Genomic DNA, 57,671 nt, shown 5'->3' with positions numbered 1-57,671 from the left:
TCTTTAATCCCGGATGCAGAGTTGTCTTTTGAACCATCATCAATAAAGAGCACCTCAAGATTCTTATATGTCTGCGCTCCTATCTGACGGAAAATACCATCTATATATTTTTCTCCGTTATATATCGGAATAATAACTGAAACTTTCTTCACGCCTTACCAGCTCCACTTTATTCATGTCTTCAAATACTGCTCAAAAAAGAGGTACACAGCCTTGACTGTGTACCCTGTCAAAAATCATTCCGGTTTAAACTCGTCCTTGCCAACACCGCAAAGGGGGCAAACCCAATCAGCAGGTAAATCATCCCACTTAGTTCCGGGTGCTACTCCGTTGTCCGGATCGCCTGCTGCCTCATCATAAACATAACCACATGTACCACATACATACTTCATAGAAAATCTCCTTTCTACAAAAAGCACAAGTTATATTAACAATGAAATTATATCATATTTTCCTACTGTTTATTCCACCCAAAAAAGCACCCGATTATACTAAACACCACAACCACCAGTGCCTCCCTGTGGGGAACACAGAGCACCATTCCTACAATCACCGTAATACATAAAAACAAAGCTTTTCTTTTATCCAAGGTATCGCTTGCCTTAAGGAATATCCTGATACCAAGTATAAGTGCTGCTGCAAACAAAAGCTCCTTCATAGCTACAGATACCATTCCGTTATAACCCTTAAAGACATTAAGAGTAAGAGCATGAGTCCTTATGAGAAGAAATAGTTCGATAGCTACTAAGGCCACGCAGCCAAGTCTTACATAAATGCTCTCTACAAACAACACCGACAGAGCCGCAAAAATAATTAAAGCCCCAAGCTCCACGGTTCCATCCTGGAAGTACCCGGTTGTTTTGTCCAGGACGATCTTAACCATATTCAAAATGGTTACGGCAAGCAAGAACACCCACAGCTGCCTGTATGCACTCTCGAAGAACTCTGTGCGTCCGTAGGAGAGACAAAAACCCGTCACTCCCATAAGAAAGCACATAATCCCTATCTGAACATTCTGAATATCCTTTGGTACAAAATAATAATAGCCCACATAAACTGCAGTCCAGACAGGAAATACCCAGTATTTCTTAAGACCCTTTACCAGAGCTTTGAAATTCTCCTTTATATCCGACATGACAAACATAATAAGACAAAAGGTTATAAGCAGAATCGTACTTCTCTCATTTTGCAACAACGATAAGAGCATGCTTATAACAATTCCCATTACAAGGAACCCATCCCATGCCATATCACTTATCTTGTTCTCTTTTGTATTTTCTAATGATTGTTTTTCCATATTTATACCGCCATTATCCTAAATATTTAGTCTGCAGCTGCAGGCACAAGCCTGATACCCTCTGCATCAGATATTACCTTATACACAGTTTCCTCATCAAAGCTTTCGCCCTCTATCATATGAGAAAAAGCCTTATCAAAACTGTCATTGGTTTCCTTCACATAGACGTAATCATTCTCGCTCATGGCTGTCTCTACAGATGCTCTTACTTCCTCATCATTATAATCCAGTTCCAAAAGTTCTGTGGCAGCACGAAAATCCATTATATTTTCATTTGCATAATATCCCACAAAATACTGATAATCCGCATTGCTGTTTGCAACTATGAAAATACCGCTTCCTTTCTCACACTGCTCTGTAATCCTCACGGCATCTTCTCTGTAAGAAGACTTAGGATCATCTTTAAAAACTGATGGCATCAACCTTCCAAAGGTGGAAGTATCAAGTAGTACAGTAATCACAACAGCGCTAACTATATATGCAATCATTCTGGTTTTGCCCGTAGTGCGACCATATACTGTAGCCAGGCAAAAATAGATAAGCGCAATCACCAGGGGAATGACCAGTGAACTCATATATCTAGGATAGCATACTGCAGGTTTCTCATTGGGAAAACAGAATAAATACATTACAAATAATGTAAATGAGTAGCCAACTACTGCACAAATATAGGTAATCCCCTGCCATAGGGCTTCCTTTCTCGCAGCTTTGGATTTAGTAAATATTCCGATCAATAGCTGAATCCCCAGCAACATGGGGAAAAGCATTACCAGAGGAATCTTAAAATATCCCGAGATCAGATTCCTCTTCATTATCCTTTTCAGATAGGTTTTAGCGATCAGCATGCTCTCTTCAGATCCCTCTCCTCTAAGAGTGGCAATAACCTCATCCAGCCTTATTCTCTCAAAATCGAACTGACCTGCCATCGAGAATCTGCCTGAATACATTTTCCAGCTATACCAGAATGCAAAGGGAATCAGTACCAGACCACAAACAGCCATGATGATCACTCGCACATCAGGCTTAATGTCACGACAGAATATGCTCTTTACAAAATAATAGAATATCAGTATCAGAGCCAGTACTAAGCCTATCTGCTTGGTTAAAACAAGTGATGTCATACCAAGTCCCAAAGCCACTACTCCCCATATGCCGTCATAAGCTATGTCAAAAATAATAAGTGAAAAACCATAAACCAGAATCATTGCGACTGTTATATCCGTGTAAATAGTCATGATTACGCGGTCTTTATCCATAGCAAGAACAAATGACAAAATAATAAATGCGAAAACAGCCAGCTCTGCTACTTTAAATAAGACTCTCTTTACACCGGTTAGTTTTTCATTACCAAAGGGCAAAGCCTCAACCACAACTGAAAAAAGCATGGAGAAATTCATGACATGAATGGCAACTCCAGTTACCATCTCGGAAAACCTTCCTGTGATCATACACAAAAAGAGCTCCCACAAAGGCATGAAGGGCGGATATTCCTTGTGAACATACAAATGAGATGCCTCTTCAGTATAAAATCCTCCTGTACGAAACATCTCCTTAACCATCATTCCCCAGTGAGAAAGCTCATCCCAGGCAGCGAAATGAAAACCGTAATCCACAACAGCCACAAAAATAAACAAGAAAATGTAAAACCAAAATCCGGTAGTAATAAGATTTTCCCGGGATTTTACACGATAATCCTTAATAAAGAAAAGCACCGGAAATGCTACTGCAATTAGCACATTTATAACAACTGCCGGAACAAAGGATTTAACAAGCATCTGGGAGATATACATCACAAGAGTTGCAATGATCATGGAGGGCACAAGGCAATAACCAAACTTCCTCTTAGTGATGAGAACCAATGTCCCAGTCGACATCGTTATATATAAAAATATGATCAATAATGAAAGCATTAAGCATTCCTCCAAAAAATCATTCCCACTTTACCTCCATATAAATTCCACTGACTGTGGAATCTCATAGTATTCCTTCATCCAATATTTTATATAATCCTTGGTATAGGGCATATCATTTGCAAAGGTGTCATCCTCAAGTTTATGCAAAACTACCGAATTAACTTCTTCACCTCTTTGAATTGCATCCCTGGTTTCAGCAAGGATCTTTCTGTCTTCAACATTTGCTTCATAATTCAGGTAATATCCGCGAGTAATGTATAACGCATTCCCCAGGGATAATATCAGCAAAAATCCAATAACGCTCACGCTAAGTACATGACTTCCATTCTCAGAATGAGAATACAATTCTGTAAGTAAGCCTCCCAAAACAAAGTTTACTCCAATTATAAAAGGTATGGCAATTCTGGGAGATAAAACTGGAGACATGATCATCATAGCCTGTGAAGCTATCGCTCCTACAAAAATATACATCATAGTTCTCTTCTTCTCTTTATACAGATAATAAAGTATCACCCAAATAAGCCATAATACAAAGCACAATCTCAAACCCAGAACAGCGTTCTTACCCTTAAGTCCCAAGGCAGCAAATAATCCACAACTAACCAGGACACTTACAACCTTAACCAATGTCCGTCTGTAATATATCCAGGAAATCACAAGCAGCACAACAACATATAAACATATCCTGATAATACTTCGATCACCCAGATTCAAAGATAGAAGTTCCGGTAAATTACGTTTCACTTTCGCCATTAATCCCAGCTTATAGAAATCACCATTCTCCCCAACTCTTATCCAGTTCCCCGGAGCTGCTATAAGAACTATTGCTCCAAATATCCCGCAAAGATATGGATAAACCATCTTGGAGCCAATAAGTAATTCCTCTAATACTTTGAATGCACAATAACATCCAACCAGCACAGCTACCTGTTCCTGAGAAAACCCGGCAGCAAAAAGAAGCAGTCCTGCCAAAGGATACCTCTTCTTCTTACTATATTCCAATATATAAACAGCGGAAAAGAAGGCCAGAAACGGCCAAACATAAATTGCGGAAGCAGTATACCAGAAAAGCCCATCCCTTGCTATGTATATGCCAATACTAAACCAGCATATCATCACGCTAACTAACGCAACCGGATCGTACTTAGTTCTCGCAATGCATTTATATATCATCACATTTATAAGGAAGTATACACAGGCCTGAAATAGCTGGGTGAACCACTCTCCGACACTCATAGTCAATATGAAAACTGCAAAATAGAGCACTCTGCCGCCCCAACTTGTATAATGCCACTTAATGAATCCCCACAGATCTGCCAGAGTCCAATGCATACCATTGAGGTTACCCTGATAACCATATTTCAAACTGGCATAGCCATAATCATCATGATAGAAAAATACAGCTTTATGCAAAATGATATTCAAAGCAAAAAACAATATGAAGAGACTTATGCATACAGCTCTCTCAGAACTAATTCGCTTGTTATCTCGCAAGTTGTGATATCTCCTTCTACGGCACTCACCTTTTAATTTCTCCATCGCTAATACATACAGAATCAATCACCTTATTATCAGCAGGATCATACAGGACAATATTTATGCCCTCAGAATCGATCTGATGACTGACACCATCAATTGCAGTCTTACAATATCTGCCCTCAGCCTCTTTACTGAGTACCAGATATTTATCACCATTTTGCATTTTACCCTTCAAAGAAGCATTGTCATACTCAATAAATTCAGACTGCTCGCCACCTATTCTAACATATAAAAGACCCTAAAAAGAAGGAGTTTGAACGAATAACTATAGTATCGTCAGACCGAAATCAATATAAGCGAAAAGCAAGTGAGGAATTAGCTGATATTAGCTGATACATAGTTATGAAAAGACTAATCTGGAATTGGAAACCGGATTAGTCTATTTTGTATTGATGTAATTCATAAATCTAAACGGAGGTGTATTATGAGTAAGAATCAAGAAAAAGTCTATGGTTATGCTAGGGTTTCAACGCGAGAGCAGAATGAGGACAGGCAGATTATAGCCTTGAAGGAAGTGGGAGTGCCAGAAGGTAACATTTATTTGGATAAGTTTTCTGGAAAGAATTTTGAAAGACCACAGTATAAGCGTCTATTGAAAAGACTCAATAGTGAATCAGTGCTCTATGTCAAGTCTATTGATAGGTTAGAACGTAACTATCGAGATTTAAGTGAGCAATGGCGAATTATCACCAAGGAAAAAGGTGCTGATATGGTTGTAATTGATATGCCTATTCTTGATACAAGACGTGATAAGAATCTATTAGGAACATTTATTAGTGACCTTATTCTTGCATTATTATCTTATGTTGCTGAAACAGAGTATCGTACAATTCATCAAAGACAAGCAGAAGGAATTGCTGCTGCGAAGGCAAGAGGTGTTAAACTCGGACGTCCACCAAAACCTTTGCCTGAGAATTTTGATGTGATTTATCATAAATGGAAGGCAGGGGAAATATCTACTACAGAAGCATCAAAGAAGGTAAATATGCCTGCTTCTACATTTAGGTATCGAGCAGGATTATACAAGAAAAATAGTTAATTAAAAGTACATCTTCTAACAAGAAGGTGTACTTTCTTGAAGAAAGATTTTTCAGCTATTAATGAATTGCTTGAAACAGTCAAAATCCGCTTGGGCTATGGATTTATAAAAGTAAAAGATTTATAATAAAACTCGTTGATTTTACAATTAATAAAAACAAGAAAGTACACATTTTTGTAAGGGTGATAGTGTTAATGAAACTTAGAAATAAGGTCTTGTTGGGATTAATAAGTCTTATTTTGATTATTGGAATGATATGCGGTCTCTTTCTGGCATATAGACTCTATAAGCATGAAAGAGCACAGAATCAACAAATAAGCGAACTGCTTGGACAGGTTGAATATTTGGATGAAAGATTGACTCAGAGTGTTGAGTACTATGATTTTCAACCAGAATATAGTACTGAAACATATAACTATTTTGCTATAGGAAATAGTTTGACTCTGATAAAGAGTTGGGGAAGAGGAATTTGCTCAACAGAGCCAGATAATGACTATTTCAATATAGTAAAAAGTAGTAAAAAAATCACTAGAGAATCAACATGGGGAAGTGGTTGCTTATCCATATAATTTTGCTACGTGGGAAAGGCTTGTTGATAGAGATAGAGCATTTGACTTAATTGACCCTTATCTGAGTGAAGACTTGGATTTAGTTACGATACAGCTTGGGGGAGAATGTTACTGATGCTACAACATATGAAGCTGATTTGGAAAGTTTAATTAATTATGTAAAAGAAAAATCACCGAAAGCAACAATTGTTGTTATCGGTGATTGGTGGAGCGTTGATAAAAATGAAATGAGGAAAACGGCCGCTGCTAATACCAATGTTATTTTTGTAAATTTGGAAGATTTGATTGGGGATAAGGCGTACCAGTCTTCTACAGGAATTATATGCAATAAAAGTGATGGTACAACTATTACAGTATCGGAGGCTGCATCTACGCACCCTGGAGATGAAGGAATGAAGGAAATAGCTAATAGGATTATAGAGGCATTAAAAAATCAAGAATAATTCTTTGGAAAGACAGAGTTGATATCATGAAATTTGATGGACAATATGAGCGACAATCAAGAATAGTAGGTTTGGATATTTATAGAATATTAGCGGTGCTATTTATATTTCTTTTTCATTCTAATATTCATATTCAGTGTCAGTATGGCTTTTTAACTCCGTTTATAAATATGGGAGCGATATATATGACAGCATTTTTCATACTGTCAGGCTTCTCTTTATATTTAACATGGAACAAACGGGATTTGCATGATATAGAAGGAATTAAAAAATTCTATTCTAAGAGATTGATTGGGATTTTGCCGTTATACTATGCAATTGCTCTGCTATATATTTTTTTGTTGGGACAAGAATCACCAACCCAAAACTTACTACTTGCGCCAACAGAAATACTGGGAATTCAATCCACTTTTAATAGCTTGTTTGCGGTGACTCATAATGGTGGAACATGGTTTGTGTCTTGTATTTTACTTAGCTATCTTGTATATCCACTGATACAGGAGATTACAAAACAGATAAGAATTAGAAGCAAGGTAATACTAATTTTAATAATAGCAATAGTACTCTTGCATTCGCCATTTATAGTTTATTTCTTCGGTACTAGTGGTATTTATTCAAATCCGTTTTTTAGAATCCTTGAATTTACAATTGGTGTATTGTTATGCTCAATGATGACAAATATTTCAGAATGCAAGTTTTCAAATTATTTATTCAGTTGGTGGGCGGTTATTGTTGAATATATTATTTTAATTGCTGGAGTCACAGTTGCTCTTAAGGTTGGAATTCCAGGCGATTACATGCTATATAGTTGGGTCGCATTACCTATGTTTATGCTTCTGATCGTTACAATGACAGAATTAAGTTTCCCTAGATGGATGCAGAATTCAAAGATTATAGGATATCTTTGCGAAATATCTTATGCGTTCTTCTTTGGTCAGTATTTTACATGGAAAACGACATTATTTATTATCAGTAAGATCGGCATTGACACAAATATATTGAGAATAGTGATATCTTTTATTTCATGTTCAATATATACAATCCTTTTACATGAAATTATAGAAAAACCTATTACCAGATTTTTGAAGAAAAAAATATCGTAAAGGAATATTTTCGATACAGAGCACTTTAGATTTGAAAAAAGTCTAAGGTGCTTTTTATATAAAATTATTAACGGCTGAATCAAAATGATTAACATTTAAGATAGTGTAAGTGGCGTATTGATATAGCTAATAATATTATTTGACCATGATAAGATTTGAATTTGGTTTAACTAGAGGTTTAACCAAGAAATGCAGATGCTACAAATCCCTTTCTTTTAGTATTTTATGGGGCCGAGAAACTGTTTGAGCCTCCTCTGATACATCTTCTATAACCGTTCCATTTTCAACAATTGCATAAAAACTGTATCCGGATTTATTTTTTAAGTCACTCTGTATTCCCAGATTCTTAAGACATTCTCTCTTCTTTTTAGTCAGATTTGTACTTACATCATCAGCCCCTGCCATAAGTATCGTATAATCACAATTTTCAATCCGGTTAAAGTATCCGATAAAATCATCATGCATAGACTGAAGCCACAAATCTCCATTATTAGAAGCAACCAGATACTCTTCGCCTGTCTTGGTTGTAATATAAAAATTCACATGGCCACTTGATAGAGCTTTCCTATCAGCAGTTTCAAGAATTCCCTCGTATCCACCTTGCTTATTTATCTTCAGGTCTATTTCTCCGCTCAGATTCCCCATCTCATACCGGGCAGTGACCTTCTTAAGTCATCATGCTCAGTCCTCTTACTACTGGTAATCCACCCACTCAAAAACCGTTTCTTCGTCAATCCCAAAATAATACTTCATATTAGTTTCCTGGTATGCAAACATATAATCATACATGTAGGGAAGTACATAACTATAGGCATCATCTATATTCTTATACAGAACCAATTTAGGCTGATTATCTTTAGCGGCCATTTTTAGCCTCTGATAATTTATCTCATTTACAGTATAATTCTTACTATATCCCTTATAAATGCCAACTAAATTAACTCCGCAAACAATGCACAATGCAAGAATACATAAATATTGTACAGGTCTTAATTCCTCGTCCTCCAATATAAGACTTATTATCACAGGAATTCCAAACAACACAAATGGAAGCAACGTCCTAATCTGCAGCTCTGAGGATATAAGCATAACTAATGTGCATATCACTCCTGACAGATAGGAAAAGAAAACCCACATTTTACCCTTACAAAGCATAAATACATGCAGAAGCAGTACAGGCAAAGCTGCGTACATCAAACATTCTCGCCACCTGGAAAACTCACTGATATAATCTGCCAATTCTCCATACTTTACATATACTGCAATAATAAACAGATCAAAACATATAAAAGGTAAATATATAAACCTTTTTCTAATCACCTTTTTAACTGAGGAAAAAAACAATGCTACTATCGTCGCCAAGATATAATACTTCATAAACCTGCTAAACAGGAGTCTTAGAATATTCCTTAACCTATTCACCAAAACAATCATCATTGGCACATCGGCATCCAGAGCAGAACTTCTCTTAAAATTACCCGGAGCAAATATCAAGATACAACTTCCAAGCAATAGGAATAATCCAATAACTAAAAGATATTTTTTGTTCCTATCTGACATGGACTTGAATTGTATCACATAGCTTACAAAATAAATAAAACATGCAGTTATGGCATACTGCTCCTGTGAAAAGCCAACAACCAGCGCCAAAACACATAATGCTACCACCCGGTGTATCGATAATTCTTTTAAAGAATCTGCATATAATAAATAAAACAATAATGCAAATGTCAAAAACGGCAATGTATAAGTAATTGCAGCACTATACCAATATAAAGACTGGGTGGCCATATTGAGCTGAATAAGGCCATAGGATAATACTGTTAAAAAAGCCGCCTTGAACAAATATCCCTTATTAAGCTCAGAACTCACCCTGAAATTTGTAAGATATCTATAGATCAGCCAAAAATCCAGAAAGACTATTAAAATCTCAATTATCCTTATTACCCATAATCCACCTGCAGTTCCTAAAATAAGAACACTATAATACAGAACTCTTCCGCCCCAATTCATATAATGTTTAAGAAGATAATCAAAAAAGCCTAATATACCGGTTTTATCTGTACTTACGGCATATGATAATGTTGCATACCCATAATCATCAGAATACAGATAAATAAGTCTATATTGAAAGAATAAAAATATAAAAAAGGCAACAAACAGTATAATTGGCCATCTATCAATGCTTAATGATTTCTTTTCCATAACCTTTATTCCTTCAATCTCATAATAAAAACAAATACTTCCCCCGTAAATCTTCAGATAACTCTACTCCCATAAATCATCAGATAACTTTACAACCGCTATACCATCCATATATTTAACACTTCCATCTGCAGGGAAAACCGGCATCTGTGTTATATCATATTTGGCAATCAGCTCATGATATTCATCTATATTACATTCGACATAATCTGTTCCCAGATAATTATTCATAAAGCTTCTCCAACAGCCCTGGGTTCCATAAAAGTCATTCCAGATAGTACCGTAGGAAGCCGTTGTCCATTTAATGCTATCCTTTATTTCTTCTCTGCAATCAGAATAATTACCATTCCCTGCTCGACCTATGATACAAATTTTATGTGCTTCATCAAAATTCATATTTTTTTCTATAGCAGTTGAAATATCAAATGATAAATACTCCATTTGATTCATATGGAATTTCAGGTAATTAAGAGAATCATTGTTTAGCTGTAAAAGCATACCTAAAACTAATGCAGAAACTATTACTCCCAGACATTTTATAACTCTCCCGTTCTCCATTTTGGAGATTAATGCAAACAAGAAAATATATATCATATTGGTTGCAGGGAGCATTATAGGACCGGTTGTCGCATAAACACTAACTGTGGGTGCTAGTATTACTATTGAAAATAAAAACATTGGTAACATTATAAAAAGAATCACCGCGAATATTTTGAATAAATATTCCCTCTTAACAGAAATCATCCGAACAAGGAATACTACAGCCAGAATAATAAAAAAGGCTATATTAATACTTCTTCTTGAGATCAGCACTCCATATGCATTGTTTATCATCCCATTGCCAAAGAAGTAATCCACGAAAACTTTATAGCTCCTCACTATTCCGGACACCAGCTGTCCCAGCATAAGCTGTCCCATTCTAGAAAAGCCTCTGCTCTCCTCAGCCTGAATCCCATTTGCCAACAATACGAATTTATTGGTTATCAAATAAAGAAGCACTCCACCTACAAATACAAAGAAATAATGAAAAATCCTTCTTACTATATCAGCCGCCACGTTGTTGCTATCCAATATTTTCACAATAATAGCAATGGCACAGACAGAAATATACAATCCAAGAAAAGCTTGATATGTAGCCAACGAAAAGCTCCATAAAACAATACCCAACATATCCAATATCACTTTAATCTTCTTATCAGCTATTTCAAGATTGGCAAGACATAACGCTATTGCTGCAAAAAGACCAGCAATCACATAATAAGCAAAGCAATAATAATATGTGACTCCTCCCTGCATAAAGGGAGAAATAAGCATTAAGCATCCTGCAATCACACGGTATAATCCACCTTCAAGTCCAATTGCATCAAATAGCAACTGTACAGTAACGATCCAAACTGCAATTGCCAGAATAGTATTAAAGGTTGTAGAAATATTGTACGAAAAAAGCTTCTGCCAAAACCATATCATATAACGTCCCAAAGACAGCTCCCATGTATAGCTATCTTTGTATAAAGTTCCTGTCCACAACGCATCCGGATTAGGCAATTCATCGATTATTGCAGGTGCATATACTATCATTCCAAAGCAAAGCAGCAATGCATAAACCCACCAATTGTTTTTTAAATAATCATAAATTTTATTTTTCAGTACCATAACAACAAACCCACTCTTCAAACAATAATCTGCAAATCACAATCCGAATAACGCTCTCATGCGGCAATATAAAACCGGATCATAAGCCATTACAGAGTAGTCCGGTTCATCATATTGAGCAAAGAATATCAATACACACGATATCAAAGTCAGCACACATAATAGCGAAGCTATCCTGCATCCATTATTGTATGTATCGAATTTGCCTGCTAAATATTGGATCTTTAAGTAATCAAAGATAATAATCAGCGAAGAGAATATAAGAAATAATCTTATGTCCATCTGATAACGTGTCAAAATACCACACATAACAGTGTCAACAGAGGTAACAATCAGTACCGGCACAAGTGCCCATATTAAGAGCGATTTAAAATATCCTGTCACCTTGATAACCGAAGGCTTTAAGCACATCCATGTAACAGGCATAAGTACTATCGCCCCACCAATCATAGATTCAGTCACAATATAACCCGGATAGTCTGTAAGCACTTTCCCGGATTGCAGGAAAGGAAACTCTAAATTAAAAATTGGCAGGTTAACCAAATAATACCAGAGTCCAATCGGTATTCTTGATAAATGAATCCCCATATGATCCATATCATATCCTGTCAGATTATAATTAGCTCCAAAGTCAAAAGGTGATCCAAATCTCAAATAATTATAAGCCATGATCAAGAAAGCTATAGGAAAGTATGGCAAAGTCAAAAGTATCACATTTTTGCAGCCATTCTCCCTAATACTTAAGAACCCTCTAAATACGAAAAATGCCAGAAAACTGTACATCGCAAATTGAGGTCTTGCCCCTACTGCCAATGCCATCAGAAGTGAGCCCAGCATTCCTTGCCAATAACATACTTTTCCTTTTGAGACGGACTTAAACCACAAAAAGAGGCCCCATGTTACCAATGCCAATGCCGTTCCAATAGAAATATAGTAAATAGCAGCTCTCTTTATCATCAGAATAACTCCCGATGATATAGATATCATTGTCGAGAACAGAATATATAAAGATAACGGAAGCTTATCAAAATATTTCTTTTTTATCTCATGCACCAGCAAAAAGCTTCCAATAATAATCATCAGTTCAATAATAAAATGAGCTAATGAATCAGTTAGATATTTTCCCGTAATAAAATGGTACGGCATAAAAAGCAGCACCGCAGGTACTGCACCAAAATATACATAATACTTCCCCTGATAGTACGCAGTATCAAAATAACTTTCCGCACCTGATACATATCTGTTCACGGGGTCATACGGATTATCTAAACCTGCTAAAACACTATCTGTGCTCTCCTCAAGATAAAGCCTATGCTCTTCAAAAGCATTTATAAGATCGTTATAGCCCCTAAAGGCACCGCATACCCACGCCTTACTTTGGAAATAATAGACTGTAGAAATAATTACTCCTAAGCAAAGCAGGATTGCAGCATATCTCATTTTACTATTTGCTACTCTATTCTTTCCTGACTCTTTTGCATAGTCATAGGTTATACTTCCGCAAATAAATGCAATTAACAGCCAAAATACCAGAAATCTTCCAAGTACAAATCTAAAGGGTATATGTGCATTAATATCTATTCCATTGACTGTTACATTATCCAACGCCTCTGAAATAGAAATACGCATATTATTTACTTTTCCAAAGGCCTCAATCGGAAGGTACATAGATGAAGACACTTTGGGACTGATAAGCTTGCCTGGAAATCCATAATACTCTACGTGCCCCTCATCAGTTATGGAAATTGTTACATGCATCGCGGTTTGTCGATTTTCATCATCCCATCCCTCATTTTTGCAATCTAAATCCAGAAATATATTTTTGACTTCCTGACTGATACCGGATAATTCCAGTGTTGTTCCTGCTTCAAAACTATATGATTTACCATATTCCAGAGGTGTTCCATCCATAAGTGACACCATAGGATCTTCTACTTTATTACCTCCATTGTGAAGATAAACGGCAGAATTCCACACAAAAACCTCTAATATGGCTGCAAGAATCAGACCTATCAGAATTGACCGGGCATTAGCTCTTATAAAATATCTTAAAAAGCTTAATACACCACTTGTTCTTACAGTTTCATTTCGATCATTGTTCACCATATTCCTCCCAAATTATCGAAATATCGCCCGGAATCATATAATAATTTTTCATTAAGCCATTTGCAGATTCAAATCCTTCCTGATATGGCATAACACAGGCATATTTATCATCAACAAGCTTATACAGACGAATTGATTCTACTGTATTACCCTTCGCAATTGACTTGGCTGCATCTCTCATAATCATATCATTCAGATTATTTATCTTATTATTTCTCCAGTAACCAACTGTAAGATTCATAGATGTTATTATTCCATAAACAATGGCCAGTACTGCTATCCCACGGACAAGAACTCTATAATCCTTAACACTTTCAGAAATAATGCAGGCGCATGTAATTCCAAGACAGAACACAAAGAAAATATGAACCCTGAAATTCAAGTCCGGCGAAAACAGCATCATAACCTGTGTCATGATACCTGAAATAAATATCGCTAAAATATGCTTCTTATTGCATATAAACATAAAAATCGACACATTGATTACAAAAATACATACCCATAACCCCTCAAAGATTTGTTTACCCAAGGGTCTGTTTTGATAAATGCTGCACCCAATAACAATTATTCCCAGAATAATCCCTACCAGAATATTCACTCTTAAAATCACAGATTTAACCCGGGTTTTACCGGATAATTTTTTTAATATAATTATTGCTGCAAGAATATTTGATATTGCTAAAAGACTTGTAATTCCAATACTGTCATCAAGGTTGATCATCAATACCAATGGAAGATTATGCTTTACCTTGCCCAAAACTGTCATTGAAGAAAATGCATCATATCTGCTTGCTACTGCCCTTTCAATATTTCCCGGAGCCATTATACAGAATGCTCCTCCAACAATTGAAAAGAACATACGCCATATATTTTCAGCCTTAATCTTATTTCTCTCAAGTAAATAATAAACAATATCAGTAAGAAAAACATAGCAGATTACTGCCACAGAGCTCTGCTCATGCATCGATGCTGCCAAAGCAAACAAACATGTGCAGAGAATCGCGCATGCAGTACGATTCTTATTATTATCAAAATCATCCTGTAATAGCTTAAGCTGTAAGTAAACTGCAATGACAAAGAAAGCTGCAGACCATAAATATGCTACTGAAGCTGAAAACCACATGGTTCCCCAATTAACGGTCGAAATCCCCATAAGGAAAAAGAAGGCAATTATGATAAAAGATGCCTCCCATTTTCTATTATTATCAAAACATACGATTTTGTAGGAAAAAAGTAAAAGACACAATGTCAAAACAGCTTGAATAATCCTGATCACCCAAACTGAATGCTTCATAGCCAATATTTCCATAAAGAAGCCGGTAACTCTACCTCCCCAGTGCAAATAATGATATTGCAGGAATCCCAGTAGCTGGCCAAAAGAATACCCCGTACCACCTGTCCGGTTAAAATCACTTCCTAAATATGTGAGACTTGCATATCCATAATCGTCAAAGTACAGCCAAATAAAACTGTTTTGAACCAGGAGGAAAATGAATAAGCATATCCAAAAAAATACAAAACCTCTTTCAAAAAACGACCTTCTATTACTCATTATTCCCTCTCCCGATAACCTGAAAAACTATTGCTGTCTCGACAATCATCAGCGGAAGCATTATATATAAATACCTATGATTCTGCTCAAGCAAAAGAATAAATAAGAGGTCCCCTAATATAGACAATCCTACTATATCTGTGAATAGCTTCCTTATTATCCCGGACTTATTCCCTCTTATGATATTCATACAAATACTTACAAGAACAGCACCAAACAGAAGGACATAAAGGGTTTGAACTATCCTCCCTATTCCTCTTGTCCATCCTCCATTTTTAGGAATTAAAATATCCTGGATACCGACATACCTGGCATCTGTATTAATCAAATCCCCTTTCCATATGGTGGGAGCTGAAAAACTTCCATCATGAATGGCGCCTACAACCTTCTCTTTCCAAAACATAATAAGCTCATTGAAGCTTCTACTATCAAGTCGATTCCTAATACTGGCTATGCAGGCTTCTTTCTTTTCCTGCTTACCAATAGTATTCCACATAAGATCAACATCCGGAGCGTAATACGCTCCCTTATGTTCATCATTTAATCCCATGTTCAGATAATGCCAGAATACAAATTCATGATCTTCTATATACTCTTTAGAAGCAATATGTCCATAGGTCCAATTGTCAACGATACCGCCCTCAGCTTTATAGAGTAGAAGCGAAACAATTACAAATAGCAATATGTATTTCTTTCCCTTTAATTCCTTTTTCAGTAATGCAAAAACAATAGAAATTACAAATGCCGCTATAAGAACAATTATGGCCTGCGGCTTAAAAAGGATACCAATGCTGGCAATAACAGATGAAAGTATGACAAATGTTATCCTCTTCTTACCTTCATAATCAAATGCACACAAAATAAAAAACCAACTTGCAGGAATTGTCCAGAGCGAAACAATATCTGTGTATAATATAGTCGCCGGTTCACTAAGACCCACAAGAAAAACCGAAAGCAAAAAAGCGATGGTTGACGCGTCTTTCCCTGCAAGTTTATTAGTTAATATCGAAGTAAATAAAATAGCAAGGTCAGCAAACACTCCTGCCAATATGCATAACAAAAGACACTCAGATTCCAAGGACATTGCAAAGCCCAAAACCCTGGCAGCCCTGATGACAATATACTCAAGAATCACAATTGGTATATTATTCACATATCTACATAGGTAATCAAAATAAAAGTTGCCTTCGACTAATACCTTATCAGGACTAAGGTATGCATTTACAATCTCTCTAACTGCTGCAGCATCAGCATTATACGTTGAATATGATACATAGATATAAACCACTTGTATCATAATCCAAATAACCCACATTATAATCCTGAAAATCTTATAAACAGACTTTCCTTTTATTTTGTTTACAAAGTAGCTAATAGCCAGCAATACAACTGCGCTTAAAGCTATGGAAATAACCTCTTTATATACGGGTAAAGAAAAGTAGTATTCGGGAGCTACAATATTAAAAATGCAAAATAAGAGACCGGCTATAACTAATAGTCTGATTATACCGAGCATTATTTTCCCTATCATTTCTCCCAATTTTGGCATATACTATCACTCTCTTTCCAGCAGTTTGGTTGCAAATCCGTCCTTAATATATTCGCCTCTGAAAATAAGATTATCAAAGCTATCATACTCACCATTATCAAGCATCGGAAACCACTGATAATATGTTCTACTATGATCACCGGCATGAGTATAAAAGACAACCTCATTCCCATATTTATCCTTCAAAGAAGTCTGATGCCCTTCTACATCCTCACCCTTTACATAATCTGCAGGTACCAGGAAACGAACCTCCTTAGCATCATAAGTACTCACCGCCTTATAGGTAATCGTTGCAAGAAATAAAACGACAATTGTACCGTAAACTGCTCTGGCATTATGCTGCATATATGAAGCTGCCATAGACATTAACATCAGCATGTACATATACCCGTATCTTGGAAGAGGACATACTACAAGCCAAAATATGAACTGTGCAATAAAACATACCATAAAGAAATCCATTCGTTTTAGCTCTCTATGACACAATCTTCGAATAAAAATAATCGCATAAATAAATATTCCTACAATACAAGCAACAAATATTATCTGATCCATAAATGAAAGACTAGTCCTGAACCAATATGGTAGCCACTCCCAAATATGTGCTGTATCTGCTCCCTCTAAACCATATCCTGCAGGACCTAAAGATTTTGCAATCCATCTCATTGAAACAGAATCAATATCAACAGTAGCCATAGGAAGTTTCCAATCTACGTTAAACAAATCCAAACCACGGAATGGATACAGGAGATATCCACAGATGATTACGTTTCTGATAAGAAACGGAATAACGATCAACATAGAAAATATCGCAAATACCATGATTTCCTTATATTCCTTTTCTCTGATATATGCAATAAGTGGCAAAAAGACTATTAGTACTATGAGTCCCGCCGAAAGTTTTAAAGTACAACTAAATATGCCTATCACAGCAAGTAAACCATAAAAGCCGGCATCCACTATCTCTTTTTCACAATACTCAAAAGCCTTAATAAACACATACGCAACCATATATAACGTTATATAGTCAGTACCGGCAGATGATATCTCTGCAAAATATACTGCTACATAAAAAAGTGCTGCAAGCTTCAATAAATCTGAACCCACTATCTTTTTTGTTTTAATAAAAGACATAGTGCAAACACAATAAGAACATAAAAGAAAAGATGCAAGAGCATTCATAGAATGAAAGCTCCTATGCTCAAAAGCAGCTATACCGCTAAAACTAAACAGAGCCTGAAAGCACATAAATGAGCTATTATATGCAAATCTATGCTGTATATTAGCAAGTCCAGGCACTACACCATACTCTTCGATCCATCTGATAGCAGCAGCGTGATAAAGATAGTCATCCCAAGCCTTTGGAACATCTCCTGATATAACCACAAATACAATTCCAAATAACAATGTTACTAATAACATCCATCCTGAAAGACGTCCAAAAAAACCTTTCAGTTCAGAATTGATTTTTGCTCTATTGGCAAAATAAATAATAGCTGATATCAGAATAATTATAAGAAGGGCAGCATTAGCCACTCCGGCAAACAGACTGTAGCATTCTGCATAAATAGTGGTCATTACGAATCCGATAACTATCTTTAAATCAATATCTATTGATGGAATATGCAATAACTTCCCAATGAGTGCAGTACTACCATATCCAACCAGAAATATTACGGCTAAAGCTAATGCCATATTAAATAAACTTATAATCATCTCTTATCTCCCTCACTTAAAATTTATAATAAATAAACGGATTATATGATAATCCGGCCAAGTATATAATACTAACTCCAAACAATATCAAATAGCCTGCATACATCAAAGGCGAAGGAACTTTAACTTTCTCCTTCAAAGCTACCGGCACACGTAGAGCTGCCAGTATTCCGACAACAAGCATAAATACATACATCGAATCCAATCCCGGTAATACTGAGAAGACTTTAAAATTAGAAAAATCAAAGGAAAACATGTTTCTGATATAATTCAAAGCCACAGTCAGATTATCAGCTCTAAAGAATACCCATCCCACAATCACAACTATACAGGAATAAATGTGTCCCAGAAATGCAGGTAATTTCTTTAAAACATTGCCAAATCCCAATCTTTCAATGAACATGAACAAACCGTGATAAAGTCCCCAAACAATAAACTGCCAGGCAGCTCCATGCCATATACCTGTCAGCAAAAATACCACCCATAGATTTATATATGTCCTAATCTTCCCTTTTCTGTTTCCGCCAAGGGGAATATAAACATAGTCCCTGAACCAGGTAGACAATGAGATATGCCATCTACGCCAAAATTCCTGTATACTTCCGGCAGTATAAGGATATACAAAGTTCTCATTAAATATAAATCCAAATATCAATCCAAGACCAATAGCCATATCAGAGTATGCTGAAAAATCAAAGTATATCTGAAGAGTATATGAGATAGCTCCAAGCCAGGCATAGGCAGTGTTAAAGCTTCCACTAAGAGCAAACACCGCATCCGCCATACTTCCCATAGCATTAGCCAAAAATACCTTCTTTGCAAAGCCGATGATAAATCTCTTTACACCCTGCTCAGCCATAGCACAGGTAGTTTTTCTAGCTGAAAGTGCCTCATTTACATCGATATAACGTACAATTGGTCCTGCTATAAGCTGTGGAAACATCATAATATATAATGTAAGCCTGAATATATTCTTCTGCGCAGGTACTTTGCCCCAATAAACATCAATCACATAGGACATAATCTGAAATGTAAAAAAGGAAATACCAATTGGCAGAGCAATAGTGGGCATCCCAAAAGAAACATCAACATTACCTGCACGCTTAAGTAGTGTCTCTATATTGCTGCCTATAAAACCTGAGTACTTAAAAAATACCAAATCTAATATATCCGCACATATAGCTATAATAAAAAACACTCGCCTTGAAACTGACCCGACTCCACTCTTCTCAATCATTATTCCACAAATATAATTAATGAGAATCAAAAAGAAAAGTAGAAAAAGATATCTTAATCCGCCCCAGGAATAGAATATTACTGAGGCGATAAGCATAACCAGATTTTTAAATTTAATATTGCCGGTTTTCTCCGCAACAATATATAGAAGCAGAACTGCCGGCAAAAAACAAAACACAAAGACAATAGAAGAAAAAACCATCTCACATCACCCAAGTAAATTCGGGTTCTCCAATAAATAATCTATAAACCCCCAACTCATAGTTGGAATTGCTCCCTCGTTAACTTCAAGAATCAAAATGTCAGATTCTGACAAATACTTACCCACATCGCCAAATTCATCGTAGGTATCAAAACCTGAAAATGTCCTGGCATCACCATTGATTATACAATAATTGTTTTCAAAATGGGCACTTACATTAAATAGGCCACTGCTTCCCAGTTCAGAGAGACTCTGTCCCATAAAGCTTCCACCTCTGTAGAAAACTGTAGGCACTTCTTCTTCATCAACAACCTTCAATTTAGATTTAAAATATTGATCTCCTGAAGGTCTCATAATAAGGTTTAAGCTGTCATATAAGTCCGTATCAGGGAATGTAGGAACATTGTTTTTCGAAGGTTTCACCTTCTGTTCTAATGTTCCCAGATGCCACTTGCTATTCTCAGCTATATAAGAGGCAAACTCCTTCGCACATAACTGCCCCCAAGGATGAGACCAATGAATTCCTGTAGAGTAATATAAAGGTGCCTCAAGATCTCCTTTATGTTCCTCATAGTATGCATGACAATCAAAATACTTAAGATTGCTGGAATACAGATATCTTGCAAACTTATCATAATTATTCTCGCCATCATTAGCCATACTTAAATAATTCTGAGGTATCTTATCTCTAAAAAAATGCGCCTTTGTAGGTGTAACAAAAATATATAATTCCTTACCTTTAGAAGTGCATAGTTCCTGCAACCTATCCAGTTTACTAATCAAATCCTCAAAGTATGAATCATCTGATACCGGATAAATATTAAGTTCCTTGTAAACGTATTCGGGTTCAAATAAATAATTATCCTTACCAATTATTACATTTGAATTAGGGGACTTCTTAAAAGCAGAAAAAATCAGCTGCGACCTGAGCTTAATAAGTGCTTTTCTACCGGGAAACGAATTATCTATTATTGAATTCCAAGTAGCCTGGGCACTTCCATCCATAATCTCAGTAAATCCGAATACGGCGTTCTCGTTTCCAGCTGTAACACCGCTTAATTCTATTGTCTTATCAATAAAAAATCCACAAACAGGATACAACAAAATCAACATGAATAATAATACAAAGAAATATTTCCATGTATTATTATCATGTTGATTTTCTGTACTGTTTATTACAGTTTTATCCAACTCAATTACTCCAAATCAGAATCATTATAATTCTTATTTTAGCACAACTGCTCCAAGTACTCTCACTCCGCAGTTCTTGCAAAGCTCCAGCTCTCTTGCTATATCTTCCAGCTTAGACTCATTTGCTTTCTCCACAAGTATAGCCACATCTGATTCTGAAAGCATATGCAAATCCTTAGGATCTGTAAAAATATTGTTGCTTACTGTAGTTGTAATTCCACCGGCAATCTTATCCTGAATAAGTCTCTTAATCTCTTTTGATTCAGCATCGGATGATGTTCCAACCAGACATGCCTTTTTGGCTTCAGCCTTAGAAGCGCTAATTGAAAGTTCAGAAGCAACGAGATCAAGCTTATTATTTAACTTATCTTTATCTCCCACAGGAAGTGTTCCAATTACGGGCACTCCAAAGGCATCACGCATATCGCTCTCTGTATGGAGCTTACCAAGAAGAACATACAAAGCTGCATATGCCAGCATAGCAACAAACATTCCGGCAAAAGCTCCAAGAGCTATATATTTCTTGTTAAAACTTCTTACTATACGAGTCTCTACCTCTTCACCATCATCGAAAGACACAAGATCATCAATACTATTAATCTCAGCAACGTTATCAGCATCTATGTCACCTCTTACTGCCTTATCGAGGTACACCTTATTAATCATCTCTGTCAGAGCTGCATAATAGTTTTTCTGATCCGCAGTAAGAACAATACTATTATTCATGTATACCATATTACTTTTCAAAGTATGCAAATAAGTGACTGCACTCTGTTTAATGCCAATTAACCCCGTATCCTTCTCAATACTGTAATAAGAATTGATATATGACATATCAAACTCAAAGGCTGTCTTAGCCTTCTCAGCTACAGAATCTATATTCTCTGTAACAATATCCATTATCTGTCTGCTGATGTCCTCATCAAATCCGCGTACTGACACCGCCAAAATACTATTAGCATCAATTTCAACAGTTATAAGTTCAGCCATCTGCTCTTCTGAATACTCATTTTCAGTCACCTCTGCTGCCTTAGCCAGAACATCCTTATTCAATAGTTCCTTCCGGAAAATAGCAGCAACATTATTAGCATCGCTAACTACCAGTCCATTGGAATACAGCTGCTTACTAATAGTCGAATCTGCACCTACCAAATTAATCTGATTGGAATCATCATTTTCAGAATCCTGCTTTAGTTCATAATCACAATTATTTATTGCATAGTATGAGGTAAGTTTCTGTACCTTATAGGCATCAAGGTTCATAAGTATTGAATTATCTACATATTCTAGCTGGTATGCATACTCCTTAGCATAGGTCAGATACTGATCAGCCATTGATTCAACCACTGCAGCATCACTCTCTGATAATGCACCACGAAGAGATGCAAGTTTGGAACTCTCATTCTCAGTTACAGCCTCTCCTGTCTGAACATCGACTTCATGTCCGGATTTCATATAACCATATCCGCCCATTAAGACAGCCCCAATAACTGCACTTAATAGTACAATCTTCCATTTTGCCAGTAATTCCTTGGCTAAATCTATCAGGTCAATTTCTATATTGTCTCTGTAATCCATTAACATATCCTTTCCATATATCATCTAGTTATAATCCATTGTTGATTGTATCATATGAATTAATTCTTAAAAAGGCTACTTTTCAGCCTTCTATTCCATGCCAACAAGAGTACCATCAAGATCATAATATACCTTCTTAATAGCTACTCCCTCATGATTATATACATACTTAATACATGCATAACCTTTAGATATCGAAACTGGCTCGTCATTTTTATCATAATAATCTTCCCTGATTACTTGCTTATTTTCATTAAATATACGGTCTACATACCAATATTCATCATTATAAAGCACCGGCTTCCCTTCGACGTCAAAATACCTAATGACTGTATTATTACCCTCCTCATCATATTCATATGTAACAGATGCCTGTCCACCTTCTAACTCTACTGGATTATTATTCTCATCCAAATATTTTTCTCTCACAATCTGATTATGATCATTATATTCCCGAATAAGAACGGCATACCCAGATTTATTGATAATAGAATTACCATCTGCTCCAAGATTAGTTATCTTAATCTGCCTTCCTCTTTCGTCATACTCTCTTTCGTACCCGACTACCCCTTCATTTAAAATTGCAGGAGCACTACTAGTATCATAATATTCTTCTTTTATTACCTGTTTTTTATCATTAAATGTTCTATTCACATACCAGTATTGTTCATAGTACAAAACCGGCTCCCCATTTTTATCATAATACCTTATTATAGTATTATTACTATCCTTATCATATTCATACTCTACAGCACCTTGGCCTCCTGCTAGTTCTACCGGGTTATTATCAGTATCATAATAATCATCTCTTGCCAGCTGGCCTTTATCATTATATTTTCTTTCAAGTACAGCGTAGCCTAAAGTATTGTTTATAGGGTCTCCATCTGGTCCCTGATATGTGAGTTTCACAAGTCTTCCTTTTTCGTCATATTCTCGTTTATACCCAGATGCGCCATCTGATAGTATGGCTGGATCACCATCTACACCATAATATATTTCCTTTGTAACCTGCTTATTACCATTGAAAGCACGTTCCATACACCAATATTGATTGTTATATAATACAGGTTCTCCCTCAGCATCATAGTATCTTACTACGGTATTATTACCTGCATCATCATATTCATATTCTACAGATGCCTGCCCTGTCGGCTGTACAAAAGGCTCCCCCTCAAGGGTATAGTATCCCTCCCATATTTTATTAGCGTTATCATCATATTTTACATGTGTATCATAATCAGGTGTTCTGGTATATGATATGGAGCAAAGTTCTAATTCATCTTCATTCTCCATCAAAAGAGTGAAGTCACACTCCTTTATTCCTCCAGTAAATATAATGTCACTGATAAAATTCCCTTCATCGTCAAAATCACTTCTCGAAATCGTATGAATCGCAGCAGGAACTTTTAGATTTTCACTATTAATCTCAAGAGTGCAGATACTATCATTCTCCGAAGTACTCATATTTAATAACTTAAAAGTATATGTTGCCGTATACTTACCGGGATAAACATCTATATCAGTCCCATTTACCAACCCATCAGCTGTTCCACCCAAAATAATAGTATTATTCTCAGACAAAGTAAGCCCATTAGCTTTAGCAAGGTTATCCAAATCAACTTCATAAACTCTGTCATTAAATCCTCTAGGATTGTAACCCATTTCCTTAAGCCTTGCTATAACACCCTCATCATTAGTATATACTTCATCCCACTGTGATATAGGAAGATATAAAAATCCAGCATTGGTAAGAACCTGAGCTTCATCTTCAATACTCATTATTACAGTTGTGTTATTATGATTTGCAAGACTTGCTCCGCTAAACAAGGTTCCCTGTATTTCGCCAAATATTTCATTGTAAATAACAGGATAAGTGTCATTATAGACTTCTCCTCTGGCACTCTTTTTTATCTCAGTAATAATCTCTTTTTCACCATCTATGCGCTCCATTAATACGCCACGCATATCATTAATGCAATAATTTCCCACCACAATTATCGCAATTAATACTGTTGTAGATGTCATAGTAAAAACAACACTTCGGCCCTTTACTTTATGAATTATAAATAAATCCGACAAAAATCTACTGACATTCCAAGCGATCATTGCTATAGCAATGATTGAAATAAAACCAATAACAAAGGTAAATACACCACCAATATGAGCACTATAAGCATTCCTTGCGGTTCTTATCCAACTATATGCACATGGTAAATAATACAGTATAGTTACAGCAAAAATACTAAATACAAGAGAAGGAATATATGCCTTAACTTCTTTGGCATTTGCTAGTTCCCACAGATACATCCCTATTATTACCCACAGAAAAAAAACTATATTTATCCAATATTCCATATCTATAAATGCGCTTAATGTCATTATAGCAATAACGAACAGTGACCATGTTCTTACCGCTGCTGATTTTGAAAAAAACGCTGTGTAAAAAGAAGTAATATATGTTCCGGCAAAAAGTACAAACGCAACAGCTCCATAATCAGCGAGCAGAGCAAAAAAAGCATTTTCTATTGGCCCAGCAGCTATTCCTGCTGCCATAGATAGCATTGTCATGGAAGGCTTGATTGAATAGTAGCCTCTAAGAAGCCCCCCTCCCAGAATAACGTCTAAAACAGTACCCTCTCTGAAAATATTCAAGACTTGATTAATGGCAGAAATCCTAATTCTTAAGCTAATATCCCCCAGATAATTCAGATATACATCTTTTGAAAGTGAAGAAAATGCGCTAAGATACCTTTCATTCAACTTTTCTATAAATGTCGGATCAGTATCCTTGCTAATAAATACCATCATCAGTGCTACTAGCATAACAATACCCACTACAATGAACTTATTCTTCTTATTCTTTAGCAGCCCGCCAACTATCTCTTCGCTTATCTGCTTCCGCCTCATCAACAAATATATAAGCATAATGGCTACAAGCAGAACTGTATCTAATCTTCTAGCTCCAATGATTTCTATAGCAAAAGCAATAATAACTCCCGTATGCTTTCTCCACTTATCATTTAAATAAAAAAGCGATATCAATGCTAATACTATAGCAGCATCACCCTCAGCAATAGAATTAAGATAGAATAACCGGAAGTCCCCAGTGAAATCCGGTATAAGAAATCTGTTAACTATTGCCAATAGAAGAATAGCAAAAATCAATACCCAAAGCTTTTCAAGAGTCTTTTGCAATTCATCTCTACCTGCTGAAGCAACATGATATCCAGCAAAAATAATACCGAATGCTGTAATAACATATCGGTATGATACAAGCCCTGTCCTGTTAAAAACCCCAAAATATACTGTCCATATAATTGTAACAATAGCAAACAAGGAGAAGTTTTTTATAAAATCTATTAGTTTAGTGAAAAAAAAATTAATATCGCCAAACAGAGAAAAAATACCAACAATGATGAGCTGATATGCACCATCCCTGTACTCATCCCTGGCTGCCATCATAATCGCAAAAATCATTCCAATAAGCAAAAAACTATTCCAGGATATTTTTTTAATCATATACTATACCCCCCACAATATCTGCAATCCCCCCTATAAGCATATAGCTTTTAGGGAGATTCACACCTTCAATTCTGTTTTCAGTAAATAGCATAACCGCTATAATAAAGTATGTCCCAAATATTCTGTAAACCGCTATCAATGACGCAATGTTCCATATGCAGTGATATAGTCTGAAAACATAGTAAACAGCCAAAGTAGTCACTTTAGCAAGCGATAATAAGTAACCAATAATGCTGATATACATTCCGGGGATATCCCAATAGCTGAAATCAAAGCAAATAAGCAAAGAAAGCAGATATGCTATGATTACACTTAGCGCATCTGCCAATAAGAACATAATAATTCTCCCATAGTATCTAAAATCTGTTCCCTGATTATTCCTAAACAAAACTAATTACCTAAATCGTAAGGACTCATATTTATACCAACGCTGACATTATATCACATCAGCACTCAACAATACATCGACGAATCACCTCTCTCTTCATTGCCTCTGCAATTATCATAATACCTTCTGGATATACGAATGATGCCATAGCTTACTCAATTATACCATCATCGTCATGGTTATTAAGAGCCATACTCAAGCTTGCTCTGAGAGTGATTATCACCACTCTCGCTATATAACTCACTAATATAAAACTCCCCCATCATCTGCTAACCCCATATTATAAAGTTATTTTGTATTTATATCGGCAACCATACCCAACCTTGGCCTCTAAACTATCTTTTGTTATTTAGTGAAATCTGCTTGTCTAGAAATTTCAAAACATCCATCCTTTTTCGTCGCCCTTATCTTCTTACTTATTGCATAGAATTTCATAGAGAATTGATTCATTATTTGAAAAAACTTCCTTATAAGCTTCTTGTGTAATCTGATAGTTTAGCTTCTGTACTGTCTACTCATCATTCACATCAATACAAAAATTATCATTTTTGCTGTATCTAGCCCTCCTATAGATCTTACACAATTTAATTGCAACTCTTGGTCTCAATTGAAAATAGAATTCCTGCCTGTCGCTTATCTCCATTCCTATCAAATTCACAGCTGTACAAACACACGTAATAAATGGATTATCTGTCTTATTCTCTAGCCTTTCATGCCATGTGTGAAAATATGTACTTATATTTGTTGCTATTTGTTCAGCATGGAATATCATTAGAGAGTCCACAAAACAACTTGTGTTTACGTCAGCTATCCTAGTGTTCTTCAGTTTTAACTCTTCAAACATCTTTGCCTGATTTTCATGTATAGCTAGAGATCTCTGCTGTTGCATAAAAAAGAATCTTAAAAACTCAAATTTAGGATCTTCGCCATCTCTATCATCCAACGCATCAAAAACAATGGTAGTTATGTCTTCATCTGATATTATTTTCTCCCCGCAATATAACGAACTTATCATCTGTTAGTAAGCTATATTCATAACTGATTACAATTTCGTATCGGTAAAGAGTGATAAATCACCATTTATAATTTCTCAATAAACTGGTGATGATTATCTATTCTTTCATATGTTCCAATCAAGCCTTCTACAAAATCACGCTCCGTATTAGCAACATCTATAAGGTCCGTATTAATCTCAACTTTAATACGACTATCCTTTTGGATATGAGAAATAAACTATGATACTAAAGCTATGTCTTTTAATGTAAACCCAGACATATCATAGTAAAACTTTCCAAATCCCACCTCATCTAATCTTGAATATTCATATTCTAGCTGTTTCCGCATCGGATTCTTTTTGAATGTGTGAATCCGTCGGAATCTATCATTATCAACCGTCCATCTTTCCAGATAACCACGCCAAGCATAATGTTGTTTTTTCTTGAATTTGACATTTATGTTCCTTTTCTGCAAATACTTCTGATCCATGATAAGTACAACCTAACTTCCTCTCTTTAACTATGCCAGGCAATCCCAATCCTAAGCTCGCCATTTCCATCACCTCAGTTTTCACAGTTATGATTCCTATTGGACATGAACCAATGTACTTAAATCTTACAGTCCCATAATAATTCTAAACTACGTTTACACACCTATCATCTCCCAAAGCCTGAACTCTATAATAAATTTAGATGTGCCAGGCTCCGTATTCATTCTGTGACTCGTGATGCCAAGTGTAGGTGCTATCTTTAAAAGAATAGGTTGCGGTTATGGACATTATTTACATCATCTGCCCTCTCTCAATCACAGTTCCAGATTCAATCTTTGAGCATCTTTTAATCCTATTCATTGCTTTAACCACCGCTCCAGGTGCGATATGAACTCCATCTTCTAAAACGGTTTCATGATCTATTATCGCACCAAGATTGATGATACATCCAATGCCTATAATCACATCAGTATTAACAATTGTCCCGGGTAGTATTGCTGAGCCAACACCCACTTTAGCTCTCGGACTTACATATGCTGATGGATGAATAATTGTTGTAATTTGGGCTCCAGCGTTTGCAAGTATTTCTATCCACTCTAGTCTTTTCTTATTATCACCTATCGCCAGATAAAACTCAGTATCTTGGTTAATGTAGTTGCTGAAATCTGCAATAATTCCGATGATAGTATTACCTTCAGCCTTATCGTCAAGAAAAGCTATTTTTTGATATTTTCCTATTTGCTCTGCCACATCAGCTATTGTACGTCCATAGCCACCGGCCCCTAATATAATGAGTGTCATAATTGTCCCTAATTCTACATCAAAATATCAATTCTTCATTTCAGATTACTTCCCTAAAAATCCTTATTTCATTGGTCATATTATTATTCACGTTTTAACACACACCCCCTATTGTAGCCCATCCTAAAGCCAGATATATTAATTCTCCCTCCGTGCTGTGCTTTATATCTGAATCGCCATTATTTTCTGTCACATGATAATCTCGATTATAGTTGGAAGTTCTGTTTGTAAGATTTCATACTTATTCTATTTTTCACGGGTTAAATGAATAGGTCAATAATTATTAACAGCCTTGATAACAACCTCAACATCTTCCATATCCATACCAGAATAAATTGGAAGGCTTACCTCATGCTTTGCAATATAATCTGCATTAGGATATAGCGTCTCACCGTTCTCAACTCCCGCAAATGTGTTCTGATAGCACTCTGCAGCATATGGTGGAATAGGATAATGTACCTGTGTCTTTACACCAGCTTTCTCCATATGACTCTGGAACTTCTTCTGATCATCCACAATTACAGGGAACAGGTGATAAACATGTGTCGCATGAGGGTCTTTATATGGTAGTTTAACTTTTGGATTTCTAATCAATGTCAAATATTTCTCGGCAATCTTTATCCTAATCTGGTTAGTATCATCTAAATGTTTTAGTCCGACATATAAGCACGCCGCTTGCACTTCATCAAGGCGACTGTTGCGGCCTATAGATTCATTATGGTATTTAACACGTGATCCGTAATTGCGAAGCATACGAAGCTTATCTGCAATCTCATCGTCATTGGTAACCACAGCCCCAGCATCTCCAAGAGCACCTAATGGCTTTGTTGGATAGAAAGAGAAAGCTGCAAGAGTGCCGCCTGTTCCGGCCATAATCTCATTCCATTTACTTCCATGGCACTGTGCACAGTCTTCAAGAATAGGCAAATTATGTCTAACTGCAATAGCGCGAATTGCATCCATATTGCAGCTTTGACCATATAGATGAACGGGCAGAATTGCCTTCGTATGTTCTGTAATTGCATTTTCTATTAGTTTTGGATTTATCAACAGTGTATCAGCGTCACAATCCACATAAACCGGCTTTGCCCCATTTTCTGTGATGCCGAGAACTGATGCAATATATGTACCTGCTGGAACTATGACCTCATCGTATTCAGAGCCTCCCATGTCGGAATTCATAGAACCAATCCCTAAGGCTCTTACAGCTAATATCAGAGCGTCTGTTCCACTATTCATTCCTATACAATGCTTTACTCCCAAATACTTAGCAAAAGCCTTCTCAAATCCTTCTAATTCTGGTCCTAGGATGTACCATCCGGAACGTAACGCTCTAAGGCTTGCCTCCTCATATTCATCCTTAAATAGATTATAATTTTTTAATAATGATGTGTACTCTATCATGCTAACTCCTTTTCTCTCCTAATTGTTTCACAATCTCTTATTTGAAATGTACTTTAAATCTAAAACCTATTTTTTTTAGCTATCCCCTTCAAAGGTTTATTAACCATATACTCTAGAGCCATTGTGCTTTCATATTAACAATGAGTCCTACTATTTTGCCCTTATTATCTGTTACTCCAAGAATTATAAGCCTCTTAATAACAGGCCACACAAAAAACTGTGACATCCGTAAAGAATACGCTATGGAAGATGAATCCACTTTTATTTTTGAAGTAAGCCATCTCTCATCAAAATTATCTGTGATGACACAAACATTTGTCCATCCCAAAATAGAAGCATAGATTATTGAATAACTCATATAATCCTTTACCAAGTTCGTTTTTATTATAAACCATGCTAACCGTTGCTACCAACGCTACAAGCAAGAGCAATAATAATAAAGTCGAAAGATTTGATGTCTTGTTAATTATCGAAATGTAATACAAAGCTACGTAAATTCAAAATAATCGATGGTAGCGCAATCCAACAATGTATATTAACAGTTATAATGGCTCTCCCCATATAATATCCCCCATCCTCATAGAGACTGGAGCACCTTGACAATTCACATATGATAAAGATTGCATTACATCGAAGATTGCTTTCTGATATTGACGGTGGAGCTTATCCAGAGTTTCTTTACATTCAAGATTCCATAGAAATATTTCTTAATCTCTTCATTACTGATCAGAGATATTAGACATTTCATGATAAGATATTTCATGTATTAGTAAACATGAACGCCATTATCCTTAGTGTCTCAACAATGGAATAGATAAGAGCACTTGCATCTTCACCATCAATAGAGTCGTAAAGCTGCCAGTTCATGCGTCCTGTAACAAAAGCCTTATAGCTTCTCTCGGTGGCTTATGCGAATATTCGCATAAGCTGTCGAACAGGCTATAAGGCCATTTACCATTGCCAAAAAGAATTTTTTGCTTATTGAATCTGATAACGGAGCTAACGCTAGTGCCATGTTTTTCAACTTTTCTAAAACAGCCAATGCTAATAATCTAAATACATATGATTATTTTGGACTCTTTCTGTCTGAGATTCCAAAGTGTCAAGATGACAAGAATCTCAACTTCATAAATTATCTCCTTCATGGTCAAAGCACGTTCAGAAGAACTTCCCCAGTAGGTATAAAAATCTTAATTAACTTATCAAGGTTCAGATCTATGAAATCGTCAATAAAATAGCGGTTCCTTTTTTATTTAGTACTCATGAATGCGGACTTACCTCTCAAACATAAACATCGGTCTTCGGCTTTTATTATTAAGCTCATCCCATATCTTTTTGTCTTCATTAACATATTTTCTTACCACAATCATATCAAAATCTTCCCTTCACTTCACTGGTAAGCCACATTGCAATCACTATCTATAGGTAATATACCAAACGAAGTTTTGAATCTCCTCTCTACTGTACCCCTCAATATTTAGAACATTAGGATTTACCCTCTTATATCCTTGTTTATCATAGAACCTTAAAGCTCGTTTATTATCTATATCCACACACCAATAAACACTTTTAAGAGAATAATCTTTAAAACCTATCTCAAGCATTTCTTTCATCCCGTACTGGGAATATCCTTTTCCCATTGCACATTCTCTTATGGCTATACCAAATTCCGCATCATTAGAAGAGATTTTTTTTAAGCTGACCGTTCCCATATATTGGTCAAAATCATCTGCTATTGCCCTATGAATATTATTTGAATCATTGCATTCAATAAATGATATACAATCATTTATTGTCTTTGATTTGAAATCTTTATGCATATGCTCTGTGACATTATCGTCATGCATCCATTCCAACATCAATGGAGCATCCTTCCGCTCAAGTCTTCTTAGTCTCATAATTCCTTACATTCTCCCTGTTTGCTTTTTAACATCTCATATGCGTATTCTGTATATGTCCTATAATCTCTAATATAGTCATCTTCTGAGTAATGTTCAGAAGCAAGTACCAAAAGTACAGAACCTGGAGAAAAGTCGAACATCTCTCTCCACAATCCTGGGCCAATGTATAATCCCTTGGATGGATCATCTAATACGAACATCTCTTTCTTGTATGGATCTGAAACATTAACTTTAACGCTACCATTAAGGCATAGTAGAACCTGCTCCAGATTCTTATGAGCATGAAAACCACGTATAGTATTTTCAGGAACCCTCGTTATATAATATATTCTTTTCACCTCAAATGGAACATCCTCTAAAGCCTCAATCGGAGTTAAGTGCCCCATAGGGCGTTCGTCATTTCTTTTGTCCACAATATCCCTAAACTGCATAAGTCTGGTGTTCATGATTCCTTCCTCCTATAGCTAAGTAGATTCTTAAACATACCTAGTACCTTGCATATGTCATCTTTGTATAAAGCGCATAAAAATACTGATGTAATTATAGAAAAAACAAAACTCATCAAAACATGTTCATTAATAATAATGCTCCAGATGGCAAAGAAAAGAATTGTTAAAAAAACGCATATCATAAATCGTTTTGAAATAATGATTTTCTCCATTTTTAGGAGCACTGCAATGCACACACAGTCTGCCACGGTATATCCAAGTAATGTCGCTAACGAAGCTCCGATAATTCCTATTTTAGGTATAAGAATTAAATTTACTATTACATTAAATAGAGCACCACTAAAAAGTATTGTTGCACTAAGCCAAGACTTTTTCATGATGATAAACTGATTCCCTGCCACCTGAAATAACATCTGAAGAAGCGGTGCCAAAAAAAGATATGGTGCAACTTTATATCCAGGTAAATACTCCGTTGGAAATACAATCTCAAATACAAAATAGCTTATCCCGCAGATTATCAGCGAACAAATAAATGAAATAATACCTAAATACTCAAATATTCGCGATGTATTTTCAACTTGTTTCTCATCCTTCATAGTTGAATATGAGAAGTACAACCAACCTCCGGTGAATGCTGTGTAAATCAGATTACTGATTTGCCCCAACTTGGCTCCTATCGCATAAATACCTACATCTCCTGCTCCCAAGAAATGCTGTATCATCAGTCTATCTGCGGAATTGTATATCCAATAAATCAAAAAACTCGGCATTAATGGAGCTGCAATCTTAAGGAGTGGAATCACCTGCTTAAAATCTATATACTTTATAGAAAACCATTTATGATTCCTGATTATGTATACAGTCTCAATGATGAGCGCCGCTACTAAATGAGCAATCGGTAACGCGGTCGTATAATAACCTATTAGTAGTAGTGGAACTGCCATAGCGTATGAAATAATAGACGAGAATGTATTAGTAAAAATAAAAACCTTGCTTTCATTCTGAATTTTTGTCGGTGCAGCAACTATATTATTAGTAGATGCCACAAGAACAGAAAACGCCGATAATATCACCAAATATGAGTATGCTTTGTCCTTAAAAACAATATTTGATATCTGTGAATTAAAGAATAATATCGATGCAAAAACCACAATAGTTGTTATCATTGTACAAAACAATGATGTGGAACAAATCTGTTTCTGAAAAGTTACATCCTCTTTATCAAAGAAAAGACGAAACATAGCGTCATACATGCCGAACACTGCTATTGCTTGACAAACTGATATTATTGTTGTCGTCAGATCATTTAACCCAAAATAACTTGTATTAGGCATGAGTCGAGTAACAACAGGAAGCATTATCAATGGTACGATTCTGCTTATCACACTACCAAAACCATAAATCACTATATTATTAACAAAAGTCTTAAACCTGTTCATATTAGATAATTGTACCCTCTAAAAATGCCTGACTCTTTTGATTCAGTTCATTTAGATGCTTCTCACATGTCTCCTTATCTTCAATTATTCCATGCCTAAATATTTCTTTCAGTTTTCTATTGAAAATATTCTGCCTAAGCATTATATATAGATATGATGGCATCAATCGAACAAAACTCCTCTTCCCATCTATTACCATTCGTCTAATCGATATTGCATATTTATATAGAATTTTTTTTTCATTTCTATCATAATAATTGAGAAGTTTTGTTAAATCGTCTCTAGCAATTTCCCTTATTGTAGAATTCTGCGTATGAGATACAGATAAAGGATTAACCCGGTACATTACGTAGGATTTGTCCATGTAATTCATTCTTATCTTTTTCTTCCTAAAAAACTCATACACCATGGGCTGATCTTCGATAAGTTTTAGATTTGCAATCCTCTTCTTAACATCATCATTAATCATAGCTTTCTTATATATGGCTGGCGCCGCTTCGGCTATGCATCCTTCAATTGAAAGTAGTCTATGAAATATTGGAGCAGCTGTTCCCTTTGATATAGCTGTTTTATAGTCTTTATAATCATCATCGATAAAATACTCTCCATTGTCACTAACAGAAAATGCAGGACAAATACCGCTAACAAAATCATATTTATTTAACTGTCGCAAGGCATTTTTTAAATCCCTAAAACCATACACATCATCACCAGCTAAAACATAGAAATATTCATCGTTTAAGTATTCCAATGCACGTAAAAAATTAGAGCATGTACCTCGATTAATTCCATCTCCTAGAACAATAAAGTTTGAAAATAATGATTCGTTCTGCTCTTTCCATCTATTAACAATCTCTAATGTATTATCCTTAGAGCCATCATCAGAAACAATAATCGTCACTTTATCATTTGAGAAAAAATTCTCAACTTGATACTTTATGCTTTCAAGATGCATTGCTATAAAACTTGCATGATTATATGTAAATGATAAAAATGTAAAATTCATTATTATTACCTATAGGCACATCACATTTCGGTTGCTTATAAATTTTCCCTATACCAGTCAATTGCAGCTTTTATGCCTCGCTCAAATGTCCAATCTGGATCATATCCCAACAATTCTTTAGCCTTACTGATATCGGCATTACTATGTTTAATATCACCAGCACGGTCAGGACCATAGATAGGTTCTATATCCACGCCAAGAGCATCTACTAAGCCTTTGTAGATGTCATTAAGATACTCACGTCCACCATAAGCAATATTAAAAGCTTCGCCTGCCGCTGACGAAGGTGCTAAACACGCCTTCAAATTTGCCTCAATAACATTTTCAATATAGGTAAAATCACGGCTCTGCTGCCCATCACCATTGATAGTTGGTCTCTCTCCATGGATAAGTTGTTTGATGAACTTTGGAATTACAGCAGCATATGCTCCATTTGGATCTTGTCGTCTTCCGAAAACATTAAAATATCTTAATCCGTAAGTATCTAAATCATAATGCCTTGTGTATTGCTTAGCCCATTCCTCATCGGCACGCTTAGAAACTGCATAAGGGCTCAAGAGATTACCTTCACGCCCTTCCTTCTTTGGAAGCACAGGCTCATCACCATATACGGAGGAACTTGACGCATAAACAAACTTCTTTACACCTTTCTGTCTAGCCGCTTCTAGCATGTTCAAAGTACCCATGATATTATTCATACAATAGAAAAGTGGCATTTCAATACTTCTTGGCACACTTCCCCATGCAGCCTGATTGAGAACATAATCGATGCCCTCACAAGCTTCCATGCAGATTTCCAAATTCTTGATATCCCCTTCGATAAACTCATAGTTGGGATTATCAATAAACAAATCTACATTCTCCTGCTTACCTGTTGATAAGTCATCAAGGCAGCGTACCCTGTATCCTAGATTGAGAATGGCCTCACAAAGGTTTGACCCTATAAACCCCGCTCCTCCTGTGACAAGGAACACACTGTCTTCTGGAAATTTCACATTTTGATATCCCATTTTTTATAATCTCCAATAACTATATCCAGCTTCTTCATATTCTTTACGATTCAGAAGCCCCTTAATATCAAGCAAAACCTTCTTTCCTTCTCCAAAGAACTTATCCATATCTGATATTGAGAAGTTACTAAACTCTGTGTGTGCAACTGCAAGAATAACAGCATCCATATTTTTAATTTTGTTCATATCCACAAAATCAACTCCATAGAGCATCTTTGCTTCTGCCGAATCCGCTTGTGGATCTGCTATTACAGGTTCAATACCATACTCCTTAAGCTCTTTAACAATATCAATGATCTTTGTATTTCTTGTATCCGGGCAGTTCTCTTTAAAAGTGAATCCAAGAATTGCAACCTTAGCATTCCTTACTGCCTTATCAGCAGCAATAAGGTTCTTAACACAATTCTCAGCACAGTACTTACCCATATCATCATTGATACGACGTCCTGAAAGAATTATCTGACTATGATAACCAAGCATCTCAGCCTTATATGTTAAGTAGTAAGGGTCAACACCAATGCAGTGGCCACCAACAAGACCAGGACGGAAGGGGAGGAAATTCCACTTGGTTCCAGCGGCTTCAAGAACTGACTTCGTATCAATACCCATTTTGTTAAATATAATTGACAACTCATTCATGAACGCTATGTTGATGTCACGCTGCGAATTCTCGATAACCTTAGCTGCCTCAGCAACTTTAATACTTTCTGCTCTGTGTACACCTGCATCTACTACAAGCTCATATACTTTAGCAATTGTGTCAAGAGTCTCTTCGTCCATACCGGAAACAATCTTTGTGATTGACTCCAAGCGATGGACCTTATCACCAGGATTAATTCGCTCCGGACTATAACCAATCTTGAAATCAACTCCGCATTTAAGACCGGATTCCTTCTCAAGTATTGGTACGCATACATCCTCCGTTACCCCAGGATATACTGTAGACTCGAACACAACCACAGAGCCTTTAGTAAGGTTTCTACCAAGAATTGTGCTTGCACCTTCCACCGGGCTCAGATCTGGAGTGTGATCATCATTAACAGGTGTCGGAACAGCTACAATATGGAACTTTGCTTCTTTTAGCTTAGTTTCATCAGCAGTAAACTCTACTGTCGATTTGCTAATAGCCTCGTCTCCAACCTCATGTGTAGGGTCAATACCATTCTTATAAAGATCTATCTTCTTTGTATTAAGATCAAACCCTATGACCTCTATTCTCTTTGCAAACGCCACTGCTATAGGCATTCCAACATAACCAAGACCTACTAATGAAAGCTTTTCTTCTTTGTTAACCAGTTTTTCATAAAGATTCATTTACACATTTCTCTCCTATCGTGATTGAATTTAGTTCAGTAATACAGTTTTGCTGTTTTATTATCAGCATTCCAATAATTAAATTGACAGCTGGAAGCATATAGTAATATATAAACTGTTCTTTAAGTTCCAATATGAACATGAATAAAAGTAATAACTGATAATACTTTTTTATATTTTGGTTCTCCATTTTTTTCGCTAACCTTGAAAATGTACTATATAAGGTATAGTAGAGAAATGCTGCCATTATAATTCCTAATGCATACATTCTCTGTATATATCCCATATCATTCTGGATATCTGCGCCACTACTTGAAATTCCTCGACCGTGTCCCGATCCAACAATCCACTCAAGCGATAGCTCTGGATGCGACATTGACAAAAAATCACTAACAAAACTTGGCTCAGTTTTCGAAAAAACTGCATCAGCACCAAGATGTGATGATGTTATTCCTATACGTTCCTGAATAGCTTTATTCTCAACTATTCTAGGTGATATTGTTACGGCAATAATTAGTAATACTGATGTAGTCGTCATCAACTTTAGCATCGTTTTAGTACTTATTCTTAATCTTACTTTATGAATTATAAGTATTAGAAATAAAATTATTCCAAAATAGAAACCAGTCCTCCCAACCATCGAAGAAGCTATCAAAATGTACATCATAAATATAAAATTAGAGACTTCTTGTTTACCTCTCAAAATTAAATAGCCAAGGCTGTAAACAGAGAGAAACATTATTACTGAGCCAGCTGCTCCTCGAGCACCTACACCAAAAACTTTCACAGACTGCATCGAATATGTCGCAAGAGTATCTAGTTCAAGAGTAGAATCCAAGAACTGTCGTAATCCTGATGATTGTGAAATGATATATACAAAAGTTGCCTGTATAACACCTACTAACGAAAGCACTTCACAAAAATGCTCGGCATCATCGAAAATTGACCAAATAAAAAAAGGTGCAACGATTGAATATGCCATATAGAATCCAAGGTTTTTTGCATCAACATATCCTTCGGCAAATCTGCCGTTTATAATCGCCAAAATTATACTATATATCCATATTACCAAAATGCTTATAAAATACTTTTTATATATGAGTATTGTGCTCCGGTTCAGATTCTTAAAAAAAGCAACTTTCCCATTTCTATTATTAATTACAAATAATAGAATCAATATCACCATTTCGATTTTTCTTGAAGATAGAACAGCTGGAACGCCTTTTAGTCTCACTTCATAGAAGTAAAAAAACAAGCACAATGTCAAAAAAATTTTTTTTAATATCCCCATACTATATCATTTTCCAATATAAGTTATATACCAATTTTGAAACACATAATAGTTCCACAACATATTTACTGCATTTTTCCGAATAGATTCTTGTACTTTTGAATTATCATCATAGACAATTCTCATTATCTGTTGTATACCTTCAAAATTAAATAAGCCTTGCGAATGAATGAATGATGCATCGGAGGTCAGTCTAATCATCTCCTTAACTCTGTTTGTTCTAAGAATTTTCATCAAAGGAACAGAAAATCCTTTTTTGGGCCTGTCTAATAATTCTTTGGGAATGTAATCATATAAAATATCCTTTAGGATATATTTCTTTATACCATCTTTGTACATATAGTCCAATGGTATTCGAAATGAAGTAGATACAACATTATAATCTAATAATGGACACCTTGATTCCAAAGAATACTTCATTGAAGCGCGATCCACTTTATGTAAAATATCACCAGGTAAATAATATTTCATATCTACCATCATTCTTCTATTCTGTATTGGTATTTCTTTTGCTAACCAACTTTCATCATACCTTACATCATCCAAAATACTATTCAATACACTGTCCGCAGTCCTCTTCTGAGCAACAGAAATCCATTGACACCTATCTTCTTCAGAAGCATTTACTACTGATAGAATCCTGGTAGGAATAATACTTTGTATAAATAAGTTCTTTGAAAATGGTTTTAGATATTTTCCCAATCTTCTATATTTTTGTATTTTCAATATGTTATCATAGCCTTCATAGCCACAAAATAGTTCATCGCCTCCATCTCCTGTTAAAACAACTGTTATGTCTTTTTTTGCAAGGCTACTCACAAGCATAGATGGCAATTGAGAGCTATCAGCAAATGGTTCATCATAATAAGTTGAAAGCTGTTCCGTCATTTCTATCAAATCATCTTCATTAACTATAACAGAATGATGATTTGTTCCTATATATCTGCTTATTTCCTCGGCATATTGAGATTCATCAAACTTCTTGTCTGCAAATCCTATCGAATAAGTGTTAATTTTATTTGATGATATGGACTGTGCTATAGCAGAAACAAGAGATGAATCTATCCCACCACTCAAGAAAGTACCAAGAGGGACATCTGAAATCATTCTATTTCTGACTGAATTAACGAGAGTGTCCTTAAGACTCTGCTTAGCAATTTCGTAATCATCAAATAGATTGTTTCTACCATTAACAAAAGAATCATATAGATTCCAATAACAATTGTTCTTTAAATGAAAGTCTGTTAAGTCCACCTCCAGTGTATGACCTGGTTCTAATTTATATACACCGCTAAATATTGACCGTGGCTCTGTAATATACCCATAGTACATAAACTCATATAATGCTTCCTTTGAGACCTCTTTATTAAACTCAGGATGCTGCATAATGGGTTGTAATGTCGATCCAAAAATAAAACATGGTTTTGATAGGTCGCTATAGTAATAAAATGGTTTTTTCCCCATTCTGTCTCTAGCAATAAACAATTTATGTTTTGTTTTGTCATATATTGCAAAAGCAAACATCCCATTAAACATCTTTACGCATTCGCTACCATATAACTCATACGCCCCAAGAATAACCTCAGTATCGCAATTGCTATTGAACGTCATTCCTTCTGCAATAAGTTCTTCTCTGATTTTCTTAAAGTTATATATCTCTCCATTAAAAATAATAGTCGTTTTTCCAGATTGTGAATACATTGGTTGGTGCCCCAACGATGTTAAATCTAATATGGATAACCTTCTTTGTGCAAGTCCTACGTAAACACTCGAATCTACTATCTGGGCAATCCCATGATCGTTTGGTCCTCTGTGAATCATGGTGTCATTCATTCTATTTAAAATCTCGTCTGAGCACTTGTTTTTGGATATATAACCACATATACCGCACATATATAATTGTTCCTCACTTCTCCATTATAGATAATCCAAAACTCATTGTGGTAACTCCACTTGTTTTTCCGTTACACTTGGTATCCGGTTTTAATATTTTTCCGAAAATGAACTCACTATTCCGAATCTCCACACACCATACCATAGTTAAATCCTTGCTGATAATTCTATGTAAAAATCACGTATTTGATTATGTATAACTTCATCAGAAAGCATATCTTTTATTTTTAAAGCATTTCTACCGATCTTACCTCGTAATTCATCATCATCTATTAATCTATCAATAGCATCTTGTAAATCATTAACATCTCGTTTGTTAACAATAAGACCATTTACTTCATTTTGGACGATTTCATTTGTCTCTCCTACCATACACATTGTAGTTATGCATGGAATGCCAACTCCCATTGCTTCAATTAATGAGTTTGGCATTCCTTCTCCACTAGATACCAACACATAAACACTTGCAATAGACAACGCTTCTTCTATTTTGTCTATATTCCCTTCAAATAGTATTTTTGATTCAATACCAAGCTCTTTGCTAAGGTTAACCAAATTCTCCATTTCCGGCCCATCGCCGTATATTCTCAACTCGCACTCTTCTTTATGTCGTAACATAGCAAATGCTCTTATTATAATGTCAATATTCTTTTCTCTAGCCAAACGCGACATAGATACAATTATGAATTTATTACTTGCACCATTGATTTTTCTTGTGATATTTCTATCTATGTATGGATTCCGAATTATTCTGCATTTATCATTTTTTCCATTAAAGAAATGATTAGCTGCTCCATTGGTCTGAAATAGCATATAGTCACACTTACTATAAACCCACTTACATAACAAATGTATTTTTTTAGGAGTTTTTTCCGGATTTCCTCGTTCTGTTCCAACAAAGATTCGATATCTGGGGACAGCCAAGTATGTAAATATAGTGTTTCCACTCGCAAAAGGAATTAGAACATCGGGTTTTATTTCTAATACTGCTTTCCTAATAACCCTTATATCATTAAGTATTCTTAATACTCTATTTGATACTTCTGCTTCGTTAACCATGCATATTTTTACAGCATCCTTTACGCCATTAACATTATTCTTCTTTTTTCCAAAAGATATTATATATACTTCATCAAATATTTCGCACGCAATATTTGCATAATAAATCATCATTTTGCATGCGCCACCTCTGCTAATATCCCGAATCACAAAAGCTATCTTCGCCATTTAATCACCTTAGCTTGAACTTATTGTTTATTATTTTTAGAAATAGAATGTATTATTCTGTATAAATGTCTAATTAGATGTCTTATCTTTCCAATACTCCCTCCATCGGCGTATTTTTTCAACACATAATCTAGTCCATTCTTATAGTCTTCCCAGAATGAATTGTATAATGGAGGGAACCCCAAATTCCCCCTCAAGTTCTCTTGCGTTGTCTCAATAACAACATCATCAACTTCAGCTAAACAAATTCCCGGATTTATATCAGAAATCAATTCTATTCCTTTTTCAGTTGAAGTTATTACTAAAGAGACGCCTTTACTGTCGTTTAAATCTGGTCTATAGCGTTCAATTCCCCAAAAGTCACTAATAGTTATATCTCCATTCCTTTTATCTGATTTAAAAGGGCAAGAAAAACATGATTTTCGTATAATCAATTTTTGCAGATATAACCGATTGTAGCTAGCAGTTATATTTGAATCAGTTATCGTTTTTCCATTACTAAAAATCGCCTCTGTTCTATAAGGATTCCGTCTATCCCCTTTGCTTCTAAATTTAAAATCCACAAGACGAGCCTTGTAATTTTTTTCTAAATAGTCCACATATTGATGCCATACATTTTCTTCTGGAACTCCATTACATACTAAATCAACAAGATACAAGTTTTCCTTGCAAAGATTCTTATTCTCTATGCTTTTTTTTAGTGCATATACATGGCATGGTAATCCAACAAATAATATACGCTTTCCATCTTGTAATTGTTTTTCAATATCAGCAAATACTCCATCAATCTTTACGTTAACATACTTAGATCCACAAAACCTTTCACATTCCTCATAATTCTCTGCATAGCTATATTTCAATGTCATTTCAGAGTCGAATAATACTCCATATACCATTGAATTTTTAGCATTTCTTTTGAAAAAAGCTTCAGCAATAGCAGGAAATGCTCCTCCACTAGAACTATTGTTTCTCACCTTATCATTGTTTCTTAACGCATATACTTTCATATTTCCACTCTATACTAATAATCAATTTTCTTTAGTTACATAACATAATTTTTTTCAGTTTTGCCTGAAATAGCATTTTGAAGATACAATTCAGATGATATTCTTTCTTTTTGAAAAAAATCATTTATATATTCAATATCATATGGTGTGTCTAATCTCATCCTATCAAAGTCGCTTGAATTACAAATATATCGATTATTTGTATTTGTAGATCTTAATATAGAAATAATTCTATCTGCTTGTTCCGGTCTAATTTTATATTGACGTTCTAATACATAGAATTTTTTCCCAAATAGCAAAGAAAATGCTGTCGCATGAAAACTGTCAGTCAAAACAAATTCCGCTTCTTTGATTGCTCCAATGAATTCAAAAGGACTTAAGCTTTGCTTAACACAATTGTCAATTTGAACTCCAGTATCTGCATAAACAAACGATACTTTACCATGATAAGCGGCAGAAATTCTATCAATAGCCTCGTTAATCAAGTCGGATTTATCTAAAAAATAGCAAAATACATATTTCCCTTGTATTACATTACATGCTCTTTTATCCCAAAAATCTCTTCCTACTAACAGCACCGGGTCAAGTACCACTTTAGCTTCCTTACCACATACATCCTCAACAATATTTACTCCTGTTGTTTCTCTAACAGAAATATTATCTATTTCTGAAAGATACTTTTTCAGTCTTTTCCGATTATACTGTGGTATATGATCACTACCAAAACTAGCTGCATAAGACATTCTTTTATTTCTTCCTATAAAGCGCATAAAAAAAACGTAATGGAGATTTGGGATTTGAATATTCCACACCTGATCACTGCCAGCAACATACATTTCAACATCATCTAATCTTTTATATTTTTGAGAATAATAGTCAAATCTCGTTGAGTAGAATTCTTGGTATTTCTCCCTTGTCTCCATCATAATGTTATCTTCAATCGATAAGCTCCTATATCTAAAAAAAGACGGAACTTTTACTAATCCGAAAAATCTACTAATTGCGGTTTTTACTCTTAATAATCTAAATACTGGAACATTCATGTTCAAAAAATCAAACACACACACATCATGTCCCTTACTCTCAATGTACTTTGTTAGTGCGTACATTTGAAGAACAGATCCATAATTATTATTATTATAAAAAGTAATAACTGCTACTTTCATACTTCATTCCTTATTGTTATCAACACGATCAATTATTTTCGTTTCTTTTAGTCTTCTTTTGAGATAAATATATGATAATCTTTCTTCTGCAGTACTTAATGTCTTCATAAAATATCAAAAACGGAATTAAGAAAGGACTTATATACCTATTCTTCCCCGCTCTCTTTATCATCTCTTTTACACCAATATGCATTTTATCAACATTACCAGATAGACCACTATCACCAAAGGCTCTTTTTCCTCCACCACAAGTTACAAGTGGTTCATTGATATAGTATAATCCACACTCACTTGCAAGTTTCAAAAAAAACAAACCCTCTTCCGCATGTGTCATATCCTCAGGGAAATAGTTTCCATCAACAAACACTTTTTTATCAAATATTAATGATGGCGTACATGGCCAGCATTTAATGCAGTACAAAAGGGGTGATATCCTATATATATCACTACCTTTTTGTATTCCTAAATGGATTTCTTCTCCAGTTCTATTACTTCCAATAGCCCGTATATTTTGGTATTTATTTAGAACGCTTTCTTGAACTGCAATTTTTTTTTCATCCCAAATGTCATCTGAATCTAGAAGGGCAATCATATCTTCTTTTGCTACTCTAATTCCATTGTTTCTTGCTGCTGCTGCCCCTTTGTTTTCCTGTCTTATATACTTTATGATTGGATTACAAAGTGAAAGTAATTGTACTATTTCACTCGATTTATCAGTAGATCCATCATCTACCACAATTATTTCTTCGATAAGATCATATCTTGTCTGTCTAACAACCGATTGTATTGTGCTTTCAATTGTTTTTTCACTATTATACATTGGGATTACTACGCTATATTTCATCTTGAATTACCATCTTTTTAACAATAATGCTTATATAGATATTTATATTTATTAATCCATTGAGACATTTCTTTAATCATATCCACATAATCAGGCACTTTGAAAGTAAGGCCATCTTTCTTGTTTATTAGCGATTTGTCCATCTTAGGCTCATTCACAGGACTAATTACTATTCTCTGCAATCTAATATACTCATTACATAACTTCAACAATTCATACTTGGATATAGATTTATTTGGAACAACATTATACAAGCCGCTCAATCTTTCTTTTGCAACAATCTCTATACATTTAGCAAGTTCAAGTGTCGTTAATCCTGTCCACATTACATTTTGATATCCATTAACTGTATTATCCTGAGCCATAAACCAATTAAGTAAACCTATTCCGTTTGGATCTAAGTCTGGACCAATTATAGAGGTTCGTAATGTAAAATCTTTATCGTTCTCTATTTCTCCCAATGCTTTAGATCGGTCATAGAATGTTTCACCGTCTCTAATATCATATTCAGTGTAGCCACCTCTGTTTCCAGAAAAAACACAGTCGGTACTTATCTGTATAATCTGAGTATTGTTACGTGTTCTAGTAATATCTTCGAGGTAGTGTGGCAGGTATGCATTTAAAAAGACTGCTTGGGCTTTATTGGTCTCAGCGAACTGATTCAAAACACCAATACAATTTACTATGCAATCATAATCACCATTAATAATTATTTCCGCCAATCCTTCCAAATCAAAAGCATCCCCAATGACAGTTTCTATAAATTGAGATTTTCTTCTGGCAAACCCTATGACATCATGCCCTCTCTCCTTAAGATATATTGACACTGTGTGTCCTGCCATACCATTGCAGCCCAAAATTAAAAATCTCATTCACTTTCACCTTTCGCAGAATTCCATTCATCTAATGCTTCTACTACAAGACCACAAGTTAATAATTTCCGCTTTATTTCCTCAACATTTAACCTTTTTGTATTATTTGAATTAAATTCTTTCAATTCACTTCTCTTGACATTGCCTTGTGACAGATACTTTTCGTAATTAAGATCCCTATTATCTGCAATAACTCGATAAAACTTTCCACAGTCAACTGCCCTAGCACATTCCTCATTAGTTAATAAAGTTTCATACATTTTTTCGCCATGTCGAATACCTATTGTCTCGACAGGGTAATCCGGAACTCCAAATAATTCCTTAATAGCAGTTGTAAGATCTGCGATTGTACTTGCATCAGCCTTCTGTACAAACAAATCTCCTTGAGAACCATTCTCAAAAGCATAAAGAACAAGATCAACTGCTTCATTCAGATTCATAATAAATCTTGTCATAGTTCCATCTGTTACTGTAAGCGGTTGTCCTCCTTTTATTTTATCCAAAAATAAAGGTATTACAGATCCACGTGATGCCATAACATTTCCATATCTGGTACAACAAATTCTAGTTTTTTCGGGATCAGCTGTTCTTGCTTTTGCAATGATAATTTTCTCCATCATTGCTTTGCTTGTACCCATTGCATTAATAGGATATGCTGCTTTGTCTGTGGATAAGCAAACTACCCTTTGTACTCCTGCTTCAATCGCTGCGGTCAAAACATTATCTGTTCCAATTACATTAGTCTTCACTGCCTCCAGCGGAAAAAACTCACATGAAGGAACCTGTTTCAAAGCTGCAGCATGAAAAATGTAATCTACTCCTTGTATCGCGGGACGTATTGTATTGATATCTCTAACATCACCTATATAAAATTTTAACTTGGAATTATTGTAATGATGTCTCATGTCATCCTGTTTTTTTTCATCTCTTGAAAATATACGGATTTCCTTAACATCAGTATCAATAAATCTTTCCAGCACAGCATTTCCAAAAGATCCCGTTCCACCAGTTATCATCAGTATCTTATCTTTGAATTCACCCATTTATTTTTGTTCCTCCACGATTTCTTTAACAAGATTAACATATTTAATTGCATTTACAGCACTCGAATAGTATTTTTCACCACAAAGCTTGGCATTGCCTTCCAAGAGACTTAACATTTCTTTATTATCAGCTAGCTCTCTAATCTTTTCAGCAGCCTTCTCATAATCAGTACGAGAGACACATATGCCAAACTTTTCTGAGTTTACTTTTCTATAGAAATCTGATTTCTTTTCGCACATGCAAAGAGATGTACGCCCACATGCCATAAGTAATGTACATTTACTAGGAAAGCTTGTATAAATAACTCCTTTTGAAAGTGGAACAAATTCGATATCACATGCACTATAAACATCGTTGATAATACTTGAGTCTTGCCAAGGGAAAAACCTTATATTAGTGAGTTTATTATCTAATGCCTCTTTCTTAAAGTCATCTTCAAAGCCTCCAGTTCCAATTATATGAATCTCAATGTTAATATCATTTTTAAGTAATTTTGCAACCTCTATGACAGCATGATAATTGAACGTATATCCAATATTCCCTGCATATTGAATTATAAATTTTGATCTATCAATTTCATATTTCTTGATGAACTGATTTTCTTTTTCTTTGACCTCCTTAACAGCCGATGAATCATACCAGTTTGGTATAATAACAAGCTTTTCTTCCTCTATATGTTTTCTGAGAAATGTTTGTTTCATATCCTCAGATATGACAACAATCCTACTGCTCGTTTTATATACATAATTCTGAAGCACTGACAGCACAAAAAAAACTGCCTTGTTGTTTATTGCCCCAAAGAGATGTGGTCCATCGGGAAACACATCAAAATTGTTATATACAACAGGCTTCTTAAGATATTTATGTAGAAGAAACGATGAAAAAAAAGCTGTATGCGTTGATTGGAGTATAACAGCATCAATTTCATCAATGTGCTTCTTCCATTCCTTTGATGCATTGATCTGATATAACATCCCATCTTTATATCGATCAAAAAACTTTCTTTTTTCAACTTTCCCCCTAGGAATTATTGAATATGTAAACCCCTTACGATTTTTAATAGAATCTGGAATATCTGGATAAAGCCCTTTTGAATGGCTTGTCATCAAATATACCTCTATCCCATTATCAAGTAATGTGTGCATCGTAGTGAGCGCTAAGTGATTCGTACCATTTGGCGTATCGAATCCCTCAAAAATAAAATATAAGATTTTCATAATAAGCTTTTCGTTATTCCTCCATTTTTGACTCAATGTTCTTAAATGTATGTCTTACACTTACTATCCCTGTAGAAGTTCGCCAAATGTAGCTTTGTAGTTGAATAGATATGCTTTTGTTTATCATAAAAGATCATTGATGATCTGAACACAAACTGCTTAACACCACCAGTATCAACATTCCGAGCTGTTCCAATCGCAAGACCTTTGTTTAAAGCGTAGTACTTCTTTATCTATTCCCTCACTTTTCCCACATCTGCATAAATCAAGCCAACTACGTGAACATATCATCATAGTACTTTCCTTGTTCATCAGCAAACGGATGAGAACGCCAACTACCATCAATCATATCAATTGTTAAATGCATTGTTATGTAATATTCAAAGCATTCTTTAACGCCTATGCTTTTGAAAGACATATAAATATATGTAAATTTCTTCAGTTCCCTGTCTATTAGTGCTTGTATATATTTTTCTACAATTCTCTGAATTATGTGTCTCCAACCACGCCTGAAAATGGGTATCTTATTTCGGCAGTACTTTTAGCATATCTTTATGTGTCTCACCCCAGCACTTATGTGCCTTTCAGCGATTTCTCTAATCTCATCCCCTTAAGAATTCAGATTAATATATCGACGCAATATGAGATTTCTCTGGCACATTACGCAAGTTCTATCCTTGTTTTACTCTTTCCGACCACAATTCTGTACAAACCGCACTATTTCGGATGTATTTTGAGATATAGCTTCACCATACGAGTATAAATTATTCTTCACATTCACTATTGGTAGCACTATTACCAGATTTCTTAGCAGAATCATTGTATAGTGCAACGACATGTCCATCAAACTATTTGAATATACTTATAATTTTTTATTAACTTATACTTCTATAAACTAACAACTATCTTTAATAAGCATACGAATTAGAGTAACACTTATCTCATTATAAAGCAACTTCTATATTATATATCCTCATCATGCATATGCTTACTTTCTTCTTCTGTAAATCCTTCCGTACTCTCTTTCTGTACAAGAATCTTCACAGTCTCAAATATAATCTGCAAATCCAGGAGCAGGGAGTAATTTGTTATATAGAGAAGGTCAAGCTTAAGCTTATCAAGGGCTGTGGTGTTGTATTTTCCATACACCTGAGCATATCCTGTTAGTCCTCCCTTCATCTTATGTCTTAAGTTAAACTCTGGTATTTCTTCTGAATACTTTTCAACATGTTCCCACCTCTCAGGCCTGGGACCCACAATTGACATGTCTCCTTTTAATATATTAATTAGTTGCGGAAGTTCATCTACTCTGCAGGCACGGATAAAGTTTCCGACCTTAGTTATCCTATCATCCTTCTCTCCTGCAGGATGAGGTCTTCCATCCTTTTCAGCATCCACTATCATTGATCTAAATTTCAAGATCATGAACCTCTTGCCACCGAGTGTAACTCTTTCCTGCTTAAAGAATACTGGTCCGCCATCCTCTAAATGTATTGCCACAGCTGTTATAAAAAACAATGGGCTAAATACAATGAGTGCTACAAGACTAAGCAAAATATCAAATGTCCTCTTTAGATATCTTTGTGTAACAGTTATTCCATTATTTCTATTTAAAAATAATGGTGCATCAATTAGGTTAAGCTCTTCAGAATTTTTCACAAGTATGTCAGATAATTTGGGAACAAAATACACTCGCTTATCAAGTTCATAGCATATTTTCAGAATTTTATTCTTCTTATGCGCAGGCAAATCGTTTATGAGAACTGCATCATATCGTTTAATTCTGTCACTGATTTTCTTCTCATCTTCGTTGTGAGAAATATGATCTATAATATCATATTTATAATGTACACCATTTATCTTGCTACACAGGTCATTCTCGTAATCACCATACACCTCAATAATTCTGAGCGGAGGGAATATTTGCCTATAAATATTCACCATAAAAAATACAAGTACACAATTTATAATGAGCTGTATTATAAATGTCACACCATATAATGCTAAAAATTGAAAAAAGAATCTGAACTGTCCTGTTATAGCACAGGATACAAAAATCTCTATAAAATTTACAGCAAAAAGAGCAAGAGCCTGTCCTGCCATAATATTGGCGATACGTTCCACACCTATGGTAAATGCATGGAGCCATTTTCCTATTATGGTATACAGGATAATGTAAATTCCAAGTGCCATTCCCAGGTTACCAAGTCCCATAAGATAACCGGTATTATTATGCGTTTTAACAAACTCATGCCAGAACAAAAAGAAAATACCTGCTGCTATTGCAGTAAGTATAATCTTGCATATGAATCTATATATGTATTTGCTATTTCTTCTTGATGTGCCAGGCACATTTTTACTCATATATATGTTTCTCCTGATTATTTACATGTCATTATATGATGCAATATCGAAAGCATATTATAGCATAGAGGAAGGTGAAGGGCAATTGAGTGAGATATTCGTATTATAAGCGGCAAGATTTTGCCACAAAGCAATCATTGTCTTACTATTCTTGAAAATGTTGTATATGCCAAAAAGGAGTAACCATCATCAATGCTTTTTTATGAATTCAAACAAAGGGGTATATACATAATACCTAACTCCATCAGTTAGAGAAATATGTTATCGACTCAATAAATCTGTCGCGGGATGACGCAACCCCTCTGAATTATTTCGCGCTTACCAAAGAGCATTTATTGATTTACACTTAAAATTGACCTAGGGACAATTTTACTTGACAATTAACAGTACTTACGCTTAATCACATAATCATATTTTACAGTAAAAGCCCGTCTTCGAGGCATGGTTTTTGAGTTAATACAATATTTCACATTGAAAAAGGCCGCGCACTAATTGCTTAGTACGTCAGCCCCTTTCTCCGTCACTATATTCTGCCTTTACTGTAAAAAACAATAGTAGATTTAATTCAAATAAAAAATGATTCTACTTTGAGCATAACATTTTTATTGTAGATATAATTCTATTCTTATTGCCCAAATATTCAGCCTCATAAAACTCTTCGTCAATTTCAACATCAAACTCTTCTTCCAGTTCGCTAATCAACGAAATAAATGAAAAAGAATTAACTATACCATCATCTAACATATTATCGCCAGAATAAGTCAATAAATCTTCATTTATATCTTTTAAAATCTCCAGTATTTTTTCTTCCATTATTTTATCCTCCTTTATCTCTCTATTCGTTATATTATATACCAAATCTCAAATATTCGTTGTTTCACCACTAGTATATGTCTTTTTGTACTGTGTATTCCGAGTAAAACCAATTTGTTCATGCATCTTTATGCTTTGAACATTACTATCTTCTATCCAAGCAAAAACCTTTTTACAATTATGCATATTAAAGCACCTATTCAATAATTCTTCACATAGAATAGCCCCAACTCCTGGAAATTTTCCATCACGAAAAACAAACTCTTCAACCCCCGTATTACCGTTAATTTTGTAAATATTACTGCCCGCATATCTCCCTTCAACTAAGCATGAAAACGAGCATACCTTTGTAAGATAATCCGCAAATTGTTTTCTTAATGGTAGCATATCGGCAAAAGGATCAAAGACATAAAATATTCTTTTCAAATACTCTTTATCTGAAACATCTGTAATCTGAAATCCTTTCATATTATGGGGCCTAATTTCTTGCTTATCCAGTTCCCACATATGATACGACTTATACTCTTTAAATCCGTTTTGTAAAAGTTTCTCCACTACAAAACCTTGTTTTTCTTTTCCTTCAATCTCTATAATATCACAACATACCAAGCTATTTTTGACAGATTGAGGAAATTTTGAGACATCAAGATCTTCCACTCTCCCAATAGCATATGAAAACTGGTAACAATCATCCTTCCTTTTTAGCACGTATACATTATCTACATCCTGCGCAAAGAATATTTCTGTATATTTGATATCATCATCTGTTGTACTATTTAGAAATTGATAATTTGTATAAAAATGACCTTTACAATCTTTTTTTATAGGTTTTATCAACTCTTTTAACTGAGACTCATCTTGCAGAAGCTTCCACTCCATATATTCAAATCATCTCCTTCAATTTGTTTCTGTCAATTTTCCCATTATCATTAAGTGGCATAGAATCCAGTTTAATTATCTTCTCTGGAAGCATATATGAAGGAACAAGCTTTGCTAGCTTATTTCTAAGCTCTTCTCTATCAACCTCACAAGTAGATGTTACAAACATCACTATCCTTGAATGTTTAGTATCATATAAACAACAATTCCGAATAATTGTTTCAAATGATGATGCCGCAGTCTCTATTTCTCCAAGCTCAATTCTATGTCCTAGATGCTTGATTTGAAAGTCCTTACGCCCATTATATATTAATTCCCCATATTCATTATATGAGGCCAAATCTCCCGTACGATAGATTTTTTCTTCATATCTGTCATTCAATGGATTCTGAACAAACGCTGTATTAGTTTTTTCCGGGTTCTTGTAATAGCCAACTGCGAGACAAGTCCCCTTTACGCAAAGTTCTCCAATCTTACCCTGTTGATTAGTCGTGATCAGATGATTTTCTTCATCTAAAAGCAGAATTTCTGTATTTGGCATTGGTTTCCCGATAGGAAGAGATTCATCATTAGAAAACTCCCTATCTATCGTATAGAAAGTACAGGCATCTGTTATTTCCGTAGGGCCATATAAATTTGAGTAGACAGCATTTGGAAGATATTCTCTCCAAAAATTTAGTTCCTTGTTAGGCATCACCTCTCCGCAAAACAGCACTCTTTTTATAACATTAGTCATATCGACTTTTTTTAACGCTTTGAGCTTAGCTACCATAATCAATTCTGTTGGAACCCAAAAGATGGTATTTACTTTGTTAGTTTTTAGATATTCAAGCAACTCAAATGGTTTTGAAAACAATTCTTTAGGTATTATATAAAGTGTTGCGCCTGTCTTTAATGTTGAATAAATATCAAGTATAGAATTATCAAAATAAAAGGGAGCCTGACTTCCAAAAGCATCTTCTTCACAGATACCAAATTCCGAGGTCACCCAATCTATGTAATCTATTACTGAGCGATGCCTAATTCCCACACCCTTGGGCACTCCAGTACTTCCAGAAGTAAAAAGAACATACAAAAGATCCGTGTCAAGAATACTTCTAGATACAGGAGTAACTATATCGTTATCGTTTTTGGAAGGTAATATATCCTCATATATCAGATATTCGCCCTCAAATGAATACTGTTTAAATTTTTCCTTCAATTCCCGTGTAGTGATTACTAACTTTGGTGCCAAAATCTCCAATATCTTATTAACCCTTGATTCTGGCATATCAACATCTATCGGTGAATAAAAACATCTGCTATACGCAACACCAAGAAACGCCACGAGTACCTTAGCACTTTTCCCCATGAAAACAACTACCGGTTGTTGATGCCCAATTCCAGAATCAATTATCTCTCTAGCTATTGCAAGAGATTTTGTACGATATTCAGTAAATGTCACCATTCCATGTGAGTCAACTATTGCATTCTTTTCTGAATATTCTTCAGCAGAAGTATCCAACCATTCTGTTATACTTATTTGCATGTTTTCCTCTTCTCCTACATTACCTATATATTAAAATCCTTTATAAATAAATTCAGCAGAACTATATCCTGGACCATATTCACCCAATACCACAATAGTAACAATTAGCACTACCCAAATCATCCATCTAAATAGTATTGGTTGCTCTGCTATAAGATTTCTTACTCGACTACCCTTACAATTTATGTAATCTACTATAAATACAACAAGCATTCCAAGAAATACAATTTCTGCATCTGTCTGTGTAAAACCATATGTATATATTTCTCCATTAAAGAGTTTCCATATCCTAAACTCCACAGTGATTTGTTGAAAAAGATACAAGAAACCATGAAGTCCTTGTTTTGCTCCGTTTACAACTATCAATCCTGAAACCAAGTAGAAGAAATCAGTTCTTATCACTTGAAAAAGCTTCCATCCAAATGATTCGGTTCTAAAAGAGCACCTCTTATTTATCCATTGAAATACTGGTGTAAGTATATTGCTCATAGTTGTAAGTACAGCCCAGTACATCCCCCAAACTATATAATCATTTCCAGTACTATGCCATAATCCTGTAATAAGCCATACCGCAAACGAGGGTACCATAAGTGCTATACTTTGGCCCAAATGGTTTCCGAACCGATTCCTACATCTCTTATTTAACCTCTTAAATAATTTACTTTGGACAATCGGCATATAAATATAGTTTCTAAACCATTCAAATAGTGTTATATGCCATCTTCTCCAAAAATCAGTTACTGATGTTGATAAAAGTGGACTCCTAAAGTTCTCTTCCAATGATATCCCCATAGACTCTGATGCCCCTATTACTATATCCATACATCCAGAGAAATCCGTATAAATCTGTATAACATTCAAAATAGCAGCCGCCACTATCTCGGCTCCTGCATATCTAAAAACGTCTCCGAATACTACTGAAGTATAAAGAGAAACGCGATCAGATATGACCATTTTTTTTAATAACCCCCAGAGCATACGCTGTAATCCATTACAAAAACGATCATAATCAAATTTAGGAATAGCTTTGAACTGAGCTATCAATTTATCGTAATTACTGATAGGTCCTTCCACAATTATTGGAAAAAATGTAACACTCGCAAACAACAAGAAAAAATTATTAGTGAATTTAATCTTCCTTTTATATGCTTCTATCAAATATCCTACAGAAGAAAATGTATAATATGAAAGACCTAATGGTACAAGAATTTTCCCATAAGAAAGTTGTGATAGTGAACTAACTACTGTCCAACCACATATCTTCCCCACTTTTGTATATATCAAAACCGCTATTGTTAATATGACACCTATAGTACAAGGCAGTATTGTCTTCTTTTTATATTCTTTCCAATAACTCACCTCTTCCATTTTGGAAAGATTATTTGGCTTCGTCATCTCTCCCCTAATGTAAATTCTGTTAATAATCTGTGAAAACACATATAAAATAGAAGTATTTGCTATTACTACCCCAAGAACGTTTAACCCTCCGACCAAACAATAGAAGAATAGATTCCCCAAAATGATAACTGTTACCTTCATCCAGTTCTTAGGCACTATAAAGTAAAATAATAGGAATACACTAAAAAACACAAGAAATGGTATAGAATTATATGACATTCCCCAAAAGCCAAACAAAAAGCCCATCTTTATGCTTTCATCCTCTCAAAAACATGAATCACTAGAACTTATTTACAAATGCTCCATCACAGTTCTATTTCCATCATCGTAAATCCTAATTACGTCAATCACCTCATCGTAATTATTGTCAAATACTGTAATATAAGTTCCATCCTTCGAAAACAAAAAGCTGTCTTCACCTATACTTAGCATAGTCATCATGCCACAGTTTATAGAATAACTTAGATTATCAGTTCCGAGAGTAGCTGTATATGGATTATCAAGTGAAGTATCACTGCAAAATAACTCACTATCACCAACAAATACACGTATAATATTCTTACTAGAATCTTTAACTTTCCAGGGAATATATGCATTCTTTATTTCTGAATTCTTAGACGTAATTAGTATTGTATTCTGATCTGAATCAGCCTTTAAAATCCAAGAATCAATCTCATTAATTTCCTTAAGCTGAAGATTGCTGTTCCGAGCCTCGTTTACTCTAGTTATTGCATCATCAACACAATTCTTTTTTTCTTTATCCTTTTCCAATGCATTAGCAACATACGTATCCCAATCACTATAATCAGAATTTTCTCGATGATCCAATAGATTATAATGTTCTTTAACGTAAGCAGCCATAAAATTCGTATACTTTTCCGCCCCATAAACATTACAATGGCCTTCATTATAGAAATCTCTTGAGAAATCCAAACCTATTTCATCATAATACTTATTACAGTTAATAAACCTAAATCCTCTATCTTCCACCATCTTTTCTGCAACATTATATGTTGCCATAGCAGTTTTAGTTACCCATCCCGGGGAGACAATAAAAAGAGCATTTAAATTGTTATCTTCGCAGAACGAAAGTAATTTTTCCATGCACCTTTTATTTCTATCTGTTAAGATTCCAATTTCATCAGTCTGATTGTCTGGATATGTCAAATGTTCATAATACATATCTACAAATTCAAATCCCTTATCCGTACTAGGAAGATTATTATTAATATACTTGAAAGAGTCCTTATTTAATGTATTCAATTTTGTATGATACTTGGCTAAATCAAAACAATATGACCAATAATCCACTGAAGAAATATTTATATCAGACATATAATAATCAAAACAATCTTTTATACACTCCATACGAATTGCAGAAATGTCAAGTGAATCTATTCCATTACGTAATCCGCCTTCATGATCCACGATTGTATCTGAATCAGAATTATCTATCTGCCTAAGATCAATTATGTAAAGGTCCGGATTCTGGGTTTCCATCGCATATTTCACATAACTCTTAAGCATAGGGGGCGATATAGCATTAGTAGCAAGATTATATGATGTGATTCCGTAATTCTTCCATGCCCTAAATGGTTCCCAGGCGACAAATGTCCCACTTGCTCCAACACATACAACATCAATGTTCTTTTCTTTCTTTATGCCCGTGATATGGTTTCTATCGTAAGATGTATTTCTAAACAGATATGTCAGTCTTGTTACAACAAAACAAACCAACAGAATAAAAGCTATCGTTTTTATTATAGTAAATATTGTCTTTCTTTTAGCCATTATATATCCTTTTCCTCAGGTCCTGCATACCCAAAAGCAGTCCAATAACACCAAGGTGATAATGAACTCTTTATCTATTACTTCTAATCTTCAAAAAAGTGTACTTTCTTGGTTATAGGTTAATCAAAAACATGTACATTCCATAATAACTCTTTTTACTATAAAAATACAATGGTAGAGCACATATATATAATAATTTATAACAAATTACATTTGAGTTGGAACTCTCACATCTCCAGTGTTAATACCATTACTGGAAAAAGACTTCATATAACAATATCTATTGAATTCTAATAGATTTGCATCACCAGCTTTATAAATGACCTATAAAACCTTTTTCCAGAACCAAACTCTTATATGAGGATCTTCCCTGATGGATGCTCATGAGGAGCAAACTTGAGGAATTGGTTTGAGGGTTATTTGTGAGTGTTTAGCCTTAAATAATAAAAAAACAGGATTGATCAACATAATCTGTTGTTTAATCCCGTTTCTTTTTTGAATGATCATTGTTTTTCTACCTTCTCGTATGATACTTCTGGGGAAAATACAACAAAGAAGGAGAATACATGAATAATATCACAGATATATTATACCTTGAAGATACCGACCTCTGTATAAGTCAAAGGTACCCTTAAGCATCAAATTATTTTTATAATAGTCCTTATTCTTGAACGCTCTAGTTATCACATCATGTAGCCCCTTGCCCTCATTCTTATGTACCCCTTA

Annotated in this window: 47 protein-coding genes (1 of these 47 cut by a window edge); 4 read left to right on the top strand and 43 right to left on the bottom strand. The window is 35.0% G+C overall.

Annotated elements, in window-relative coordinates:
• The 6 genes from G601_RS0104905 to G601_RS0104880 all read right to left on the bottom strand — a co-directional run.
• Positions 1-152: the 5' portion of a glycosyltransferase family 2 protein gene (locus G601_RS0104905; RefSeq protein ID WP_026664671.1), read on the bottom strand. Its footprint begins 841 nt before the window's first position; only the first 152 of its 993 coding nucleotides appear in the window; its start codon is at positions 150-152; the stop codon falls past the left edge of the window.
• Positions 153-236: 84 nt separating this feature from the next.
• Positions 237-392 carry a rubredoxin gene (gene rd, locus G601_RS0104900; RefSeq protein ID WP_026664670.1) on the bottom strand — a complete coding sequence of 52 codons (156 nt, stop codon included), beginning with the start codon at positions 390-392 and terminating at the stop codon, positions 237-239.
• Positions 393-454: 62 nt separating this feature from the next.
• A complete protein-coding gene (locus G601_RS0104895; RefSeq protein ID WP_026664669.1) occupies positions 455-1,297 on the bottom strand; it encodes a hypothetical protein in 843 nt (280 codons plus the stop codon).
• Between the two features lie 26 nt (positions 1,298-1,323).
• Positions 1,324-3,207 (bottom strand): hypothetical protein, encoded by a 1,884-nt coding sequence (locus G601_RS0104890; RefSeq protein ID WP_155834466.1) that lies wholly within the window; start codon positions 3,205-3,207, stop codon positions 1,324-1,326.
• 30 nt (positions 3,208-3,237) lie between these two features.
• A complete protein-coding gene (locus G601_RS0104885; protein ID WP_026664667.1) occupies positions 3,238-4,704 on the bottom strand; it encodes a DUF6056 family protein in 1,467 nt (488 codons plus the stop codon).
• 25 nt (positions 4,705-4,729) lie between these two features.
• A complete protein-coding gene (locus G601_RS0104880) occupies positions 4,730-4,912 on the bottom strand; it encodes a hypothetical protein (protein WP_026664666.1) in 183 nt (60 codons plus the stop codon).
• 261 nt (positions 4,913-5,173) lie between these two features.
• On the opposite strand from G601_RS0104880, the gene G601_RS0104875 reads away from it, so the two are divergent.
• The 4 genes from G601_RS0104875 to G601_RS0104860 all read left to right on the top strand — a co-directional run bounded on the left by G601_RS0104875 (position 5,174) and on the right by G601_RS0104860 (position 7,903).
• On the top strand, positions 5,174-5,788 hold the full coding sequence (locus tag G601_RS0104875; protein WP_026664665.1) for a recombinase family protein: 615 nt from the start codon (positions 5,174-5,176) through the stop codon (positions 5,786-5,788).
• 194 nt (positions 5,789-5,982) lie between these two features.
• Positions 5,983-6,357 carry a hypothetical protein gene (locus G601_RS0104870; RefSeq protein WP_026664664.1) on the top strand — a complete coding sequence of 125 codons (375 nt, stop codon included), beginning with the start codon at positions 5,983-5,985 and terminating at the stop codon, positions 6,355-6,357.
• 95 nt (positions 6,358-6,452) lie between these two features.
• Positions 6,453-6,800, top strand: a complete 348-nt coding sequence (locus tag G601_RS0104865; RefSeq protein ID WP_026664663.1) for an SGNH/GDSL hydrolase family protein — start codon at positions 6,453-6,455, stop codon at positions 6,798-6,800.
• A gap of 26 nt (positions 6,801-6,826) precedes the next feature.
• The gene (locus G601_RS0104860; protein WP_026664662.1) at positions 6,827-7,903 is read left to right on the top strand and encodes an acyltransferase family protein; all 1,077 of its coding nucleotides are present in this window, start codon (positions 6,827-6,829) and stop codon (positions 7,901-7,903) included.
• Positions 7,904-8,101: 198 nt separating this feature from the next.
• Here the strand turns inward: G601_RS0104860 and G601_RS0104855 are convergent, their stop codons facing one another.
• The 37 genes from G601_RS0104855 to G601_RS0104660 all read right to left on the bottom strand — a co-directional run bounded on the left by G601_RS0104855 (position 8,102) and on the right by G601_RS0104660 (position 56,945).
• Positions 8,102-8,548, bottom strand: a complete 447-nt coding sequence (locus G601_RS0104855) for a hypothetical protein (RefSeq protein WP_026664661.1) — start codon at positions 8,546-8,548, stop codon at positions 8,102-8,104.
• A gap of 48 nt (positions 8,549-8,596) precedes the next feature.
• Positions 8,597-10,108, bottom strand: coding sequence for a DUF6056 family protein (locus G601_RS0104850; protein ID WP_026664660.1), 1,512 nt, complete (start codon positions 10,106-10,108; stop codon positions 8,597-8,599).
• A 63-nt stretch (positions 10,109-10,171) separates the two neighbouring features.
• On the bottom strand, positions 10,172-11,761 hold the full coding sequence (locus G601_RS0104845) for a glucosyltransferase domain-containing protein (RefSeq protein ID WP_026664659.1): 1,590 nt from the start codon (positions 11,759-11,761) through the stop codon (positions 10,172-10,174).
• 36 nt (positions 11,762-11,797) lie between these two features.
• Positions 11,798-13,864 carry a hypothetical protein gene (locus G601_RS0104840; protein ID WP_207638021.1) on the bottom strand — a complete coding sequence of 689 codons (2,067 nt, stop codon included), beginning with the start codon at positions 13,862-13,864 and terminating at the stop codon, positions 11,798-11,800.
• Positions 13,854-15,419 carry a DUF6056 family protein gene (locus G601_RS0104835; RefSeq protein WP_242834382.1) on the bottom strand — a complete coding sequence of 522 codons (1,566 nt, stop codon included), beginning with the start codon at positions 15,417-15,419 and terminating at the stop codon, positions 13,854-13,856. The genes G601_RS0104840 and G601_RS0104835 overlap by 11 nt, the downstream gene beginning before the upstream one ends.
• Positions 15,412-16,959: a hypothetical protein gene (locus G601_RS0104830; RefSeq protein ID WP_207638019.1), complete on the bottom strand. Its 1,548-nt coding sequence runs from the start codon at positions 16,957-16,959 to the stop codon at positions 15,412-15,414. The genes G601_RS0104835 and G601_RS0104830 overlap by 8 nt, the downstream gene beginning before the upstream one ends.
• 15 nt (positions 16,960-16,974) lie before the next feature.
• On the bottom strand, positions 16,975-18,684 hold the full coding sequence (locus tag G601_RS0104825; RefSeq protein ID WP_026664655.1) for an LIC_10190 family membrane protein: 1,710 nt from the start codon (positions 18,682-18,684) through the stop codon (positions 16,975-16,977).
• A 16-nt stretch (positions 18,685-18,700) separates the two neighbouring features.
• Positions 18,701-19,843, bottom strand: a complete 1,143-nt coding sequence (locus tag G601_RS0104820) for an MBOAT family O-acyltransferase (RefSeq protein WP_242834381.1) — start codon at positions 19,841-19,843, stop codon at positions 18,701-18,703.
• Positions 19,844-20,128: 285 nt separating this feature from the next.
• Complete coding sequence (locus G601_RS0104815; protein WP_026664653.1) at positions 20,129-21,313, bottom strand: alginate O-acetyltransferase AlgX-related protein; 1,185 nt, start codon at positions 21,311-21,313, stop codon at positions 20,129-20,131.
• A 33-nt stretch (positions 21,314-21,346) separates the two neighbouring features.
• On the bottom strand, positions 21,347-22,891 hold the full coding sequence (locus G601_RS21975) for a hypothetical protein (RefSeq protein WP_155834463.1): 1,545 nt from the start codon (positions 22,889-22,891) through the stop codon (positions 21,347-21,349).
• A gap of 90 nt (positions 22,892-22,981) precedes the next feature.
• Positions 22,982-26,410 (bottom strand): RHS repeat protein, encoded by a 3,429-nt coding sequence (locus G601_RS0104805; RefSeq protein ID WP_026664652.1) that lies wholly within the window; start codon positions 26,408-26,410, stop codon positions 22,982-22,984.
• A complete protein-coding gene (locus G601_RS0104800) occupies positions 26,403-26,750 on the bottom strand; it encodes a hypothetical protein (protein WP_026664651.1) in 348 nt (115 codons plus the stop codon). Before G601_RS0104800 ends, G601_RS0104805 begins: the two co-directional genes overlap by 8 nt.
• Before the next feature lie 562 nt (positions 26,751-27,312).
• A complete protein-coding gene (locus tag G601_RS0104795) occupies positions 27,313-27,816 on the bottom strand; it encodes a hypothetical protein (protein ID WP_026664650.1) in 504 nt (167 codons plus the stop codon).
• Positions 27,817-28,578: 762 nt separating this feature from the next.
• Positions 28,579-29,088 (bottom strand): PglD-related sugar-binding protein, encoded by a 510-nt coding sequence (locus G601_RS0104785; RefSeq protein ID WP_026664648.1) that lies wholly within the window; start codon positions 29,086-29,088, stop codon positions 28,579-28,581.
• Positions 29,089-29,361: 273 nt separating this feature from the next.
• Positions 29,362-30,492 (bottom strand): DegT/DnrJ/EryC1/StrS family aminotransferase, encoded by a 1,131-nt coding sequence (locus G601_RS0104780; protein WP_026664647.1) that lies wholly within the window; start codon positions 30,490-30,492, stop codon positions 29,362-29,364.
• Positions 30,493-30,604: 112 nt separating this feature from the next.
• Complete coding sequence (locus G601_RS0104775; protein ID WP_026664646.1) at positions 30,605-30,850, bottom strand: hypothetical protein; 246 nt, start codon at positions 30,848-30,850, stop codon at positions 30,605-30,607.
• Positions 30,851-31,907: 1,057 nt separating this feature from the next.
• Positions 31,908-32,390, bottom strand: a complete 483-nt coding sequence (locus G601_RS21970; RefSeq protein ID WP_051205601.1) for a GNAT family N-acetyltransferase — start codon at positions 32,388-32,390, stop codon at positions 31,908-31,910.
• On the bottom strand, positions 32,387-32,839 hold the full coding sequence (locus tag G601_RS21965; RefSeq protein ID WP_155834462.1) for a sugar 3,4-ketoisomerase: 453 nt from the start codon (positions 32,837-32,839) through the stop codon (positions 32,387-32,389). Before G601_RS21965 ends, G601_RS21970 begins: the two co-directional genes overlap by 4 nt.
• A complete protein-coding gene (locus G601_RS21960) occupies positions 32,836-34,281 on the bottom strand; it encodes a lipopolysaccharide biosynthesis protein (protein WP_051205597.1) in 1,446 nt (481 codons plus the stop codon). The genes G601_RS21965 and G601_RS21960 overlap by 4 nt, the downstream gene beginning before the upstream one ends.
• Before the next feature lies 1 nt (position 34,282).
• Complete coding sequence (locus G601_RS24690; protein WP_026664645.1) at positions 34,283-35,287, bottom strand: glycosyltransferase; 1,005 nt, start codon at positions 35,285-35,287, stop codon at positions 34,283-34,285.
• 35 nt (positions 35,288-35,322) lie between these two features.
• Positions 35,323-36,297: an SDR family oxidoreductase gene (locus tag G601_RS0104740; RefSeq protein ID WP_026664644.1), complete on the bottom strand. Its 975-nt coding sequence runs from the start codon at positions 36,295-36,297 to the stop codon at positions 35,323-35,325.
• Positions 36,298-36,300: 3 nt separating this feature from the next.
• Complete coding sequence (locus tag G601_RS0104735) at positions 36,301-37,611, bottom strand: nucleotide sugar dehydrogenase (protein ID WP_026664643.1); 1,311 nt, start codon at positions 37,609-37,611, stop codon at positions 36,301-36,303.
• Complete coding sequence (locus tag G601_RS0104730) at positions 37,598-38,902, bottom strand: hypothetical protein (protein ID WP_026664642.1); 1,305 nt, start codon at positions 38,900-38,902, stop codon at positions 37,598-37,600. The genes G601_RS0104735 and G601_RS0104730 overlap by 14 nt, the downstream gene beginning before the upstream one ends.
• A 6-nt stretch (positions 38,903-38,908) precedes the next feature.
• Positions 38,909-40,795, bottom strand: a complete 1,887-nt coding sequence (gene asnB / locus G601_RS0104725; RefSeq protein WP_026664641.1) for an asparagine synthase (glutamine-hydrolyzing) — start codon at positions 40,793-40,795, stop codon at positions 38,909-38,911.
• Between the two features lie 147 nt (positions 40,796-40,942).
• A complete protein-coding gene (locus G601_RS0104720) occupies positions 40,943-42,022 on the bottom strand; it encodes a glycosyltransferase (protein ID WP_026664640.1) in 1,080 nt (359 codons plus the stop codon).
• Between the two features lie 20 nt (positions 42,023-42,042).
• Complete coding sequence (locus G601_RS0104715; protein ID WP_026664639.1) at positions 42,043-43,029, bottom strand: Coenzyme F420 hydrogenase/dehydrogenase, beta subunit C-terminal domain; 987 nt, start codon at positions 43,027-43,029, stop codon at positions 42,043-42,045.
• Positions 43,030-43,064: 35 nt separating this feature from the next.
• The gene (locus G601_RS0104710; RefSeq protein WP_026664638.1) at positions 43,065-44,195 is read right to left on the bottom strand and encodes a polysaccharide pyruvyl transferase family protein; all 1,131 of its coding nucleotides are present in this window, start codon (positions 44,193-44,195) and stop codon (positions 43,065-43,067) included.
• A gap of 28 nt (positions 44,196-44,223) precedes the next feature.
• The gene (locus G601_RS21950; protein WP_051205592.1) at positions 44,224-45,039 is read right to left on the bottom strand and encodes a glycosyltransferase family 2 protein; all 816 of its coding nucleotides are present in this window, start codon (positions 45,037-45,039) and stop codon (positions 44,224-44,226) included.
• Positions 45,040-45,056: 17 nt separating this feature from the next.
• Positions 45,057-45,911 carry a sugar nucleotide-binding protein gene (locus G601_RS0104700; protein WP_026664637.1) on the bottom strand — a complete coding sequence of 285 codons (855 nt, stop codon included), beginning with the start codon at positions 45,909-45,911 and terminating at the stop codon, positions 45,057-45,059.
• Positions 45,908-46,954, bottom strand: a complete 1,047-nt coding sequence (locus G601_RS0104695; RefSeq protein WP_026664636.1) for a polysaccharide biosynthesis protein — start codon at positions 46,952-46,954, stop codon at positions 45,908-45,910. Before G601_RS0104695 ends, G601_RS0104700 begins: the two co-directional genes overlap by 4 nt.
• Positions 46,955-48,172 carry a glycosyltransferase family 4 protein gene (locus G601_RS0104690; protein ID WP_026664635.1) on the bottom strand — a complete coding sequence of 406 codons (1,218 nt, stop codon included), beginning with the start codon at positions 48,170-48,172 and terminating at the stop codon, positions 46,955-46,957.
• A gap of 963 nt (positions 48,173-49,135) precedes the next feature.
• The gene (locus G601_RS21945) at positions 49,136-50,536 is read right to left on the bottom strand and encodes a sugar transferase (protein ID WP_051205590.1); all 1,401 of its coding nucleotides are present in this window, start codon (positions 50,534-50,536) and stop codon (positions 49,136-49,138) included.
• A 582-nt stretch (positions 50,537-51,118) separates the two neighbouring features.
• Entirely contained in the window at positions 51,119-51,349 is a 231-nt protein-coding gene (locus tag G601_RS21940; protein WP_035790322.1) for a hypothetical protein, read from the bottom strand.
• A 48-nt stretch (positions 51,350-51,397) separates the two neighbouring features.
• Positions 51,398-52,228 (bottom strand): GNAT family N-acetyltransferase, encoded by an 831-nt coding sequence (locus G601_RS0104675; protein ID WP_026664634.1) that lies wholly within the window; start codon positions 52,226-52,228, stop codon positions 51,398-51,400.
• Between the two features lie 4 nt (positions 52,229-52,232).
• A complete protein-coding gene (locus G601_RS0104670; RefSeq protein WP_026664633.1) occupies positions 52,233-53,756 on the bottom strand; it encodes an amino acid adenylation domain-containing protein in 1,524 nt (507 codons plus the stop codon).
• 30 nt (positions 53,757-53,786) lie between these two features.
• A complete protein-coding gene (locus G601_RS0104665) occupies positions 53,787-55,124 on the bottom strand; it encodes an MBOAT family O-acyltransferase (protein ID WP_207638018.1) in 1,338 nt (445 codons plus the stop codon).
• Between the two features lie 321 nt (positions 55,125-55,445).
• Positions 55,446-56,945, bottom strand: a complete 1,500-nt coding sequence (locus G601_RS0104660) for a hypothetical protein (RefSeq protein ID WP_026664631.1) — start codon at positions 56,943-56,945, stop codon at positions 55,446-55,448.
• Between the last annotated feature and the right edge of the window lie 726 nt (positions 56,946-57,671).

The sequence above is a fragment of the Butyrivibrio sp. FC2001 genome, from assembly GCF_000424125.1.
Classification (GTDB): domain Bacteria; phylum Bacillota; class Clostridia; order Lachnospirales; family Lachnospiraceae; genus Butyrivibrio.
The sequence above is the reverse complement of the archived record's forward strand: the minus strand, read 5'-3'. Positions and strand labels throughout refer to the sequence as shown.

Coding starts and splice junctions, on each gene's coding strand:
- G601_RS0104875 (WP_026664665.1), top strand. CDS start 5,174: ATGAGTAAGAATCAAGAAAAAGTCTATGGTTATGCTAGGGTTTCAACG.
- G601_RS0104880 (WP_026664666.1), bottom strand. CDS start 4,912: ATGCAAAATGGTGATAAATATCTGGTACTCAGTAAAGAGGCTGAGGGC.
- G601_RS24690 (WP_026664645.1), bottom strand. CDS start 35,287: ATGAATTTTACATTTTTATCATTTACATATAATCATGCAAGTTTTATA.
- asnB (WP_026664641.1), bottom strand. CDS start 40,795: ATGTGCGGTATATGTGGTTATATATCCAAAAACAAGTGCTCAGACGAG.
- G601_RS0104740 (WP_026664644.1), bottom strand. CDS start 36,297: ATGGGATATCAAAATGTGAAATTTCCAGAAGACAGTGTGTTCCTTGTC.
- G601_RS0104795 (WP_026664650.1), bottom strand. CDS start 27,816: ATGATAAGTTCGTTATATTGCGGGGAGAAAATAATATCAGATGAAGAC.
- G601_RS21975 (WP_155834463.1), bottom strand. CDS start 22,891: ATGGATTACAGAGACAATATAGAAATTGACCTGATAGATTTAGCCAAG.
- G601_RS0104670 (WP_026664633.1), bottom strand. CDS start 53,756: ATGCAAATAAGTATAACAGAATGGTTGGATACTTCTGCTGAAGAATAT.
- G601_RS0104800 (WP_026664651.1), bottom strand. CDS start 26,750: ATGTTCTTATTGGCAGATGCGCTAAGTGTAATCATAGCATATCTGCTT.
- G601_RS0104860 (WP_026664662.1), top strand. CDS start 6,827: ATGAAATTTGATGGACAATATGAGCGACAATCAAGAATAGTAGGTTTG.
- G601_RS0104660 (WP_026664631.1), bottom strand. CDS start 56,945: ATGGCTAAAAGAAAGACAATATTTACTATAATAAAAACGATAGCTTTT.
- G601_RS0104695 (WP_026664636.1), bottom strand. CDS start 46,954: ATGGGTGAATTCAAAGATAAGATACTGATGATAACTGGTGGAACGGGA.
- G601_RS0104690 (WP_026664635.1), bottom strand. CDS start 48,172: ATGAAAATCTTATATTTTATTTTTGAGGGATTCGATACGCCAAATGGT.
- G601_RS0104775 (WP_026664646.1), bottom strand. CDS start 30,850: ATGAGTTATTCAATAATCTATGCTTCTATTTTGGGATGGACAAATGTT.
- G601_RS21970 (WP_051205601.1), bottom strand. CDS start 32,390: ATGAGACTAAGAAGACTTGAGCGGAAGGATGCTCCATTGATGTTGGAA.
- G601_RS21940 (WP_035790322.1), bottom strand. CDS start 51,349: ATGGAAGAAAAAATACTGGAGATTTTAAAAGATATAAATGAAGATTTA.
- G601_RS0104735 (WP_026664643.1), bottom strand. CDS start 37,611: ATGAATCTTTATGAAAAACTGGTTAACAAAGAAGAAAAGCTTTCATTA.
- G601_RS0104780 (WP_026664647.1), bottom strand. CDS start 30,492: ATGATAGAGTACACATCATTATTAAAAAATTATAATCTATTTAAGGAT.
- G601_RS0104710 (WP_026664638.1), bottom strand. CDS start 44,195: ATGAAAGTAGCAGTTATTACTTTTTATAATAATAATAATTATGGATCT.
- G601_RS0104665 (WP_207638018.1), bottom strand. CDS start 55,124: ATGGAAGAGGTGAGTTATTGGAAAGAATATAAAAAGAAGACAATACTG.
- rd (WP_026664670.1), bottom strand. CDS start 392: ATGAAGTATGTATGTGGTACATGTGGTTATGTTTATGATGAGGCAGCA.
- G601_RS0104890 (WP_155834466.1), bottom strand. CDS start 3,207: ATGCTTTCATTATTGATCATATTTTTATATATAACGATGTCGACTGGG.
- G601_RS0104730 (WP_026664642.1), bottom strand. CDS start 38,902: ATGGGGATATTAAAAAAAATTTTTTTGACATTGTGCTTGTTTTTTTAC.
- G601_RS0104825 (WP_026664655.1), bottom strand. CDS start 18,684: ATGATTATAAGTTTATTTAATATGGCATTAGCTTTAGCCGTAATATTT.
- G601_RS0104895 (WP_026664669.1), bottom strand. CDS start 1,297: ATGGAAAAACAATCATTAGAAAATACAAAAGAGAACAAGATAAGTGAT.
- G601_RS0104675 (WP_026664634.1), bottom strand. CDS start 52,228: ATGGAGTGGAAGCTTCTGCAAGATGAGTCTCAGTTAAAAGAGTTGATA.
- G601_RS0104850 (WP_026664660.1), bottom strand. CDS start 10,108: ATGGAAAAGAAATCATTAAGCATTGATAGATGGCCAATTATACTGTTT.
- G601_RS0104700 (WP_026664637.1), bottom strand. CDS start 45,911: ATGAGATTTTTAATTTTGGGCTGCAATGGTATGGCAGGACACACAGTG.
- G601_RS0104805 (WP_026664652.1), bottom strand. CDS start 26,410: ATGATTAAAAAAATATCCTGGAATAGTTTTTTGCTTATTGGAATGATT.
- G601_RS21950 (WP_051205592.1), bottom strand. CDS start 45,039: ATGAAATATAGCGTAGTAATCCCAATGTATAATAGTGAAAAAACAATT.
- G601_RS21945 (WP_051205590.1), bottom strand. CDS start 50,536: ATGAGTAAAAATGTGCCTGGCACATCAAGAAGAAATAGCAAATACATA.
- G601_RS21965 (WP_155834462.1), bottom strand. CDS start 32,839: ATGAACACCAGACTTATGCAGTTTAGGGATATTGTGGACAAAAGAAAT.
- G601_RS0104870 (WP_026664664.1), top strand. CDS start 5,983: ATGAAACTTAGAAATAAGGTCTTGTTGGGATTAATAAGTCTTATTTTG.
- G601_RS21960 (WP_051205597.1), bottom strand. CDS start 34,281: ATGAACAGGTTTAAGACTTTTGTTAATAATATAGTGATTTATGGTTTT.
- G601_RS0104855 (WP_026664661.1), bottom strand. CDS start 8,548: ATGGGGAATCTGAGCGGAGAAATAGACCTGAAGATAAATAAGCAAGGT.
- G601_RS0104720 (WP_026664640.1), bottom strand. CDS start 42,022: ATGGCGAAGATAGCTTTTGTGATTCGGGATATTAGCAGAGGTGGCGCA.
- G601_RS0104785 (WP_026664648.1), bottom strand. CDS start 29,088: ATGACACTCATTATATTAGGGGCCGGTGGCTATGGACGTACAATAGCT.
- G601_RS0104835 (WP_242834382.1), bottom strand. CDS start 15,419: ATGAGTAATAGAAGGTCGTTTTTTGAAAGAGGTTTTGTATTTTTTTGG.
- G601_RS0104845 (WP_026664659.1), bottom strand. CDS start 11,761: ATGGTACTGAAAAATAAAATTTATGATTATTTAAAAAACAATTGGTGG.
- G601_RS0104715 (WP_026664639.1), bottom strand. CDS start 43,029: ATGAAAGTATATGCGTTAAGAAACAATGATAAGGTGAGAAACAATAGT.